Here is a 57,671-nt window from a genome sequence, read left to right as displayed (position 1 = left end):
GGCGCTGCTGGCCTGGCAGGCGCCAATGTTTAACGCCATCAGCTATCTGGTGCTGGCAGGGCTGCTTGCCTCACTGCTGGGCGATGCGCTGACGCTGTTGCCGCGCCAACGTCTGCTCTACGCCGTGGGGGCGTTTTTCCTCTCGCACCTGCTGTATACCATCTACTTCGCCAGCCAAATGACGCTGTCGTTCTTCTGGCCTTTGCCATTGGTATTGGTGGTGCTGGGGGCGTTGCTGATCGCCATCATCTGGACACGGCTGGAAGAGCTGCGTTTAGCCATCTGTACTTTTATCGGCATCACGCTGATGATGGTCTGGATGGCGGGCGAACTGTGGTTCTTCCGTCCCACTGGCCCCGCGCTGTCGGCATTCCTCGGTGCCTCATTATTGTTCATCGGCAATTTTGTCTGGCTGGGTAGCCATTATCGCCGCCGCTTCCGCGCCGATAACGCCATTGCCGCCGCCTGCTACTTCGCCGGACATTTCCTGATTGTTCGTTCGTTGTATCTCTAATATCGCTTGACTCTGGAGTCGACTCCAGAGTGTATCCTTCGGTTAATACGAAATGATTATTAACCGGAGGATGCCATGTCGACGCCCGATGCCCCTGGCAAAAAAGCCCCACAATTTTCTTCATTCAAGCCAGCGCCAGCCCCAAAAAAGGCGGACGACTGCTGCTGCGAAGGAAGTTGCTCCACCCCAACCACCGTATCCGAAAGCGTAATGGGCACCCGTTATTCCTGGAAAGTGGCAGGAATGGACTGTGCCGCCTGCGCCCGAAAAGTGGAAAATGCGGTCCGCCAGGTGAGCGGCGTCAACCAGGTCCAGGTGCTGTTCGCCACCGAAAAACTGGTCGTCGACGCGGGTTCTGATATCCGTCAGCAAGTTGAAAGCGCGGTACAAAAGGCAGGTTATACCCTACGCGATGAACAAGCGCCGGAAGCCGCCCCCGAATCACGTCTGAAAGAGAACCTGCCGCTGATTTCGCTGATAATCATGATGGCGATTAGCTGGGGGCTGGAGCAGTTCAATCATCCTTTCGGTCAGATAGCGTTTATCGCCACCACGCTGGTCGGCTTGTATCCCATTGCCCGCCAGGCCCTGCGTCTGATGAAAACCGGCAGCTACTTCGCCATTGAAACGTTGATGAGCGTGGCCGCGATTGGCGCACTGTTTATCGGCGCGACGGCGGAAGCCGCCATGGTGCTACTGCTGTTTTTAATTGGCGAGCGCCTGGAAGGGTGGGCCGCCAGCCGCGCCCGCAAAGGTGTTAGCGCATTGATGGCACTCAAGCCAGAAACCGCCACGCGCCTGCGTAATGGCGAACGCGAAGAGGTCGCAATCAATACGCTCCGGCCTGGCGATGTTATTGAAGTTGCCGCCGGTGGACGTTTACCCGCCGACGGTAAGCTGGTCTCCGGTTTTGCCAGCTTTGATGAAAGCGCCCTGACCGGCGAATCGATCCCGGTTGAACGCGCCACCGGCGAGAAAGTCCCGGCGGGGGCCACCAGCGTAGATCGTCTGGTTACGCTGGAAGTGCTCTCCGAGCCGGGCGCCAGCGCTATCGATCGCATTCTGAAGCTGATTGAAGAAGCGGAAGAACGCCGCGCCCCCATTGAGCGCTTTATTGACCGTTTCAGCCGAATTTATACCCCCGCTATTATGGCGGTTGCGCTGCTGGTTACCCTCGTCCCGCCGCTGCTGTTTGCCGGCTCCTGGCAGGAGTGGATTTATAAAGGACTGACGCTGTTGCTGATTGGCTGCCCGTGCGCGCTGGTTATCTCAACTCCCGCAGCGATTACCTCTGGTCTTGCCGCCGCGGCGCGTCGTGGCGCATTAATCAAAGGCGGCGCCGCGCTGGAACAGTTGGGCAGAGTCACGCAGGTGGCGTTTGATAAAACCGGCACCCTGACCATCGGTAAACCGCGCGTGACGGCGATCCATCCGGCAAGCGGTATAAATGAGGCTGAACTGCTGGCGCTGGCAGCGGCGGTAGAGCAAGGCGCGACGCACCCACTGGCGCAGGCGATTGTTCGGGAAGCGCAAACGCGCGAGCTGACTATTCCTGTCGCGAAAGAACAGCGGGCGCTGGTTGGCTCCGGAATAGAAGCACTGGTCAACGGCGAGCGCGTGCTGATTTGCGCCGCCGGTAAGCAGCCTGCCGATGCCTTTGCCGGACAGATAAGCGAGCTGGAAAGCGCGGGCCAGACGGTGGTGCTGGTGCTGCGTAACGATACCGTTCTCGGCGTACTGGCCCTACAGGATACGTTGCGCGACGACGCCCGCACTGCCATCAGCGAGCTCAATCAGATCGGCGTGAAAGGGGTGATCCTGACCGGTGATAACCCACGCGCGGCAGCAGCCATTGCCGGGGAGCTGGGTCTGGAATTCAAAGCGGGGTTATTGCCGGAGGATAAGGTGCGAGCCGTTACCTCTCTCAACCAACAGTCGCCGCTGGCAATGGTCGGCGACGGCATCAACGACGCCCCGGCGATGAAAGCGGCGACCATCGGCATTGCCATGGGTAGCGGAACCGACGTCGCGCTGGAAACCGCCGATGCCGCCCTGACCCACAACCGTCTGCGTGGTCTGGTGCAAATGATTCAGCTGGCGCGCTCCACCCACGCCAATATTCGCCAGAACATTGCGATTGCGCTGGGTTTGAAGGGGATTTTCCTCATCACCACGCTGCTCGGTATAACCGGACTGTGGCTGGCGGTGCTGGCTGATACGGGGGCGACGGTGCTGGTGACCGCGAACGCGCTGCGGTTGTTGCGTAAAGGATAATGAGTGTGTCGGATGCGGCGTTGCCCTATCCGGCCTACAGGTTACACCGTCTTTGTAGGCCGGATGGCGCTTCGCTTAATGACCTTTGCGCACTAAATAGCGGTACGGCAGCGAGTCGGTCTCTTTGGCTACCAGTTCATGCTCCATAAAGGTACAGAAACCGGGAATGTCGCGGGTTGTCGCCGGATCGTCGGCGACAATCAGCAGCGTTTCACCCGCCTGCATACCGCGCACGGTTTTACGCACCATCATTACAGGTTCCGGGCAGCGTAGTCCCTGGGCATCAAGCGTATGGTCGGGAGAGGTAAACAGATCGCTCATCGTAGTCTCATTCATGCAAAAACGGCGTTATTTTACGCTCTGTTGTGGCGTAAGCCAATCAGGTTAACGATTGCGTGAAAAACAACCATTGCAATGTGCTCTTAAAGCAGTATCATGCGACGGTTTTTTATTGGGTTCCCTCACCCCATCCAACAAAAAGGTCACAATATGACTCCGTTTACACAATCTCAGCGCGTAAAAGCGTTGTTTTGGCTATCGCTATTTCATCTGCTGGTGATCACCTCCAGCAACTATCTGGTACAGCTACCGATCTCCATTTTTGGTTTCCATACCACATGGGGCGCTTTTAGCTTTCCGTTTATTTTCCTCGCGACCGACCTGACCGTGCGTATTTTTGGCGCGCCGTTGGCACGACGTATCATCTTTGCGGTGATGATCCCCGCGCTGCTGATCTCCTATGTTGTTTCATCACTGTTCTATATGGGATCGTGGCAGGGATTCGGCGCGCTGCTGCACTTTAACCTGTTTGTCGCCCGTATCGCCGCCGCCAGCTTTATGGCTTACGCGCTGGGACAAATTCTGGATGTGCATGTCTTTAACCGCCTGCGTCAGAGCCGTCGCTGGTGGCTGGCGCCGACGGCTTCCACGCTGTTTGGCAACATCAGCGATACGTTGGCCTTTTTCTTTATCGCTTTCTGGCGCAGCCCGGATGCCTTTATGGCCGAGCACTGGATGGAAATCGCGCTGGTCGACTACTGCTTCAAAGTACTGATCAGCATTATTTTCTTCCTGCCGATGTACGGCGTGCTGCTGAATATGTTACTGAAAAGGTTGGCAGATAAATCTGAAATATCTGCATTGCAGACGAGTTAAAGGTTCATTTTCCGAGTTGTGATAAGATGGTCGAATGAGCCGTTATGGCCGTTTATCGAAAGGAAGAAGTCAATGCGCAATCTGGTTAAATATGTCGGTATTGGCCTGCTGGTTATGGGGCTTGCGGCCTGTGATAATAGCGATACAAAAGCGCCGGCAGAGGGTGCCGCCGCAGAGAGTAGCGCCACCGGACAACCGGTCAGCCTGCTGGACGGCAAACTCAGTTTTTCCCTGCCAGCGGATATGACCGATCAGAGCGGCAAGCTGGGCACCCAGGCAAACAATATGCACGTGTATTCTGACGCAACCGGCCAGAAAGCGGTGATTGTGATTGTCGGCGACAATACCAACGAAGATCTTGCCGTACTGGCAAAACGTCTGGAAGATCAGCAGCGTAGCCGCGACTCGCAGTTGCAGGTCGTCACCAATAAATCTATTGAGCTGAAAGGCCACACGCTGCAACAGTTAGACAGCATCATCTCGGCCAAAGGCCAGACCGCATACTCTTCCGTAGTGCTGGGTAAAGTGGACAACCAACTGCTGACGCTGCAAATCACGCTGCCGGCTGACGATCAGCAAAAAGCGCAAACGACCGCAGAAAACATCATTAACACGCTGGTTATCCAGTAACGGTTAAGACGAAGACTCGGCCTCCGGTGACGCCACCTGAGGCCGTTTTTTTAGCCGCCAGGTCAGCAGTAGCGCTACCGCCACCAGCCCGGCCGCCGCCAGGTAGATAACCGGTACGCCCGCCCACGTCATGACCAGCCCGGCCAGCGGCCCGGTAACGCCCAGCGATAAATCCATAAACACCGTATAGGTCGCCAGCGCAGCGCCCTGATTTTGCTGCGGGACGGCTTTTACCGCCACCACGCCCAGCGCCGGGAAAACCAACGAGAACCCGGCACCTGCCAGCAGAACGCCGATTTTCGCCATCCACGGCATGGAGGCCATGCCGACCAGCAGCAGTCCAACAATCTCGACGCTAAAGCAGATCATCGCGACATTGAGCCCACCTAACCGGTTGATACCATTTGGGAATAACAAGCGAGTGCCCACAAACGTACAGCTAAAAAGCGTCAGCGCAAAAGCTGCGCCGTCCCAGCCTTTAGCATCATAAAACAGCGTGATAAAGGTGGCGATCACGCCAAATCCGGCGGAGGCCAGCGCCAGCGCCATGCCGTACAACCAAACGCGCCCAAGCACAGCGCGAAACGGTAACGGCTTGCCTTTGCTGGCCTTCACCGCCGGTCGAGGGAGCGCCAAAAGTATCGCCAGCAGCGCCACGCCCATCACGGTCAGCGCCAGTCCCTGTAAGCCACCCCAGGCGTAACACAATACGCCCAGCGGGGCACCTATCGCCATCGCGCCATAGGTCACGATGCCGTTCCACGAAATCACCCGTCCGATGTGCATTGAGCCAACAACTCCCACGCCCCATAGCGTAGAGCCGGTGCCGGCAAAGCTTTGCCCGATGCCCAGAATCACCCGCCCGATGCATAACAGCAACAAACTTACCAGCGGCCAACCTTGGGTTGAGGCTGCCAGCAGGTAACCCAGGCCACTTAAAAAGCAGCCGCACAGTCCGAATACCACGATTTTTTTCGGCCCCAGCAGATCGGCATAGCGACCGGCATGAGGGCGGCTCAGCAGCGTGGCGAAATATTGCAGGCTGATGACCAGTCCCGCCCAGAAGGCGCTAAATCCCATCACATCATGGACATAGCCGGGCAATACCGCGAGCGGCAGGCCGATGGTCAGATAGCTGGCGAAGTTAAACATCACCACCGAAACAATGCGCAGATTAAGGCGCAAACCGCTTAGCGTCGGTTCAGCGACGGGTTCGGGCATGGAAGGTCACCACATTTTCACAACAGTGTTTCATTTCTACCATGTTGCAGACCATAAATCAGCAGCCAGTTTAGGAATAACAGACGCAAGCCAACCGCTACACTTAATGCAAAAACGCAAACAGGAAGAAAACATGACAACCGCTCAGCCCGATAAAACGGGTATGCATATTCTGCTCAAACTGGCCGCTTTGGTGGTGATCCTCGCGGGCATCCATGCCGCGGCGGATATCATTGTGCAACTGTTGCTGGCGCTCTTTTTTGCCATCGTATTGAACCCGCTGGTCACCTGGTTTATTCGCCGAGGGGTGCGTCGCCCGGTAGCCATTACGTTAGTGGTCGTGGTAATGCTGATTGTTCTTACGGCGCTGGTTGGCGTGCTGGCATCGTCGATCACTGAGTTCATGGCCATGCTGCCAAAATACAATAAGGAACTGACGCGCAAAGTTCTGTATCTGCAAGAAATGGTCCCCTTTCTGAACCTGCATATGTCCCCGGAGCGCATGTTGCAGCGTATGGACTCCGACAAACTGATGACCTTCACGACCACGCTAATGACGAGTCTTTCCGGCGCCATGGCCAGCGTCGTCCTGCTGGTAATGACGGTCGTCTTTATGCTGTTTGAAGTGCGCCACGTTCCCTATAAGCTGCGCTTCGCGTTAAACAATCCGCAGATTCATATTGCGGGGCTGCATCGGGCGCTGAAGGGCGTTTCACACTATCTGGCGCTGAAAACGTTGCTCAGCTTATGGACCGGCGCCATTGTCTGGCTCGGGCTGGCGCTGATGGGGATTCAGTTTGCTCTGATGTGGGGCGTGCTGGCATTCCTGCTAAACTACGTGCCCAACATTGGCTCGGTCATTTCCGCCGTCCCGCCCATGATTCAGGCGCTGCTGTTCAACGGCATTTACGAATGCGTGCTGGTTGGCGCGCTGTTTCTGGTCGTGCATATGGTGATTGGTAATATTCTCGAACCCCGTATGATGGGGCACCGCCTGGGATTATCGACGCTGATCGTCTTTCTCTCCCTGTTGGTATGGGGATGGCTGCTCGGCCCGGTCGGCATGTTACTCTCCGTGCCGTTAACCAGCGTGTGTAAAATCTGGATGGAAACCACCAAAGGCGGCAGCAAACTGGCAATTTTGCTCGGACCTGGCAGGCCCAAAAGTCGATTACCGGGATAAACTTGCAAATGGCACGTGAAGAATGATACACAACCCCATTATTACTAAAGGTTAGTCCTGATATGTATCAGCTCGTTCTTGGGAAAGTTTCTGTTTTAAGCGCTGGCGAACTGCCTGCCGCGATGAAAGAGCAAGCGCCGCAAGGTGCTCGCCGGGCACGCTGGCTGGCAGGCCGTGTGCTGCTTTCCCATGCCCTTTCGCCATTGCCGGACATTGTCTACGGCGAGCAAGGAAAACCCGCTTTTCCCGCTGACACGCCGCTGTGGTTCAATCTCAGCCATAGCGGCGATGACATCGTCCTGCTGCTCAGCGACGAAGGGGAAGTCGGCTGCGATATTGAAGTTATTCGCCCCCGCGATAACTGGCAGTCGCTGGCTAATACGGTATTCAGTCTTGGGGAACATGCTGAAGTTGAAGCCGAACGCCCGGAGCAACAGCTGGCGGCGTTCTGGCGCATCTGGACGCGCAAAGAAGCCATAGTAAAACAGCGTGGCGGCAGCGCCTGGCAAATCGTCAGCGTCGATAGCACCGCGCTGACCTCCTCACTCTCCGTCAGCCAGTGCCAGATCGATACCCTGAGCCTGGCGGTGTGCACCCCCACGCCATTTACCCTGACCGCCGACGCCGTGCAGCGTCTGGAAGCCTTAGCGTAAATTTTCCGGGAAGTTTTTCGGCAACTCACTCGCCGCGCAGGCAATCACGTCGTCATTATCTGCCCCGCAGTCGCGCACGAAGGTGATGGTCGCGAACTCATCAATCACCTCGGTTGGATACGCCGGACCCGCATCGCGATACGACATCATCAGCGGAATATGATCATTCTGGAAGCACACCGTTTTTTCCGGATTGTTGATCACCCAGCGCGGGAAAAAGATGGTGCCGTGAAAAAGTTTGTCACCCAGGTTTACGATCAGGCTGACGTCGGTCCCGGTCGGTTCGGTCCAGGAAATTTTATAAACACTCTCCCCTACCCGCACAATATACGCCCGCTGATCTTTCACCCAACGATTACCCACAATACCGCTGTGAATGCGGTAATCCAGCGTGGTCTCATTTTTTACGTAGATCTCGTAATTCCAGCCATTATCGTAGGTATAGACCAGATGTTTGCCGACAAATCCGCTCAAATCATGTTTATCAAAAGCGCTCATGTTCGTTCTCCTCTTACTTGATGCGAGGATCTTAACGCTTCAAAAATTGGATGAATAACGCTATGTTTACATCATATTCATTCAATTTTTAGATGAGTTATGCACAAAACAACCCTTGAGCAATGGGCCCTGTTGGAGAAAGTGGTGGAACTGGGCAGCTTTGCGAAAGCCGCGGAAGAGACCAACCGTAGCCAGTCATCGGTAAGCTACAATCTGGCGCTATTGCAGGAGCGACTCGGCGTGACGCTGCTGACGCCGGAAGGCCGCAGGGCGGTGTTGACCCCGGCGGGCGAGCTGTTGCTAGCTCAGGTCAAACCGTTACTGAAGGCCTTTTTATGGGTGGAGACCCGGGCAGCAACGCTGCAAAACGGCACGCGAACACGGCTGGATTTGCTGGTAGATAGCATCTTCCCACGCAGACGCCTGTTCGCAATCCTCAAACAGTTTCAGCAGGCGTGGCCGCAAACGCAGGTGCGGCTGACCGAGGTACTGGAAAATGCAGACGACAGGCTGGCAGCGCATGCCGATGCGGACGTAATGGTCCTGACCCGGCGTCAGGATGTGACCGGGCGTGGTGAATGGCTGATGAACATTGACTTCGTGGCCGTTGCCCATCGCGATCACCCACTCTGCACGCTGAATGCGCCGCTGGATGAAGACGCATTACGCGCGTGGCCACTGATTCGCATTGCCGATCGCGACAACCCGCAGCAACCGGTTCGCGATGCCTGGACCTTCTCTACCATTGATGCCGCGATTGATGCAGTGATGTATCAGGTCGGTTACGGCTGGCTGCCTGAGGAGCGTATTCAGACGCAACTGGCCCAGGGGCTTTTACGTCCGCTGCCGTTAAGCCATGGCGCTCGCCGCGCCACGCCGCTGCATCTGATCGTTAAAGATACTCTCGCGCCGCTGGATGAGCAGGTGAGCACGCTACTGCGTTTATTGCGGGAGCATTAACCTTTTCCCCAGAGGCCGAACGTGTGTTACAAAATACGCTAATTCCCGCATTCTCTGTGCGTCAACGCGCCACATGAAAGGTTAATTGCAGATGCAACGAGTCACCATTACCCTCGATGACGATTTACTTGAAACGCTCGACGGCCTGAGCCAGCGCCGTGGCTACAACAACCGTTCCGAAGCGATTCGCGATATTCTGCGCGGGGCGCTGGCGCAAGAAACCACCCAGGAGCACGGCACCCAGGGCTTCGCGGTACTCTCGTATGTTTATGAGCATGAGAAGCGCGACCTGGCGAGCCGTATTGTTTCCACCCAGCACCACCACCATGATTTATCGGTCGCCACATTACATGTGCATATCAACCATGACGACTGCCTGGAAATCGCCGTGCTGAAAGGCGACATGGGCGATGTACAGCATTTTGCCGATGACGTCATTTCCCAGCGCGGCGTACGCCACGGTCATTTGCAGTGCCTGCCGAAAGAAGAGTGATTGCCTGTTTCGTTGCCGGATGGCGGCTGCGCCTTATCCGGCCTACGTCCGTTACCGTCTGTAGGCCGGGCAAGCGAAGCGCCCCCGGCAATGATGATTACGCCATCGTGCCAATCGTCTTGCGAAAACGCAGCAGCGCTATCAGGAAGAACGCACCGCCAATCGCCAGCAGCGTCAGGAACTGCGGCCAGACGATGCTAAACCCCGCCCCGCGATAAAGTATCGCCTGCGCGAGGCTGACAAAGTGGGTGGTCGGCATGGTCAACATAATGTCCTGCACCGCCTGCGGCATGCTTTCACGCGGCGTGGATCCGCCGGAGAGCATCTGTAACGGCAGTAGCACCAGAATCATCAGCAGCCCCAGTTGCGGCATGGAACGCGCCAGCGTACCCATAAAAATGCCGATCGAGGTGGTGGCGAACAGGCTCAGCGCCACGCCCAGCATAAACAGCGGTATCGAGCCTTCAATTGGCACCCCGAGCACGCCTTTTACCATCAGCATCAGCGACAGACCGGAAACCACCAGCACCACCAGTCCCATCGACCAGATTTTCGCCATCATTATCTCAAACGGTGTCACCGGCATCACCAGCAGGTGCTCAATGGTCCCATGTTCGCGCTCGCGGATCAGCGCCGACCCGGTAAGCACAATCGCCAGCATAGTGATGTTGTTGATGATCGCCATTACCGCGCCAAAGCGGGCTGGCTCCAGATTGGGGTTAAAGCGCATGCGCATTTCCAGCGCCACCGGCGGCTCATTATTGTCGCGGTAACGCGCCACAAAACTATTCACTTCACCGCTAATGATATTCTGGATATAGCTGTTGCCGGTGAAGGCCTGGCTCATCCGCGTGGCATCGACGTTGACCTGGATATCCGGCTGTCGCCCGGCCAGCACATCACGCTGAAAATCAGGCGGAATGTTCACGGCGAAGGTGTAGCGACCGGCATCCAGCCCGGCATCCATCTCATCGGCGGTGATCATCTCCGGCGGCAAAAACCACGGGCGATAAAAGCTGTTCACAATCCGGTTCGACAACTGCGACTGGTCCATATCCGCGATGGCAATCGGCGCCAGATGCAGCGACCCCGGCAGGACAGTTGCGGAGGAGTAAACCGAAATCGTGAAGGCGAAAACGATCAGCGTCAGCATCGCTTTGTCACCCAGCAGACTGCGTAACTCTTTGATGCCAAGGTTATAAATATTGCGTAATCGGCGCATCACCCCTCCTGTTTTTTCAGCAGTAATACGCTCAGACCAACCACTACCGGAATGGCGATTGCCAGCGGGATAAATAGCTGCCAAAGATCCGCCAGATCCAGCGCTTTAGAGAACGTCCCGCGCGCAATGGTCAGAAAATGGCTGGTCGGATAAATTTCACCAATCCAGCGTCCCGGCCCTTCCAACGAGGCCACCGGATCGATCATCCCGGAAAACTGCGTCGCCGGGATCAGCGTAATAATCGCCGTACCAAAAATGGCGGCGATCTGGCTTTTCATAAACGTAGAGATTAACAAGCCCAGTCCGGTAGCAATGGTGACGTACAGCAGCGCGGCCAGCGTCAGCGTTAAAAAGCTGCCCTTATGTGGGACGCCGAAGACAAACACCGACAGCGCACATAGCAGCAGGAAGTTCAGCATTCCCAGCACGATGTAAGGCAACTGTTTGCCGAGCAAAAACTCGCTGCGGGTGGTGGGCGTAACGTACAGGTTGATAATCGACCCCAGCTCTTTTTCGCGCACCACACTGAGTGCGCTGAGCATGGAGGGAATCATCATCAACAGCAGCGGGATCACCGCCGGAACAATCGCCGGCAGGCTCTTCACATCCGGGTTGTAACGATAGCGCGTCTCGATGGTCATCAGCCCGTTTTTCCCACTGGCATTGGGCTGACGCGCCATCACATCCTGCAGCCAGGTCTGGTGCATCGCCTGTACATAGCCTCTGACCGTTTCTGCGCGGCTCGGCATCGCCCCATCAACCCAGACACCAATCTTCACCGGCGTTCCACGCGCGATGTCGCGGCCAAAATTGGGCGGGATTTCAATGGCTACCGCCACCTCGCCCGAACGCATCCGTTTGTCCAGTTCGTCATAACTGGTGAGCGGCGGCTGCTCGATAAAATAGCGCGACCCCGCCAGATTCAACGTCCACGCCTGGCTACTGACGGTCTGGTCACGATCGAGCACCGAAAAACGCAGGTTTTCCACATCCATACTGATGCCGTAGCCCATAATCAGCATCAGGATCACCGTCCCCATCAGCGCCAGCGTGGAGCGCACCGGATCGCGTCGCAGCTCCAGCGCTTCACGCCGGCTGTAGCTGAACAAACGCCGCAGGCTAAAGCCCTGGCGTGGCGGCTGATTATTTTCATGTACCACCGACGCATCCGCTTGCGAAAGCGTCGTCTCCGGCGCCGGGCCTGCGGCCTCCTGTAACCAGGAGATAAACGCCTCTTCCAGACTGGCGGCACCGCGCTGCTTCACCAGTTCCTGCGGCGTGCCGCTGGCCAGCACTTTTCCGGCGTGCATCAGCGACATGCGATCGCAGCGCTCCGCTTCGTTCATAAAGTGGGTGGAGATAAAAATGGTCACTTTATCCTGCCGCGACAAATCGACCATCAATTGCCAGAACATGTCCCTCGCCACCGGATCGACTCCGGAGGTCGGCTCATCAAGAATGAGCATTTCCGGGCGATGAATCACCGCCACCGCCAGCGACAGGCGTTGACGGATCCCCAACGGCAGCGCGCCGGGCAACGCGTCTTCGACATCGGTCAGGCTAAAGCGCTCGCTCATCTCTTGTACGCGCTCAGGGATTTCTGCCTCAGGGATATGGAACAGCCGCGCGTGTAGTTCGAGGTTTTGCCGCACGGTCAGCTCGCTGTAGAGCGAGAACGCCTGTGACATATAGCCTACCCGGCGGCGGGTATCGATATTCTTCGGATCAACCGCTTGCCCAAACAGCCATGCCTCGCCTTCGCTTGCGGGCAGCAGTCCTGTGAGCATCTTCATGGTGGTAGATTTGCCGCAGCCATTGGAGCCGAGAAAACCGAAGATTTCCCCGCGCGGAATGCGAAAGTTAACGTGGTCAACGGCGACGAACTTGCCGAAGCGCATAGTCAAATCTTTCGCCTCAATGGCAATCTCTTCCCGCTCAGCGTGATACGGCGGGATCACCACCGGTTTGTGCGCCTGACGCTGGGCTTCGGGTAACAGCGCGATAAACGCCTGCTCCAGCGTGTCGCTGGCGGTTTGTTCCCGTAGCTGCTGCGCGCTCCCGGTGGCTAACACTTCCCCGGCGTTCATCGCCACCAGCCAGTCAAAGCGCTCGGCTTCTTCCATGTAGGCGGTCGCAACCAGCACGCTCATGTTGGTCTGGCGCTGGCGAATACTGTCAATCAGATCCCAGAACTGAGCGCGGGACAGGGGGTCGACCCCGGTGGTGGGTTCATCGAGAATTAATAGCTCCGGGTCGTGGATCAACGCGCAGCACAGCCCCAGTTTTTGTTTCATCCCCCCCGAGAGTTTCCCGGCAGGACGATCGCGAAACGGCGCCAGGCCGGTACTGTTCAGTAGCTCGGTAATCCGCGCTTCGCGCTCCGCTTTATCATGACCAAACAGGCGGGCAAAGAAATCGACGTTCTCATATACCGACAGCGTGTGGTACAGGTTTTTCCCCAGCCCCTGCGGCATCCAGGCAATGCGCGGGCAGACATCCCGGCGGTGCTGCGGGTCGCGCATATCGCCGCCCAGCACCATCACGTTACCGTGTTCAATGACCCGCGCGCCGGAGATGAGCGACAACAAGCTCGATTTCCCCACGCCATCCGGGCCAATCAACCCCACCATGCAACGGGCAGGAATATCCAGCGTGATATTGTTCAGCGCGACCGTTTTCCCGTAATGCTGACTCACGCCGTCAAGGTGCGCCACGGGAGGAACAGGAACCAGCGCCAGATGCGTCATTGCGGCAACCTCACCATCAGGTCGTCAGGCCAGGCGCGATTTTCATCGACACGCACCCACGCCATGCCCGGCAGACCGGTTTTCACGTACTCGAGATGCTGCTGCAACAGCTCTGGCGGGATACGCGCTTTGACGCGGAACATCAGCTTCAGCCGTTCATCGCTGGTTTCCACCGTTTTCGGCGTGAACTGCGCGACGCTGGCCACAAAGCTGATGGTCGCCGGAATGCGCAGATCCGGCGCGGCATCCAGCACCAGTCGTGCTTCGCCGCCAATCTTCAGTAAACCAGCCTGTTCGGTAGGTAAGAAGAACGTCATGTAGACATCGCTGAGATCGACCATATTCAGCACGCGCCCACCCGCGGAAAGCACCTCGCCTGGTTCGGCTACGCGATACTGTACGCGACCGTCGCGCGGAGCTTTCAGCTCGCTGTCATCAATATCAGCGGCAATGCGACGTTCGGTAGCCTGTGCGGCCTCTACGCGGGTCTGCGCCTGAATGATGCTGGTACGAGCGGCTTCAATCGCCGCTTTGGCCGCAGAGACCTGCGCCTTTGCCGACTCCAGCGCGGCACGTGCGCTTTCTGCCGCGGCCCGATCGTCATCCAGTTGTTGCTCGGACACCGCCCCTCGCTGGGATAGCGAACGGGAACGCACGTGACGTTTAGAGACCGACTGCAGTTCCGCCTCACGCTGTTTTACCACCGACTGCGCGGCGCGCATTTCACTTTGCCGCTGTTCCAGCAACGCCCGCGCCGCCGCCACCGCGCTTTCGGCTTCTTTGATTTGCGCGATCGCCTCCAGCCGCTGTTCCTGCAGCACGCGGGTATCCATTTTCGCCAGCACCTCGCCCTGACGGACAAACTGCCCTTCCGAAACGAGGATGGTATCAATACGCCCGGCAATCTTAGTGGCAATATCCACTTCGGTGGCTTCAATTCTGCCGTTGCTGGCTGCAAACCCCTCCGGTATTCCCGCAGGGCGCAGCGTCCACCAGGCTATCGCGGCCACCACCACAAGAACACCCGCTCCCCACCACATCAGATGACGCTTAAACTTATCCATATTCGACCCGCCGTAATCCCTGTTATCAAACGTTGCGTGTCACAAAGCCCACTGAACAGCTATTCAGCGGGAGATTCCATCCGGGATGAGAAGGAATGAAAAACAATGGCCATTGAGCGAGCAGGCGTTAAGGCAACGCGCGCCGCGAAGGAAGTGAATGACGAAAATGCTGTGAAATCGGGTAGTAATGTTGTCATCATCAGCGTTCCTGGCCGGAAATGAAACACGCATACTCATAACTGCTGTCTATTGAATACTAACACCTGGATTCAATATGTCTATTCGGTTGTAGTGGGGATATCGCCGCCGACAAAGCATGTCCGGTGATCCGCTCACCGGACACGTTCTGGGTTTAATAAGCCTGCTGGTAAAGCCGCAACGCATCATCTTCATTAAGCGTAACGGGATTATTGCCCAGCAAGCGGGTCTGCTGCATGGCATCCTGCGCCAATATCGCCAGACCGTCTGCGGGAACACCAACGTCACGCAGCCTGTTGGGCGCCCCGGTTGCCGCAATAATGCTTACCATCCCGGCAATAAACGACTGGGCATCGATATCCACGTTTCCTGTCACCTGTGCCCCAATGACGGGAGCCAGCTCGGCATAAAGTGGGGCCGTTACCGCCACGTTAAACTGCAGCACCGGAACCAACATTAGCGCATTCGACAAGCCGTGCGGGATATGGTGTCTGGCACCCAAGGGATAAGCCAGTGCATGCACCGCCGCCACCGGAGAGTTAGCAAAAGCCTGTCCCGCCAGCATCGCGCCCAGCAGCACATTTTCTCGCGCTTCACGGTTGTGCCCGTCACGGCATGCGGTCACCAGTTGGCGACTGATTAAACGTAACGCTTCGCGGGCCAGCGCGTCCGAGAGTGGGTTTTTCTTATGCTTGCCGGTATAGGCCTCAATCGCATGCACCATCGCATCTATCCCGGCGGCGGCAGTATGGACAGGAGGAAGTCCCAGGGTCAGTTGCGCATCCAATAGCACCAAATCGCCATACAGTTGCGGGGAGACAATGCCCATTTTGCTGTCATCGTTGGTCGTCAAAATTGCAATATTGGTGACTTCAGACCCGGTGCCGGCGGTGGTGGGAATGTTAACCAGCGGTAGACGTTTCCCGGCGACCTTGTCGATGCCGTAAAGCTCCGGCAGGTCTTGTTGAGAGTTGATTAATACAGCCACCAGCTTTGCGACATCGAGCGAGGAGCCGCCGCCCAGACCAATAACCATTTCGCAGTTACCATCGCGGGCAACCTGTAAAGCTTCGCGAACGAGGCGCTCGTGTGGATCGGGTTGGACCCGATCATACAGCGTCACCTGAAACCCTGCGTTGTGCAGACTGTGCAGAACCGGTGGCAAAACCCCAGCCTTGACCAGACCGGGATCGGTCACCAGCAATACACGACGTGCGCTAAACCGTTGCTGAAGAATCTCCCCTAACCGTGACGCACCCGCCCACTCGACGATGATTTCCGCTACCGTCGTAAACGCAAAATCCTTCATGACATTTTTCATTGAGGTATTCCTTGCAGTAAAAATGGACAGCTTTTAGCAATGCGGTTCATCAGGAGGAATGTGAAAGCTTTTCACCTCTTTACGCTCCAGCATCGGGGCAATAATGCCAGTGCCAATTCGTTGAAAATGTTCCGTTTTCCGATGAAGTTCGAGCCCCTCTGCGCAACGATAGGTTTCAAGAATCACAAAGCGATCGCCGTCTTCCGTGGAGCGGAAAAACTCATACGATATATTTTCAGGCTCCTGACGCGTTGCCTCTGCCAGCATTCTGAGCGCGTCGTTAACTTTGTGACCCATCGTCGGTTGGGCAAAATAATGTGCAACGACAAACAGCTGCGTGTTTTCCATTTTTGGCTCCCGGTGGTTTAACGTAGCAAATTCACATCCCATAACGCGCTGTCGCTGCTTGATACAGCTATCGCGCCGTGCAACAGCGCCGTCCGGGCATGTTCCTCATTGCAGACAAACCCGGAGGCCACAATCGGCGGCAACACATTACGATCGGCCTGCGGCAGCAACGGCAGCATCTGCGCAGGCATCAGTTGCACATAATCGGGTTCGCTTTGCTCCACGGCTTTCAGGCTGCGTAGCCAGGTCGAGCGGTCGGTGACGAAGATTTTCTGCATGGTGATCAACCCGCATTTTTTCGCGCGCTGTACGGTTTGCAGACGCGTGGAAAGCAACCCCATCGCCCCCGTTTCGGCCACATAATCAATGCCGCCTTTATCCTGGGACAGCCCATTACAACTGTCGATATTCACGATGACGTACTTTCCCGCCTTCGACAGCAGTTCGATCACCGGCTGGAGCTTAATCAGATCGATATTGGCAATGATGCAGACTTCAGCTTTGCTGGACAGTGCGGTTTTCAGTTGCTCAATGCCGTAAATCGCCATGATGACGGGCTGGCGTGCCAGGAGCACGCCAAGGTTTTTTATCATGATTGACCTGCCTGATGTGCGTAAAGCTGAGCGCTTAAGCCCAGCTTGCCCGGGTTAAGGATATTTTGCGGATCCAGCGCTTTTTTAATATCAGCCAGAACCGACAGCGATTCACCTAAAGAAGCCTGCATGTAGGGGGAACGGAGCAGCCCGACGCCATGGTGATGGCTAAGGGAAGTATTGTGTTTAATCAGCACCGCATTTGCCGCGTCCCAGGCCGCACGATACCAGGCCGCACGCTGCTCGACGGGCACATCGCCACGCAGTGAGAAGTAAAGACATGCGCCGTCGACGTAGGCATGGGACTGATGCGCTGACCCCGCCAGCGTGCCCGGTACGGCGTTGATCGCTGCCACCACATCATCATAAACCGCGCTGAGATCGCGCCAACGCCCCACCATTTCCAGCGTATCCGCCACCAGGCCGGGGCTTTTCTTAAAGCCTTCGGCGCTTTTTCCCGTCAGATACCGGGTATCCAGCCAGCGCTCAAAGATAGATTCACCGTCAAGTTCTTCTCCGCTCTGCTGACAAATACGTTCACTGATCGCCAGCACCGCGTCGACAATGTCGGGTTCTCCCTCATCCGCAATCAACAGGACGTTGGTCTCGGGCAGGCCAAACTGCACGCCGCTTTCCAGGTTATCGTACAAGCGCAGTGCCGCTGGATTAGCGCCATGCTGTAAGATTTCGCGACACGCCTCCAGCCCACTGGCGAAGCTGGAAAAACCCCAGGCGATAGCGCGACCATAATCCGGCAGACGATGTAGCTTCAAACGCACACGTACTATCACGCCCAGCGTGCCTTCCGAACCGATAAACATTTGCTGTAAATCAGGTCCGATAGCGCTGCGTGCATAACCGCCAACGGTGATTAAGCGCCCATCGGCCAGCACCACATCCATGCCAAAAACCATATCTTCAATTTTTCCGTAGCGGGTAGAAAGCTGTCCCGCACCGCGACAGGCGACCCAACCGCCGACGGTACTGATCCCAAACGATGACGGCCAGTGCCCCATGGTCATGCCATACTCTTTTTGGATAGTTTGCTCGAAAATATCGCCAAACATGCCGGCTTCTACCTCAACAATCTGGCTTTGTGGGTCAAAATCGAGCAATTTGTTGAGTTCGCAAACGTCGAGCACAATCCCCCCGCGCAGCGGCAATGCGGCTCCGGTAACGTTACTTCGCCCGGCAGAAACTGTAACCGGAAAAGCGGATTCACTGGCGAGGCGCATTACGTCCTGAATCTGTTCTACGGTAGAAACGCGTACAATCACGCCTTTTGAGGTGGCAGGCGCGCCCTGGGTTTCCGCAATCATTGAACCGGCCCACCAGTCGCGGGTCCAGGTAATCACATCGGACTCCGAGGTCAGCACCTCATCAGCAATCACCCGCAGCCGGTCAAACGTCGCTTCGCTAATCGCAACGGGATCTACCTGCATTCCTCTTGCGCCATTGCTGCTGGTGATATCTGTTGCCCATGCGGGGCGAGTATGTGCGCCAATGGTATAGTTTCCACGGTTATAACCACGTTTAATCGCTTCTTTACTGATCATTCTGATGTCCCCATAAGCATTGATTTTTCATGTTTAATTGCGGCCTGATAGCTGGCTACCTGTTTTGCCACCTGTTCAGGCTGTAACCGGAGTTCTTGTTGCAGTATTTCCCCAACGCGTTCTGCGGCAATGGCTGACGCATCGCGTGCCATCAGGCGCGCGCGAATTCGACGCGACAGCACATCATCAACGGTGCTGGCAAGCTCATGGCGTACGGCATACACCACTTCCGCTTCGGTGTAGGGAAGCCCTTCCACGATAGGTTTAACCAGCGAGGGATCGGCCTGAATAATGTCACTGACAAAATGCGCTTCAGTGCCATAGCGCTCGCCCAGATGCGCAGACAGGCCGCCAGAGGCCAGAATGGCCTGTGGGTCATAGCCAGCCGCGCCCAGCAAATACGCAGTTTTCGTTGAGCAGGCTTTTTTACGGCCCAGTATTTTGCTGGCCGCATCAATGGTTTCTTCCGCCATGTGGCGCGATGTCGTCAGTTTGCCGCCGACAATGGTAATCAGTCCGTCCGCTGCAACCCTGATCTCATGGTTACGCTTCATCTCAACGGTTTTGCCGCCCGCGGTACCGACAAGCGGGCGGCAACCAGCGATACTTCCCACCACATCTTCCGGGCGCAGATCCGTTTTCAGCGCCGAGTTTGCGCCTTCCAGCAGAAAGTCCAGTTCAGTGCGATTGCAGTGAACATCGTTCAAATCGCCCTGATAGTCTTCATCCGTGGTGCCCAGATAGGAGACGTTGCCCCAGCGCGTAATGGTCGCGCGCCGACTGCGTCCGGCCACCGGAATGGTCACCGTGCAATCATTGCGAATTTTCATCCACGGGATGGCGACATGAACCCCCTTCGCCGGACGGATATTCAGCGGCGATGATTCCCCTTTTTTCAGCCCACTCCAGTCACGCAACCAGACACCCGTCGCCATAATGACCACCCGCGCTTTGACCCGGATTTCCCTGCCATCGGCATACACGATGCCCCCATTGACCTTGCCATGCTGGTCGCGTGTGGTTTCGATGACTTCGGCATGGTTTGTTACCGTCGCCCCATGAAACGCCGCCGTCCGCACCAGGGCCAGCGTTAACCTGGCGTCATCAACACGGGCATCGAAATACATAAAGCCGCCGGAGAGTTGCTCTTCTTTCAGCGTTGGGCAGTGCGATAACACTTCCGCCGGAGTTAATTTTTGGTGAAGAATACCTTCCCGCCATCCCCCGGCGAGATCGTAGGTCCAGAGCAGACTTTCAAACGCAGAGGACATGCGTTTATCAAACACGCCATTCTTATCGAGTACCGGAAATAAAAAGGGCAGCCGCTGCACCAGATGGCGAGCATTGCGGCGCATGCGCTGGCGCTCGAGCAAAGAATGACGTACCAGTCCGAGGTTCCCTTGCTCGATGTAACGCAGGCCGCCGTGCACCATTTTTGATGACTTGGATGACGTCCCCGAGGCAAAATCACTCTTCTCAATTAACGCGACCCGATAGCCGCGCAAGCTGGCATCCAGCGCCGCATAGGCCCCCGTCACTCCGCCGCCGACAATCAGAATGTCGTAGGTTTCGCTTTCCAGTCGCTCCAGTTGCTCAGGACGCTGAAGACGCAACGGTTCGGCGCCGTACATATCACTGCGTGTTTTGTTTGGCTTTCGCGAAGGGAAAAACTTCATGAGTCGGCGTGCTCCTGATTAGCGGTAGTGAGGCTGCTGGCGGTTTCCATTTCGAGCGCAATACGCATCTCCCAGCGGTTGATTTTTTGTTCGCGAAGGTCATGACTGATTTTGGGTTCAAACAGACGCGCCGTTTTCAGCGCGGCGCAGGCATCAGACAACGAATCCCACAGCAGCCCATCGGCTCCCGCCAGAAACGCCGCGCCGCGTAAGCTGGCCCTCGCCGTTTCGGCCATCCGCCGTACGGGGATCCCGCTAACATCGGCCTGGATTTGCAATAACGTGTCGCTATTGGACAACCCGCCGCCTACCACCAGCTCTTGCGTTGCGATGCCGGTTGCCGCTTCATTGGCGCGCATACAGGCGGCTACCGAATGCGCAATGCCTTCCAGAATGGCGTAGGCCACCTGCGGACGTGTGGTCGAGATTGAAATACCGTTAAGCGAGGCGCGGGCATGCGGCTGCAAATGAGGAACACGCAGCCCCGTTAATGCTGGAATGAAACTCACGCCGCCAGAATCATTAGCCTGTGCAGCCAGCTCGCTGATTTGCTCGGGTGAGTCGAACCAGCGCAGCTTTTCGCACACCCAGTTCAGGGCCGAACCGGTCGTCGGGACGAATGTTTCTACAGAGAAGTGCGAGCGTCCTTTTTGTCGGCGCGCGGTCATGGAGAGCGTACTTTCACAGCTTTTTTTCAATGTCGGCACCGTCGGCCCCATCATTAAATCAACAAAGCTGCCGGTCCCATGCATACACAACGCCTGCCCGCGCTCAGTGCAACCCAGCCCAATGGCCCCCGCAAACTGATCCCCGGCGCAAGCCCGGATCGGGACGCTGATCCCGAGAATATCTTCACGCGTAGAGCCAAAATCATCGGTATCATCGTGCAATTCAGGCAGCAATGACGTCGGGAACTTCAGAGTCTGCAGCCATGGCAAATGGTACTGATGCTCGTTGAGGCAATACGCGCCCGCAGAGGTGGCGTTGGTGGGGGTGGTGACACATTTTTTTTCTTCCGCCAGATGCCAGAGCAACCAACTGTCAACGGTGCCAAAAACCAGGGTTCCAGCCTGGTGCGCCCTCTTCACTGCCGGTGTATTGGCGATATGGTATGACGCCCAGAGGTAAGGTGAACGTATCCCAACCGGTCGTCCAATTACTGGCAGCAGTTTCGCATCCCATTCGGGGGCAAGTCGCGCCAGCTCATCCGTAAAACGCGCATCCTGCCAGACCATCGCAGGCGCCAGCGCCTTGCCAGTGATTGCATCCCAGAGCACCGCCGTTGAACGTTGCGTCGCAATCGCCAGCGCCACAATACGCATCTTGCTGTGCTGCGCATTGGCAATCGCTGTACGACACACCGCAATAGTGGCCTGCAAAATTTCATCAGCATCTTGTTCAACAACGCCATGGCGCTGGCTACTGACCTGAAGCGGCTGGTATTCAAGACAGTGGACCTGGCTATTTCGCCCCACAACTGCCGCACGCGTACCTGATGTACCTTCATCAATAGCCAGAATGACATCTTCATATTCAATCATTTCGTACTCCTGTTTGATTCCGGGGCCATCGACTCGGGATAAGGTGAATGGGGTGATTCAAACTGCGGGGCGCCAGGCTCGTTATCCGGCTGAATCGTGGTGCGAGTGGGATCCCATGGGATCACAAAGCAGACGATGCTGGCGAACAACGGCACGGCGGACATGATCAGGAAGGTCGTTTGCAAGCCGTAGAGATCACGGAAAACGGGGAAGATAAACAGACCGAGCGCCGCACCTATTGCCCCGAGCGCACCGACCACGCCATTTGCGCCTGCCCGCAGTTCACTGCGAAAAGAGAGGGATGAAAGGCTTTTCCCGTTTGCACCGGGTCCACCTGAGTGACAAAGAATAAACAACGCGGGAACCAGCAAAGAGGCCCACAGCGGCATACTGTCGCTGAACAGTCCCAGCGTGAGCAGTACGAGAAAAGCCACGGCAAAACCGATCGCCGAAGAGCGGCGCAAGCCAAGACGACGACCGATTGCAGGAGACAAGAAACCACCAACAATACCAAATACGTTAAAAAATAGTGAACACAAGGTTGCGTACACAAAGTTTTTACCGAACATCGCGGCACTAATAACCGGCAAATACCAGCCGACGCCAAAATACTGGATTGACTGGCAGATCTGAACCGTAGAAGCCAGAATCGTACGCGGTAAATATACGCCACGGAATATTAGCAGTACATTTCTCGCTCCTTTTTCTGCTTGCCCAATGACAGGTTTTTGCTCCGCTTTTGGCGCCAGAATAAAATTATCACCGTATATTTTATTCATAGCGATCACAGCATCAGAAAGCCGTGATTTTCTCGCCAACCATACCGGACTTTCTACTAAATAACGGAACTGGAAAAAAAGTACGATGAGTCCACATAACGCTGTCACGGCAATAGAATAACGCCAGATAGCATCCCCAACATCCCAGGAATAAAACATCAGCGCTAATGCCAGATTTAAACAAACCGCAACATACCAGACCCCTTGCCAGGTGTTTAAACGGCTTTTTAGTTTCACTGGCGTGAACTCTGCCAGCATCGCCATGGCCACGGCAAAATCCATCCCGTAAGACACGCCAACAAAGAAGCGGCCCACGATTATGGTGCTGAAACTGGAGGATGACATCACTAACAGCGCACCAATCACCGCCATTATTTTGGCGATTATCAGCGGTGGTACACGCCCCCAGCGATCGGCAATCCAGCCGCCAATAGGGTTAAATAATATGGCAACCCACGATGAAAATGAGGTAAGTAACGCAACTTCAGTTGCGCTCAGATTTAAATTGCGGGTCATTGGATTTAATCCAGCACTAAGAGCTGAATTTGAAAAAGCATCAAGGAACAGGCCACCTAATGCCAACCACCAAATAACACCGGCTCTGCCACTGATTTTTCCGCGAGAGTCGATGCAATTGATAACATCATCAACGCCACGGATTTTTATCGGATTTGAGAATGAGCATGCGGACATGGCTTTCCCCTTCATAATATTCGGAAGAAGGTCGCCATTAGCTAAAAAAATGCAATAAGAGACCATCTTAATTTCACAGATAGTCTCTTATCTAAAATCTGTATTTTTCCACTCTAGAAGGTAAGGGAAAGCGTGTCAAAGCGACTTTTTGCCTCATCGTTGATTCTGTGACTTGTAGCACATATGTTAATAAATCATTACAAAAACAGGTCGCCATGAGCCATTTTTCCGTTCTCAGCGGATGGGAGCGCCGCTGTGAGTGTACGTAGTCGATGCGCTGGTGGCTGATTTACGCTGAACGATCGCAGATCTTCCTGTGCAACGTTATTGCAATATTCATCAAAAATGGGTGTTGAATACGAAATTCGCTTTTACTCTAAACTCCACCACCAAAATAAAAGTATTAAAATTCATATAGATAACAGCAAAAACATTTGATATTAATCATTTAAGAAACTTATTTTTCGTTATGTTGATCACATTAACATCAAAAGAATGGTGATCTTAAAATAGGTTTTAAATATTGTGGTCAGGCCGCTAGACCACAATAAGAGGATATATCATGAAAAGAAAAACAATGGGATGGCTTATCGTTTTTCTTCTTTTTATAGTTTACATGCTTAACTATATGGATCGTTCAGCATTGTCGATCACTGCTCCACTCATCGAAAAGGAATTAGGATTCAATGCTGCTGAGATGGGTATGATATTCAGCGCATTCTTTGTTGGTTATGCTCTATTTAACTTTATCGGTGGCTGGGCCAGTGACAGATTTGGCCCCAAGACAGTATTTCTGGTCGCCGCGTTACTCTGGTCATTATTTTGTGGGATGACCAGTCTGGTTACTGGCTTATGGACTATGCTGGCTGTTCGCGTGTTATTCGGCATGGCTGAAGGACCGGTCAGCGCGGCCGGAAATAAAATCATCAATAACTGGATTTCACGCAAGGAATCTGCAACTGCGATTGGTATTTTTAGCGCAGGTTCACCGTTAGGTGGCGCGATTTCTGGTCCGGTAGTTGGCATGCTGGCGCTTTCATTAGGCTGGCGTCCGGCATTCGGTATCATTTTCCTGTTCGGTTTAGTCTGGGTATTACTATGGTATTTCACTGCCAGTGATAAACCTTCAAAAAGTAAACACCTCGCCCCGGAAGAACGTGTCGATTTTGAAAACCATGATGACATCATTTTAGCGGATGACGGTAAAGCGATGCCTTCTCTCGGTTACTACATGAAGCAGCCTATGGTGTGGGCAACGACACTGGCCTTCTTCAGTTATAACTACATACTCTTTTTCTTCCTGACCTGGTTTCCAAGCTATCTTAACCACTCTCTACACCTTGATATTAAAGAAATTAGTATTGCAACCGTCATCCCGTGGGTAATTGGCGCGATCGGTATGGTATTGGGCGGAGTATGTTCTGATTTTATCTATCGCATTACAGGAAATGCCCTACTTTCTCGCCGTCTTATTCTCGGTGTTTGCCTGGCTGGCGCGGCGATCTGTGTGGCGGTTTCAGGAACGGTTACGACTATCGGCAGTGCCGTTGGACTGATGTCAGTCTCGTTATTCCTGCTGTATTTGACTGGACCTATATATTGGGCAGTTATTCAGGATGTCGTGCACAAAGATAAAGTGGGCAGCGTCGGTGGTGCCATGCATGGACTGGCAAATATATCCGGAATTATTGGCCCTCTGGTCACCGGGTTTATTGTCCAGTTTAGCGGTAAATATGATTACGCATTCTATCTGGCTGGGGCTATTGCGATTGTTTCCAGCTGTCTGGTATTCGTATTTGTCAAAAATAAAGGATTAAAAACAAATGAAAGTCAAAGCTGTTTACATCAATAAACCTGGTGAAATTGAAACCCGTTGGGTTGATTATCCGGAAAAGAAAGATAATGAAGTACTAATAAAAGTTGATGCTGCTGGGATATGTGGCTCTGATATTGGTGCATTTCGTGGTACTAACCCATTAGTAACCTATCCACGTATTATTGGACATGAAGTCACAGGCATTGTTATTAAACAAGGCAAGGGCATGCCAGCAAATATTAAAGAAGGTGATCGCGTTATTGTTGATCCTTATATTTATTGTGGTCATTGCTACCCTTGCTCAGTAGGCAGAACAAATTGTTGTGAAAATCTAAAAGTAATTGGTGTACATATTGATGGCGCAATGCAGGAGGTGGTTGCTCACCCCGCACATTTAATTCACAAAATCCCTGATGATGTCGCCTCAGAGATGGCTCCGTTAGCTGAACCACTGACTATCGCACTGCATGCGCTACATCGCGCCAAACTGACGGCCGGAGAGCATATCGCCATTATTGGTGCCGGTGCGATTGGCCTGATGGCGGCACTGAGCGCATTGCGCTACGGTGCGACACCCATTCTGATCGATATCGTGGACGAACGACTTCAGTACGCAAAATCACTGGGCGTGCCTTACGTCATCAATCCGTCGAACATCCGGGTTATTGAGGCGATCAAAGAGATCACGCAGGGGACGATGGCGCAGGTTGTAGTCGAAGCATCTGGCGCCAACAGTGCAATTCGCGAAACTCTGGATCTTGCGTCATTTGCAGGTCGTATTGCTTTCACCGGCTGGCCAAAACAGGAGACATCGTTACCCACTAACCTGATCACGTTTAAGGAACTGGATCTGCGCGGATCGCGTACCAGTGCAGGTGAATTCGAAGAGGCGTTACAAATGCTGGCAACGCTGAACATTAATCCCGCAGATGTCGTCAGCAAGGTAGTGAATATTGATGATGTGCCTGACGCCGTGAAGGAACTCGATCAATACCCGGAACGCTATCTGAAGATCAATGCGACCTTTCATTAATTTTTCCAGGAGATAAAGCGATGGAACAAACCTGGCGTTGGTATGGCCCAAACGATCCCGTATCGTTGTCCGATGTTCGTCAAGCTGGTGCAACGGGTGTGGTAACTGCGCTGCACCATATTCCAAACGGTGAAGTCTGGTCCGTAGAAGAAATTCTCAAACGCAAAGAGATCGTAGAAAAAGCCGGTCTGGTCTGGTCGGTCGTGGAAAGCGTGCCGATCCATGAAGACATCAAGACCCACACGGGCCAGTACGATCTGTGGATCAAGAATTACCAGCAGACGCTGCGCAATCTCGCCCAATGCGGCATCTTTACTGTGTGCTACAACTTCATGCCGGTTCTGGACTGGACCCGTACCGACCTGGAGTATGTGCTACCCGACGGTTCAAAGGCTCTGCGCTTTGACCAGATTGAGTTTGCCGCATTTGAATTGCATATCCTCAAGCGCCCTAGTGCGGAAGCGGACTACAACGCGGAGGAAATTGCCCAGGCTCACCAGCGTTTTGCGGATATGAGCGAAGAGGACAAAGCCCGGCTGACGCGCAATATCATTGCCGGTCTGCCAGGTGCCGAGGAAGGATATACCCTGGACCAATTCCGTAGCCACCTTGCAACCTATAAAGATATCGACAAAGCGGCCCTACGGGAAAATTTCGCCTGGTTCCTGAAAGCCATTATCCCAGTCGCTGAAGAGGTAGGAGTACGAATGGCAGTTCATCCTGACGATCCACCGCGCCCGATTCTTGGCCTGCCGCGCATCGTTTCTACTATAGAAGATATGCAGTGGATGGTGGATACCGTAAACAGTGCGGCCAACGGCTTTACGATGTGTACCGGCTCTTACGGCGTCCGCGCAGACAACGATCTGGTTGAGATGATCAAACAGTTCGGTCCGCGAATATACTTTACGCACCTGCGTTCCACACAACGCGAAGAGAATCCCAAAACCTTCCATGAGGCAGCACATCTCTCCGGTGATGTCGATATGTACAGCGTAGTGAAAGCGATAGTCGAAGAAGAACAGCGGCGTAAAGCTGAAGGCAACGCCTCACTTATCCCCATGCGACCCGACCATGGTCATCAAATGCTTGATGACCTGAAAAAGAAAACTAACCCAGGGTATTCCGCTATTGGTCGCCTTAAGGGCCTGGCTGAAGTACGCGGCGTTGAACTGGCTATCCAGCGCGCCTTCTTCAGTCAGTAACCACATTGCCGCATGGTATCCCCGCCATGCGGTTTTCACTTTCAGTCAGCACCAGTCTTTGATAGCGCATTATCAAAGAAGATCATCAATGACAGGAGTTTGTCATGGACAATAATCTCGCCACTGCACAGATTTCCACCCCACGCCCACGCAGGGATCGTTCACGCCTCGTTTCGCGCATCGTGCATCTTGGTTGCGGCGCTTTTCACCGCGCCCATCAGGCACTCTATACACATCATTTGCTGGAAAGCAGTGACAGCGACTGGGGCATATGTGAGGTCAACCTGATGCCCGGAAACGATGCCACACTGATTCAAAACCTGAAGGCGCAGGATCTGCTGTACACCGTTGCCGAACGCGGCGCACAAACGACAGAGCTTAAAATCATTGGCTCGATGAAAGAAGCGCTACATCCTGAATTTGACGGTTGTGAAGCCATTATCCACGCAATGGCACGTCCAGAAACTGCCATCGTTTCGCTGACCATCACCGAAAAAGGATATTGCACAGATGCCGCCAGCGGCGAGCTGGATCTGAATCATCCGTTTATCCAGCACGACATTGCCCACCCACAGTCCCCCAAATCAGCAATTGGTTATATCGTCGAAGCCCTCGCGCTACGCCGCCAGCAGGGATTGAACGCTTTTACTGTGCTGTCCTGCGATAACGTGCGGGAAAATGGCCACGTCGCAAAAACCGCTGTCCTGGGTTTGGCCGCCGAGCGCGATCCGCACCTGGCTGAGTGGATTGCCGAACAGGCAACGTTCCCATGCACAATGGTAGACCGCATCGTTCCAGCAGCAACAGAAGAGACGTTAGCGCAAATCGCCGAGCAGCTTGGCGTTTACGATCCCTGTGCCATTGCCTGCGAGCCATTTCGCCAGTGGGTTATCGAAGATAACTTTGTTAATGGACGTCCGGACTGGGATCGCGCGGGCGCACAGTTTGTGGAAGATGTGGTGCCGTTTGAAATGATGAAACTGCGTATGCTCAACGGCAGTCACTCATTCCTCGCCTACCTCGGTTATCTGGGCGGCTATGAGACGATTGCCGATACGATGACAAACCCGGCGTATCGCAACGCTGCGCTGGCGTTAATGCTTGACGAACAGGCCCCAACGCTGTCGATGCCTGAAGGTACAGACCTGGCAGGTTATGCGGAATTGCTTATCGCGCGCTTTACTAATCCAGCACTGAAGCACCGAACCTGGCAAATTGCGATGGATGGCAGCCAGAAATTACCGCAGCGTTTGCTGGATCCCATTCGGCTGCATCTGGCACGAGGGGAAGATTACCGTCATCTGGCTCTGGGTGTCGCAGCCTGGATGCGCTACGTCAGCGGTGTGGATGAAAAAAACAATCCGATTGATGTGGTGGACCCTCTGGCGGCACGGTATCAGGCGATAAATCAGCAATATCTGTCACCTGAAGAGCGTGTGCGGGCGCTGCTGACAATCGACACCATTTTTGGGACGGATTTGAGCGATAACACAGACTTTATCAAACGCGTAACCGCTGCCTGTCAGCAATTGCACAGCGTAGGAGCACGTGCAGCGGTAGCCGCTCTAAATCATTAAATATTTTACTTCAAAGACCCACGATCTGTCTGACATAAGCCAGATGTTCCAGTGATTTTTGGTAAGCACCGTCAGCATCAGCCTGGCGGATCGCATCCACAATCGCTTTATGCTGAGTATTCATGCTGGTTAATACATCCCGATTGCCGGAACGCTTGTCCAGTCCGGCATACGGGATGTTAACGCGTTGTTCCCACAGCATTCGCGACATATCAAGCAGTACGCGGTTCTGGCTGGCTTCAGATACCGTTAAATGGAACTGCTTATCGAGGGAGTAAAAACCATGGACATTGTTTTCACTAATGGCTTTTTCCATGCTGAGGTGCAGCGCTTCAAGCTGACTAATAAGTTCATCTTTGCCTGCTTCTGCAGCAAGACGCGCGCAATGACTGTCAACCAACTCTCGCGAATAGAGTATTTCTTCAACCGTATAATCACTGGCGGAATGCTTTTTATCAGTAACAATAACGCCATTACCGGACTGGATGGTGATCCACCCTGAGATCTCCAGCACAATCAGCGCTTCTCTGAGCGAGGCGCGACTCACGCCAAGTTGCTTCGCCAGTTCACGTTCAGGGGGCAAGAAGCTTCCTGGCGGAAAAATACTATCGTTGATGAGCTTAATGATGAGATTGGCTATCTTTTGATAGAGCCGCTCCTGTTTTACCTCAGGAATAACCATGTGCCTCCCGTTCTCTTATCTGTGCGATTTTTAACTGATTATCTTATCATTCCCGGAGTTAAGAAACGCATGCCTGAGTCAGTTCCTTGTAACAGCGGTAAACAAATTCACTCACCAGAGACCAAATCCTGCGCGCACGCCCAGGCGCTCGACCATGCCCACTGGAAGTTGTATCCACCCAGCCAGCCGGTGACGTCCATCACTTCACCAATAAAATAGAGTCCTGGCACTTTACGGGCTTCCATCGTGCGCGATGACAGCTCGTTGGTATCCACGCCGCCCAGCGTGACTTCAGCAGTACGATACCCTTCCGTACCGTTCGGCTGCACCCGCCACTCGGTCAGGGTCTCCACCAGCGTTTGCTGATCGCGCACGTTAAGCTGTTTCAGCGAGACATCCGGGATTTGCCCTAACTGCTGTAAACATTCCACCAGGCGTTTTGGCAACTGCATAGCAAGCGTATTCTTTAAGCTCTGATTAGGGTGGGCGCTGCGCTGTTCATCCAGGAAGTTCGCAAGGTCAACATCCGGCAACAAATTAATGCTGACAAATTCACCTGGCTGCCAAAAACTGGAAATCTGCAGCACGGCCGGACCAGAAAGCCCGCGGTGCGTAAAGAGCAGGTTTTCACGAAATACGGTGCCGTCCTCGGCGGTGATAACGGAGGAAACGGATACGCCAGAGAGCACCTGAAGCTGCTCCAGCAGCGGCTTGTGTAAGGTGAAAGGCACCAGACCTGCGCGCGTCGGCAACACGTTCAGACCGAATTGTTCGGCAATTTTATAGCCAAACGGCGTCGCGCCCAGACCCGGCATCGAAAGACCACCAGAGGCGATAACCAGCTTTTTCGTGCCGACCGTCATGCCGTTCAGCGCCAGGATGAAATCTTCCCCCTCACGCTCAACGCTGAGGACTTCGCTACGTAACCGCATAGTTACGTTACCTTTTTCACACTCGTCCACCAGCATATCGACAATTTGCTGGGCGGAATCGTCGCAGAACAGCTGACCCAACGTTTTTTCGTGCCAGGCGATGCCGTGCTTGCCCACCAGATCGATAAAATCCCACTGCGTATAACGCGCCAGCGCCGATTTGCAAAAATGCGGGTTTTGACTCAAATACGCGGCAGGTTCGACATAAAGGTTGGTAAAGTTGCAGCGTCCCCCGCCAGACATGAGGATCTTGCGTCCCGGCTTTTTACCATTATCAATCAGCAGTACCCGGCTACCTGCTTGTCCTGCCTGCGCGGCACAAAACATACCCGCTGCGCCAGCGCCTATAATAACGGTATCAAACCTTTCCACGTTGCGATCCTCTCTAAAAAGCGGGGGTGAATTGTAAAGATTCCTCAGTGGTCGCACCAGCACCAAACTATCGATAAAGGGTATTTATCTGAAATATATAGGATAATTCTTTAGTGGTGTAAAACAAAGCAGGAGACAAATCAAAAAAACTCTATATTTCACTTTGCCCGCGCCGCCAAAGTCACTGATAATGCGCCGCGTTCATGTCCTCAAAATGGCGTAACGTCCTATGCTACATTTGTTTGCTGGCCTGGATTTACATACCGGGCTTTTACTATTGCTTGCTCTGGCTTTCGTGCTGTTCTATGAAGCAATTAACGGCTTCCATGACACAGCCAATGCTGTCGCAACCGTGATCTATACCCGTGCAATGCGTTCGCAATTGGCGGTGGTCATGGCTGCGTTGTTCAACTTCTTTGGTGTTTTGCTGGGTGGTCTCAGCGTAGCGTATGCCATCGTGCATATGCTGCCAACGGATCTGCTGCTAAATATGGGATCGTCACATGGCCTCGCCATGGTGTTCTCCATGCTGTTGGCGGCAATTATCTGGAACCTGGGTACCTGGTACTTTGGTTTACCTGCATCCAGCTCCCACACGCTGATTGGCGCGATTATCGGTATTGGTTTAACCAATGCGTTGATGAACGGCACCTCGGTGGTGGACGCACTTAACATCCCGAAAGTGATGGGTATTTTTGCCTCGCTAATCATCTCGCCGATTGTCGGTCTGGTGGTTGCTGGCGGCCTTATATTCATTCTGCGTCGCTACTGGAGTGGTACGAAAAAACGTGCCCGTATCCACCTGACACCGGCAGAACGTGAAAAGAAAGATGGCAAGAAAAAGCCGCCGTTCTGGACGCGTATCGCACTGATCCTCTCCGCTATCGGCGTGGCGTTTTCTCACGGCGCGAACGATGGCCAGAAAGGCATTGGTCTGGTGATGCTGGTGCTGATTGGCGTAGCGCCTGCAGGCTTCGTGGTGAATATGAATGCTTCCGGTTACGAAATTACCCGTACCCGCGATGCTATCAATAACGTCGAAGTCTTCTTCCAGCAACGCCCAGACCTGCTCAAACAGGCGACTGGCGTAGACCAGTTGATTCCGTCCCCGACGGAAACGGTCACAACGGCATCGACAGAGTTCCATTGCCACCCAGCGAATACCATCAACGCGCTTGAGCGTGCGAAAGGTATGCTGGCGAATCTGGAAACCTACGACAAGTTAAGCGTTGAACAGCGTGGCCAGCTGCGCCGTATTATGCTGTGTATCTCTGATACCACGGATAAAGTGGTGAAATTGCCTGGCGTAAGCGCTGACGATCAACGTCTGCTGAAAAAACTGAAAGCTGACATGCTGAGCACCATTGAGTACGCGCCTATCTGGATCATTATGGCCGTCGCACTGGCGCTGGGTATTGGTACGATGATTGGCTGGCGTCGCGTAGCCACCACCATTGGTGAGAAAATCGGTAAGAAAGGCATGACCTATGCCCAGGGGATGTCGGCGCAGATGACCGCCGCAGTCTCTATCGGTCTTGCCAGCTACACCGGTATGCCCGTTTCCACCACTCACGTTCTCTCCTCTTCCGTTGCGGGAACGATGGTTGTTGATGGTGGCGGTTTACAGCGTAAGACGGTAACCAGCATTCTGATGGCCTGGGTCTTCACCCTGCCGGCGGCGATTATTCTTTCCGGGGTGCTGTACTGGCTCTCCCTGAAGCTTATCTAAGCGGATGCACGGTAAAAAAGCGGGTCAGGAAACTGACCCGCTTTTTTTGTATCTGTCGTTGGTAATCAGTGCCAGATAATCAGCGCAACCATGCTGATTAGCACCAGTCCGCATAACGCGCTGGTAAGAATGAACTGGCCGCGAACCCGCTCACAGCGGCGAATAAATTCATCATCATGGTGATCGCGGTAACGCTGAGCGTAGATATACCACACCAGACGCATCTGCTTGTTGGGTTGCCCATGCGAGGTAAAAAATCCCCCACCATCGACATACTGGTAAAGTAATGGATCGCAACCACGAAGTACCACTAACAGTGCGCGTAACGAAGAAAAATAGCGCGCCATATTAACAATGCAAACGACACACAAAGCCCAGAACAACGCAATGGTGCTTATCATATCTCCTCCCCGGCGACCCGCCCACGGAACTCCTTTCCGGGACTACCGCTCCCCGATACCCTACCAATCATTCAGTGAAGAGTGCTACCGAAACCGCTCGTGTTAGTATCAAGCATCCGAGCGCCTCTCTAAATAGTGTAGGAGATTAGTTAATTTTTTTGCCAGAAGGTTAATCGCTATCAATGCAATTAACTAAAAAATTTGTTTAACTGCTTGGCAAGCAAGGCGGATTGACGGATTATCCTGGTCGCTATAATGTAAGGATAGTCCTTATATGGTACGTTTTTACGACTGGGCTAGCCCCGCGCATAAGGTTCGCAGGACGCGAATGACGCGGCGGCAAATAAACGCCAGCAGGCTAGTCATCGACAACTTATGGAAGGAGTAACACTATGGCTTATAAACACATTCTTATCGCGGTTGATCTTTCTCCGGAAAGCAAAGTTCTGGTTGAAAAAGCGGTCTCTATGGCGCGGCCTTACAATGCTAAAGTCTCCCTTATCCACGTTGACGTAAACTATTCCGACCTGTACACCGGGCTAATCGACGTGAATCTGGGCGACATGCAGAAACGTATTTCTGAAGAAACCCACCACGCGTTAACCGAGCTGTCCACCAATGCAGGCTACCCTATCACCGAAACCCTGAGCGGTAGCGGCGACCTGGGCCAGGTTCTGGTTGATGCCATCAAAAAATACGACATGGATCTGGTCGTTTGTGGTCACCACCAGGATTTCTGGAGCAAACTGATGTCCTCCGCACGTCAACTGATCAACACCGTCCACGTCGACATGCTGATTGTTCCGTTGCGTGACGACGAAGAAGCATAAAATGCTTGCCGCCGGGAGATAACCCGTCCCGCAGCAAACAGTAAAGCCTGTAAACGCCCGCCCGCGCGGGCGTTTTTGTTTTTATCATTCGGACACAATTAGTACATCAACCCAACAAATAAATCATAATTAGTGTGATCAACTAATTGGATCGAAAACTATCTGTATAATACTCTACCCGCACGGCTAATCGCCGCAGTCTATAACAAAATAAGACTTTTTCGGCGCGTTTAAGTATACGCGTTCATACTTTTCGGGATGGCTTTGAAAGGCGATGGAATATGAATAAAACTGCACCTACGGGCTTGCTGCAGCAACCTCGTCCGTTCTTCATGATCTTCTTTGTGGAATTATGGGAACGATTTGGCTATTACGGCGTTCAGGGCATCCTGGCGGTATTTTTTGTTAAGCAACTCGGTTTTTCTCAGGAACAGGCATTCGTCACTTTTGGTGCTTTTGCCGCACTGGTCTACGGCCTGATCTCGATCGGCGGCTACGTCGGCGACCACCTGTTAGGGACCAAGCGCACGCTGGTACTCGGTGCGATTGTGCTGGCGATCGGCTACTTCATGACCGGGATGTCGCTGCTCAAGCCCGATCTGATCTTTATTGCTTTGGGTACCATTGCCGTGGGTAACGGGTTATTTAAAGCCAACCCGGCAAGCCTGCTGTCAAAATGCTATCCACCGAAAGACGCCCGACTGGATGGCGCTTTCACCCTGTTTTATATGTCGATTAACATCGGTTCGCTGCTGTCGCTGTCGCTGGCGCCGGTGATTGCCGATAAGTTTGGCTACGCGGTGACCTACAACCTGTGCGGGGCCGGGCTTATCGTCGCGCTGCTGGTCTACTTTGCCTGCCGTGGAATGGTGAAGAATATCGGTTCTGAGCCAGATCATAAGCCGCTGAATTTCCGTAATCTATTCTGCGTGCTGGCCGGTACGGTAGTGACGATATTTATCTGCGCCTGGCTGATGCATAACGTGAAGATTGCCAACCTGGTGCTGATTGTCCTGTCGATTGCCGTGACGATCATCTTCTTCCGCCAGGCCTTCAAACTGGATAAAACCGGGCGTAACAAAATGTTCGTGGCTTTTATCCTGATGCTGGAAGCGGTAGTGTTCTATGTGCTGTACGCACAGATGCCAACGTCACTTAACTTCTTTGCTATCAATAACGTACACCATGAAATTCTTGGTTTCGCCATCAACCCGGTAAGCTTCCAGGCGCTGAACCCGTTCTGGGTGGTAGTGGCAAGCCCGGTACTGGCCGCGATTTATACCCGTCTGGGAAACAAAGGTAAAGACCTGACCATGCCGATGAAGTTTACGCTCGGTATGTTCCTGTGCTCACTGGGTTTCCTGACCGCCGCCGCTGCCGGGATGTGGTTTGCCGATGCGCAGGGACTGACGTCGCCGTGGTTTATCGTGCTGGTGTATCTGTTCCAGAGTCTGGGTGAACTGCTGATTAGCGCCCTGGGACTGGCGATGGTCGCCGCGCTGGTACCGCAGCACCTGATGGGCTTCATTCTTGGGATGTGGTTCCTGACCCAGGCCGCCGCTTTCCTGATGGGAGGTTATGTCGCGACGTTCACCGCAGTACCGGAAAACATCACCGACCCACTGCAAACGCTGCCTATCTATACCAATGTCTTCAGTAAGATAGGCCTGGTGACGCTGGCGGTAACGGTAGTGATGGCGATTATGGTGCCATGGCTGAACCGAATGATTAATACGCCAAGTACCGAACAGTAATACTCAGTGCCGGATGCGGCTACCGCCTTATCCGGCCTACAAATAATTGAGAATCGTAGGCCCGATAAGCGTAGCGCCATCGGGCAATCCGTTACTCCGTCAGAGGGGTTCCGGCATAAATATCAAACCGATGCCCTTTGGTCACCACTGCGTTAGGCGTGGCCACGTCAGCCAGCGGCGGCGCGTAGTCCGGGCGTTTCACCACCACACGTTTAGTCGCTAGCTGACGCGCCGGTTCCAGCAAGCCGTCAGCGTCGAGATCCGGCCCCACCAGCGACTGAAACACGCGCATCTCTTTCTTTACCAGCGCGCTTTTTTGCTTATGCGGGAACATCGGATCGAGGTACACCACCTGCGGGCGTGGGGTAATATCGGTTAACGCTGTCAGACTCGAGGCATGAATCAGCTGTAAACGTTCCTGAAGCCAGCCGCCAATTTCCGCATCGGCATAGCCGCGTGCCAGGCCGTCATCGAGTAACGCGGCGACCACCGGATTGCGTTCCAGCATCCGCACACGGCAGCCGACGGAGGCCAGCACAAACGCATCGCGCCCCAGCCCGGCAGTGGCATCGACCACGTCCGGCAAATAATCGCCTTTAATGCCGACGGCTTTCGCCACCGCTTCGCCGCGACCGCCACCAAACTTGCGCCGGTGCGCCATTGCCCCGCCGACAAAATCGACGAAGATGCCGCCGAGTTTCGGTTCGTCTCGCTTACGCAATTCCAGATGTTCCGGCGTCATCACCAGCGCCATCAGGTTGTCTTCATCATGCTCCAGCCCCCAGCGGGCGGCCAGAACAGATAAGGCGCCGTCTCCGGCGCCCGTTTCATCCAGTAAACAAATTTTCACGCGAACAATCAGCCCTTGATGCCGTAATGCGCCAGCATGGCGTCGAGCTGAGGTTCGCGGCCGCGGAAGCGTTTGAACAGTGTCATCGGCTCTTCCGAACCACCGCGAGTCAGGATGCTATCGAGGAACGACTGACCGGTTTCACGGTTGAAGATGCCCTCTTCTTCAAAGCGGGAAAATGCGTCCGCCGCCAGCACGTCGGCCCACAGGTAGCTGTAGTAACCCGCTGCGTAGCCGCCAGCAAAAATGTGGCTGAAGGCGTGCGGGAAGCGGCCCCAGGTTGGGCCCGGCACCACGGCGACCTGTTTCTTAATTTCGGCCAGCGTCTCAAGGACTTTCGCCCCCTGCTCTGGGTTAAACTCCGCGTGCAGGCGGAAGTCGAACAGGCCGAACTCCAACTGACGCAGAATAAACAGCGCCGCCTGATAGTTTTTCGCCGCCAGCATTTTATCCAGCAGTTCCTTCGGCAGCGGTTCGCCGGTTTCATAATGGCCAGAGATAAACGCCAGCGCTTCCGGCTCCCAGCACCAGTTTTCCATAAACTGGCTTGGCAGTTCGACCGCATCCCACGGCACGCCGTTAATACCGGAAACACCGGCAGTTTCGATGCGGGTCAGCATGTGATGCAGGCCATGACCAAATTCGTGGAACAGGGTGATCACTTCGTCATGGGTAAACAGCGCCGGTTTGCCGTTCACCGGGCGGTTGAAGTTACAGGTCAGATAGGCAACCGGTTTTTGCAGCGTGCCGTCTGATTTACGCATCTGGCCGACGCAGTCGTCCATCCACGCCCCGCCGCGTTTGTGTTCGCGGGCGTACAGGTCGAGGTAGAAGCTGCCGCGCAGTTCGTTGCTTTCGTCATACAGTTCGAAGAAGCGCACTTCCGGGTTCCACACGTCAACATCAGTACGCTCTTTCGCGGTGATGCCGTAAATACGTTTTACCACTTCAAACAGACCGTTAACGGCTTTGTTTTCCGGGAAGTACGGACGCAGTTGTTCATCGCTGATGCTGTACAGATGCTGTTTTTGTTTCTCGCTGTAGTACGCGATATCCCACGGCTGCAGCTCTTCAACGCCACATTCGGCTTTGGCGAAGGCGCGCAGCTGGGCCAGCTCTTTTTCCCCCTGCGGACGGGCGCGTTTCGCCAGATCGGTCAGGAAGTCGAGCACCTGCTGCGGGTTTTCCGCCATTTTGGTGGCCAGAGATTTAAAGGCGTAGCTTTCGAAGCCCAACAGTTGCGCCAGCTCGTGACGCAGCGCGAGGATCTCTTCCATCACCGGGGTGTTGTCCCACTTGCCCGCGTTCGGCCCCTGATCGGAGGCGCGGGTGGAGTAGGCGCGATACAGCTCTTCACGCAGCGCCTGGTTGTCGCAGTAGGTCATTACCGGCAGGTAGCTTGGGATATCCAGGGTCAGCAGGTAGCCTTCCTGCTCTTTGGCTTCGGCCTGCGCTTTCGCCGCCGCCAGCGCGCTTTCCGGCATGCCTGAGAGTTCAGCTTCGTCGGTCACCAGCTTGCTCCAGCCCATGGTGGCGTCGAGCACGTTGTTGCTGTACTGGTTACCCAGCTCGGACAAACGGGTGGCGATTTCGCCGTAGCGCTGCTGTTTCTCTTTCGGCAGGCCGATACCGGACAGTTCAAAATCACGCAGCGCGTTATCGACCGCTTTTTTCTGTGCAGTGTTCAGGGTGGCGTAATGGTCGCCATCACGCAGGTCGCGGTACGCTTTGTACAGACCTTCATGTTGCCCAACCCAGGTGCTGTACTCGGAGAGCAGCGGCAGCGTTTGCTCGTAGGCTTCACGCAGTTCCGGGCTGTTTTTCACCGAGTTCAAATGGCTGACCGGAGAGAAAATACGCCCCAGCACATCGTCCACTTCCGCAAGCCTCTGGCAGAGATTTTCCCAGGTGTACGGCGCGCCCTGCGCAACGACTCGCTCAACGTTTTCGCGACAATCGTTCAGCGCCTTAGTAACGGCAGGCACAACATGTTCGGGCTGAATTTTAGAAAATGGCGGCAGTTCGAAGGGAGTCAGCAATGGATTGGTCATTAGCGCGGTCCTGTTGAAAAGAGTGAATGAAGCGCGTATCCGGCGCTGTGCATATTAATTTGTACAATGGGGTTAAGTGTAGAGGATTTCAATGCTAACCGTGACGGAAAGACGCCCGGTGGCGCTGCGCTTACCGGGCCTGCGGGTAATCTGTGCCGATCTGCTGTAAACTGTGGCAAATCGTCATTTCAGCGGAATTTCATTACCCATGCTCAGTTATCGCCACAGTTATCACGCAGGCAACCACGCCGACGTCCTTAAACACACCGTTCAGAGCCTGATCATTGAATCACTCAAAGAGAAAGAAAAACCGTTTCTCTATCTGGACACCCACGCTGGCGCTGGCCGTTATCAGCTGAGCAGTGAGCATGCCGAACGTACCGGTGAATACCTGGAAGGTATCGCCCGTATCTGGCAGCAGGACGATTTGCCTGCCGAACTTGAACCCTATATTTCCGTGGTGCAGCATTTCAACCGTAGCGGCCAGTTGCGCTACTACCCGGGCTCTCCGTTAATTGCTCGTCAGTTGCTACGCGAACAGGACAGCCTGCAATTAACCGAGCTGCACCCGAGCGACTTTCCTTTGCTGCGCGGCGAATTTCAGAAAGATGAACGCGCACGTGTGGCCAAGGCTGACGGTTATCAACAGCTAAAAGCAAAATTACCGCCGGTTTCCCGCCGCGGGCTGATCCTTATCGATCCGCCATACGAAATCAAAACCGACTACCAGGCGGTAGTGACCGGCATTAATGAAGGCTACAAACGCTTCGCAACGGGCACCTATGCGCTATGGTATCCGGTGGTCCTGCGCCAGCAAATCAAGCGCATGATCCACGATCTGGAAGACACCGGTATCCGCAAAATTCTGCAAATTGAGCTGGCGGTGCGCCCGGACAGCGATCAGCGCGGCATGACGGCGTCCGGCATGATTGTGATTAACCCGCCGTGGAAGCTTGAGCAGCAGATGAACAATGTCCTGCCGTGGCTACATAGCAAGCTGGTTCCCGCAGGAACCGGACACACTTCCGTAAGCTGGATCGTGCCGGAGTAATCGCAGCCATCGGTGGAACCTTTTAATTTCAGGTATACAATCGCGAATATTTTGGCGGATGGCGTAACGCTTCTCCGCCCTACAATGAACATGAAGGAGCGGTCATGACCAAGCACTATGATTACATCGCTATTGGCGGCGGCAGCGGCGGTATTGCCTCCATTAACCGTGCGGCAATGTACGGCCAGAAATGCGCACTGATTGAAGCCAAAGAGCTAGGCGGCACCTGCGTTAATGTTGGCTGCGTACCGAAGAAAGTGATGTGGCATGCCGCACAAATCCGTGAAGCGATTCATATGTACGGCCCGGATTACGGTTTCGATACCACCATTAATAAGTTCGACTGGGATAAACTGATCGCCAGCCGTACCGCCTATATCGATCGCATTCATACCTCGTACGACAACGTGCTGGGTAAAAATAACGTTGATGTGATTAAAGGCTTTGCCCGCTTCGTTGATGCCAAAACCATTGAAGTGAACGGTGAAACCATTACTGCCGATCATATTTTGATCGCCACCGGCGGGCGCCCGAGCCATCCGAACATTCCAGGCGTGGAATACGGAATCGACTCCGATGGTTTCTTTGAGCTGCCAGCGCTGCCAAAACGTGTAGCTGTTGTTGGCGCAGGCTATATCGCCGTTGAACTGGCGGGCGTGATTAACGGCCTGGGCGCAGAAACTCACCTGTTCGTGCGTAAACACGCGCCGCTGCGCAGCTTCGATCCGATGATCGTCGAGACGCTGGTCGAGGTGATGAACACCGAAGGTCCGACTCTGCATACTCACGCAATTCCGCAAGCGGTCATTAAAAACGCCGACGGCAGTCTGACCCTGCAACTGGAAGATGGCCGTAGCGAAACGGTGGATTGCCTGATTTGGGCGATCGGTCGTGAACCAGCCACGGATAACTTTAACCTGGCCGTTACTGGCGTGAAAACCAACGAAAAAGGCTACATCATCGTTGATAAATACCAGAATACCAGCGTGCCGGGGATTTATGCCGTTGGCGATAACACCGGTGCTGTTGAGCTGACGCCGGTTGCCGTTGCCGCGGGCCGTCGCCTGTCCGAGCGTCTGTTTAATAACAAACCGGACGAGCATCTAGACTACAACAACATCCCGACCGTGGTCTTCAGCCACCCGCCAATTGGCACCGTGGGCTTAACCGAGCAGCAGGCTCGCGAACAGCACGGCGATGACCAGGTGAAAGTGTATAAATCCTCGTTTACCGCGATGTACACTGCCGTGACTTCACACCGCCAGCCGTGCCGCATGAAACTGGTTTGCGTGGGTCCGGAAGAGAAGATTGTTGGTATTCATGGCATCGGTTTTGGCATGGACGAAATGCTGCAAGGCTTCGCGGTGGCGCTGAAAATGGGCGCGACGAAGAAAGACTTCGATAACACCGTTGCGATTCACCCAACGGCGGCAGAAGAATTCGTCACTATGCGCTAATTGCACAGGTGTAGACGCTATTCACTACACACTCAAGTAACACCCCTCCGGCAACCGGAGGGGTGTTATGTCACCTCCGCCCGCGCTATTCGGCCAACGCACGCATCTCTTTAATCAGATCAGATTTCCCTTCAAAACCGATGCCCGGCAGTTCTGGCATGACGATATGACCCTCTTCCACCTTCACTGAATCCGGGAAACCGCCGTACGGCTGAAACAGATCCGGGTAACTTTCATTCCCACCGAGGCCAAGACCCGCCGCAATGTTCAGCGACATCTGGTGACCGCCATGCGGTATGCAGCGTGATGGAGACCAGCCAAACTGCGCCAGTACGTCCAGGGTACGCAGATATTCGACCAGACCGTAGGAAAGCGCACAGTCAAATTGCAGGTAGTCGCGATCCGGGCGCATGCCGCCGTAGCGCAGCAGGTTGCGCGCATCCTGATGAGAAAAGAGGTTTTCACCTGTCGCCATCGCGCCTGGGTAAAATTCTGACAGCGCGGCCTGGAGAGAATAATCCAGCGGGTCGCCGGCTTCTTCGTACCAAAACAATGGATAATCCCGTAGCATTTTGGCATAGGCAATACTGGTTTCCAGATCAAAGCGACCATTGGCATCGACGGCAAGACGCGCTTCGTCGCCAATTTCAGTCAATACCGCTTCGATACGGCGACGGTCCTCTTCCAACGATGCGCCGCCGATTTTCATTTTAACTACGTTGTAGCCGCGGTTCAGGTAGCCTCGCATTTCCTGACGCAGCGCGCTCAGGTCTTTACCCGGATAATAGTAACCCCCCGCCGCGTAGACAAAGACGCGTGGATTCGCCTCAACGCCCTTCATCTCAGCCAGCAGACGGAACAACGGCTTGTTGGCAATTTTGGCAACGGCATCCCAGATAGCCATATCCAGCGTACCAACAGCCACCGAGCGCTCACCATGGCCCCCCGGCTTTTCATTACTCATCATGACGTCCCAGATTTTATGCGGATCCAGGTTATCGCCTTCGGCATTCAGCAGACTTTCCGGGTCAGCGTCCAGAATGCGGTTACGGAAGCGTTCGCGGATCAATCCCCCCTGGCCGTAACGACCATTAGAGTTAAATCCGTATCCCACCACGCGACGACCCTCTATCTCAACGTCAGTCACAACGGCCACCAGACTGGTCGTCATCTTGCTGAAATCGATATAGGCGTTACGAATAGGGGAAGCGATGGGTTTGGTAATTTCTACAACATCGAGGATACGCATGTTTTCTCCGGCGGGTTCTTAGTCAGTTATGCTCGCACTTACACGCCTGTAAAAAGTGATAACTCATGCCGGTTTATTATTGGCATAATGTATCCAGGCAGCATTTAAGGACGCCATCGTCCTGTATTTCTCCATCTTAAGCAGTGCTCATTTACTGATCTAATGCCAAAGAGGCTGGCTGTAATGCAAAATCGGCATCACCTGGAACTCACCTGGCTTGAAGACTGCGTTGCGCTGGCGCAGTCACTCAATTTCTCTCGCGCAGCCGCTTCCCGATTTGTGACGCAGCCCGCATTCAGTCGGCGCATTGTCTCGCTGGAAGAGTGGCTGGGAACGCCGATTTTTGAGCGTAACCGCCGTGGCGTTAGCCTGACTCGAGCGGGGGAAGTTTTCGTCGCTCAAGTGCCCGAACTGATCCGGGCGCTATATACCCTGAGAAATGAAACCATTGAAGCGGCGGGAAATACACGACCGGATGTTATTTTCTCCGCAACGCACTCCCTGTCGTTCTCATTTTTTCCGGCGCTGATGCGTAATAACGAAAAAATCGCCCGTTTCGGCTCATTTCGCCTGCTGTCAGACACGCTCAGCGCCTGTGAAAGGATGATTGAAAATGGGGATGCGCAGTTTCTGCTGTGTTATTACCACCCTCACATGCACATCAATCTTGATCAGACGAAATATCTCAGCGTTCGCCTTGGACAAGAAACGTTATTACCCTACTCCAAATGTGATCCCGGCTCTCATCAGCCGCTCTGGCAGGCTATGGGGGGCAAAAAATTTCCGTTCCTCTCCTTCTCTGCAGAATCCGGTCTGGGGAGGATCCTCTCGAACACGTCACCGGTGAATCATGCCCGACGCGGTATGGACATCGCCTTCACCGCCGATCTGGCCGCCACGCTGCTGGCGATGGTCAAAGCCGGGGACGGCATTGCCTGGCTGCCGGAAAGTCTGGCGGCTCCGGATGTTCAGGCCGGGACGATTGCCGCGGCGGCCCCACAGAAGAGCGGATTATGGATACCCATTGATATCCGACTGTTTCGGCCTGCGGGCAGAATGTCCAGAGCGGTAGAAGAATTGTGGGAAATATTCGTGGGCGAGCAGAGGTAACAAAATATCCGGATGGGAGGAAACGCGCCCATTTTGCATACAAACGAGCGCGTTAAACAACCGATCTTAGTAGGTATTAAAATAATGCTGAATGAGCTCAGGATTTTTCGTTTTTGTCAGGGCTGTCATCAGCAAAACCCGGGCTTTCGCAGGATTTAATGAATCAGACACCAATCCCGGCTGCCCTTTATCCTGTGGAACAATGCCGTTACCCGTTCGGGATGCACGCACCACAATGATTCCCGCTTTCTCTGCTTTTTTAATTCCAGCTTCACTTCTGACAGAAACCGACCCGGCACCGGTTCCGGCATAGACAATCCCATCTACATGATGCGCAATTGCAGCATCATACATATATTCAGGATCGTCCTGGTAACCATAAATAATCGCTACCTGCGGCAGCTTTTTAAGATTTCTTACATCAAAAACGGAACGCAGGGTATGCGTCTTTTCAATGCGAGTTTCAAACTCTGGTTTGCCATTGACGATAACCCCTAAATACCCCTGCTCAGGGGCTTTGAAGGTATCCAGCGTGGTCGCGTTTGTCTTGGTCACAAACCTTGCAGAACCTATGCGATCATTTAAAACCACCATAACCCCCCGACCCCTTGCATTCGGATCGGCGGCCACCGTGACCGCTTCCAGCAGATTCATTGCACCGTCTGCGCTAATGGCCGTCGCGGGTCTCATCGCCGCAGTGAACACCACGGGTTTATCGCTCTTAACCGTCAGATTGAGAAAGTAGGCCGTTTCATCAAGCGTGTCGGTTCCGTGGGTAATAACGATACCGTCAACGTCATCACGCGCGAGCAGCGCATTCACCTGCTTAGATAGCTTTAAAATAATGTCACTGGTCATGTTTTCGCTGCCGATATTAGATATTTGCTGACCATCAACACTGGCAATCTTATTAATTTCAGGCACTGCTTTAATTAATGTCTGAACACCTATTTCACCAGATTTATATCCCGATGTTTGGGTGTTATTTTCAGCGGTACCAGCGATGGTTCCTCCCGTCGCCAGAATTATTATGTGAGGTTGCGTTATCGCACTAAAAACGTTTGAACTGATAAATAACATCGCCGCCGCGATGAATATTTTAATATTCATTTTCATCCTCTGAATTTAATTAATTAGGGATACAGGAAATGCTTCAAAAAAATCAAGCCAGGATTATTTTCCCGATAATAAGGCCAACGACGACAGCAACAATAACATTCACTAAACCAGGCCGCATAAAACTATGGTTAAATACATATTTGCCTATGCGCGTAGTTCCCGTGTCATCAAAAGCAAGCGCAGCCAGACATTGACCCGCCACCGGAATGAAGAAATATCCATTCACCGCAGGCCATGCACCAATGAGCGCATATGCAGGTAAGCCTAATGCCAGCCCCAACGGTAGAAGAATGAGCGTTGTTGCCGCCTGGCTACTGACCATCGCAGAGACAAAAAACATCATGATGGCAATTAACCAGGTATGTTGCTGTAATAGCGTCTGAACCTCTGCCTTAATCAGATCAATATGCCCATTGACGAAGGTTTCGCTCATCCAGGCAAGGCCAAAGGCGCAGACAATCGCCAGTGCCCCCGCGCGAAACACAGTCCCGCTGATAATTTGGTCCACCGGAGGTCGGCATATCAAGACTATCAGACAGGCAAAAGAGAGCATTGTTATCTGGATCGCTGCCGACATCGATAACGGTTGCAGCCCTTTTGCCGTTTCCACTACCGGTCGTAATTGAGGAATAATCCCTAAGAGCACAATCACCACGGCACTCATCAAAAACAGTACGACAGAGAGCTTAGCGCGAAAGGTAACTTCAGTTTTATCGTGTTGTTTCTGAGCAGGCTTTATTAAACCCTCCGCAAGCCTGCGTTGATACTCTGGGTCATCTTTTAGCTCTTTGCCTTTATTAAAGGTCGCTAAGGCCCCCATCGCGACACCCACTAACGTAGCGGGAACGCAGATCATCATAATTGTAGAAATGGATATCCCTAACGGGGCCATTAAACCAATCATTGCCGCCATCGCCGCCGATATTGGACTGGCTGTGATAGCCTGCTGCGATGCAATAACAGAAATGGATAATGGCCGCTCAGGACGGATCCCCGAATCACGGGCGACTTCAGAAATAACCGGTAATAAACTATAAACAACATGCCCCGTTCCGGACATAAAAGTGAAGATATAGCAAATAAAAGGCGCCAGCAGCGTAATATAACGAGGATGACGGCGCAGAATTTTCTCTGCCAGTTTAACCAGTAAATCCAGACCACCGGCGGCTTGTAATGATGAGGCAGCTAAAACAACCGAAAGAATAATAAGAATAACGTCAATCGGCGGTGTGGATGGGGTCAGGCCAAAAACAAATACCATGACGCCAACACCGAGTCCCCCGACCATGCCTAAAAACACACCGCCAATCCTGGCGCCAACCATTAAGGCTAAAAGAATAAAACACAATTCCGTCCAAAACATACTTCCTCCTGGCTTATCTGGAGTGAATGTTGGGTTACATGAGTGGAACAGCGTTAACAGGGTTAATACGGTTTACCAAAACCGAATGCACCGTAATCAGACAAAACATTCGCTGCAGATTTACCACCAGCCTGCATGGCGCACAGCACCCTTTCTCGATCGGGCTCAGCTGTACCTGATTGGATAATGGAGAGCATAAATCCGGTTAAAAACGCATCACCTGCCCCCAGGGTATCTACTGGCTCAATATATTTCGGCGTCCAGTCAAGAAAACCACCAGCGGAAAAATAATAAACACGTTCATGCCCGCAGGTTGCAATAATATGTCGACAACCGTATTGGTAAAGCTTATTTATTTTTTCTTTGGTTTCATCTGGTGAGATGCCACTACAGGAAATGAAGCCATAATCTACCCATGGGCATACTCTTGCGAAATAATCATCGGTGCCACGTCCAGAAAAATCGAATGATATCATGATATTTTTCTGTTTTATTTTTTCCAGCTCACTTTCAAGATAACCATTAATACTGGTGTGAACTAAGTCAAAACTGGCAATGTATCGCAGATCATCCACCGTCAGCATGAAGGGATGTTCGCGTAAAACACCATTTTTATTACTGGTGACAAACTCACGATCGCCATTATTGAGGCGAATACAGGCGTAACCGTTCTCCCCCTCATAATGCCGACTATGGGTAATATCTATCTGTAACTTATGCAATACATCTTGTATATGTTTTGCCGCGTCATCATTCCCAAACGCCCCCATGAAGGCGCTTGAAGCACCGGCTTGCTTTGCGTAGACGGAAAAATTTAAGGCATTGCCACCTGGATACATCATTCCAGAATGAAGGTATTTATCGACGACATTGTCACCTATACCTATTACGCGAATACTCATAATAATACCCTGCTCTATAAAATCTTAAAAAGCGTCCCTGCTTTTACCTTAATCCTTTAGTAATCAGTATGCTACTTTCCACATATAGCGACGTGTAGTGAGCGGATGCTGGCGAGCTTCAGCAAGCGCTCGGTTGTAGACAGGGTAAACATTATTGAAGAGAGAATGGTTAAAGTAATCAATAACCGTAGTTTTGATAGTCGACAACCCTAACTCTTTCGCGTCTATCACTTCAATTCGCTGACCATATTTTTTCAGAAAATCTAATGCACGCTCATCGACCGGGCGGGTACTACCTTCAGAAAGCTGTACGAAAAATGGTGTATTAGCATCCGTAATTTCGAACGGTCCGTGGAAGAATTCACCGCTGTGAATACAGGCTGAATGAATCCACTGCATTTCCATAAATATGCAGATACTTTGTAAATATGACGCGCCATAGCCCGCCCCACTGGCAACAGTATAAATAACTTTATCGTCTTTATATTCTTGAGCAAATGCTTGTGCCCGTTCAGCCACATGCTCGCAAGCACGATATACAATACGGTTAATTTTACTGACGCCATCCAGGAAATCGTCATAGTGAACATAGCCTTCTGTTTGCTGAAGAAGCTCTACCGCGGTAAGCAAACATTGTATCGTCTTCTCTTCAGCGACATCTTTTCCCTCGCCGAAGGTATAGGTCTCAACATAATCACAATGCGCAACCAAAGGTGAATCCATAACCCAGGTAAGCCCAATAACGGTCGCGCCATGCAGGCGTGCAATTTCTGCCGCCTTCGTGGTTTCAGGGGTATTGCCTTTATGCGAAGCAACAACAACGACGGCATTTTCACCCAGCGCAACAGGCGGGTTACTGATAAATTCCCCACTGTTGTAAAGGCCCACGCTCAGCGTTTTTGACTCTTTTTCTAAGAATGCTTTTGCCGGGTAGAACGCGGCATAAGACCCACCACAGGCAACATAGTAAACATGTTTAGTCCCCCCTTTTTCCGCCTGGCTGGCCACAATATCGTTCACAATTTCTTTAATGCTCATTATGGTTCCCTCTGGTTCAATCAATCATACAGGCGGATATCGCCTACAAAATGACTCTTAATGTATTGGTATTTTTATAATACATTTAAAGACATTTTATCAACGTAAGAACCATAAAAAATCGGGATCCGCGACACGGATCCCGATTTTAGCCAGTATCAAAGATGTAAGAGGAGGACCTATACGGTGAATCGAATCTTGTCGCCAACGATCAACTGACGGGACACACAAGATAATTCTCCTTTGTTATCAATCATTTCACTCTTAATTAAAATCAGAGGATAATTTTCACTCACCCCAAGATAGTGAGCAACCTCAAAGCTTGCATACACTAGCTCAATCATTTTGCGCGAATGGGTAAACCACAGCCCATATTTTTCACGTAAGCAAGCGTATAACGAATGATTATTGAGGTCCTCTTGCAGCAGAAAGGCAAAACGAGGAGGTAACTGGATGGTTTCCAGCGAAACGGGAATATCGTCAGCATAACGAATACGTTCAATGACTACCGCTTTCTCTTTTTCAGCCATTCCCAGCGAGGCGCTGGTCTCGTTATCCACCGATTCAAAAACCGATTTGATAGTCCGGGAGCCGGGCCGCCGCCCCTGGGACTGACACAACTCGCTAAAGCTCATAATCCCGGTCATGCTGCGCTGAAACTTTTCATTGCTGACAAACGTTCCCTTGCCAGAAACACGCGTCAGAAGATTTTCACGCGTTAGAGCATCCAGAGCTTTACGCACCGTTACACGACTAACCTGCCACTGGCTACTGAGTTCATTTTCTGTGGGGATCTGCTGACCGGGCTTGTATTCACCGCGCAAAATCGCCTCTTTCAAGGATGCCTCAAGCTGTTTATAGAGAGGTTTTGCGCTATTGCTGTCAGGTTGCTCCATCATTTGTATCCGTTTGTATTATTAGAATACCATGACATGTATTATAACTATTTACCTGACATTTGCTGGCATAAAAAAAGAAAATCGGCCACAAAATCAGTCTGGTGGCCGATTTATCATATTGAAATTACTGATGGTTCTGCATATACGGCGTATAAATCCCGTTCAAACTTTCGAGGAACGCCACGATATCGTCGATATCTTCCTGCGGCAGTTCCTTACCCACCTGATAACGCAGCATCAGTTTGACCGCACCATCGAGCGTAGGCACATCACCGCGATGGAAATAAGGCGCAGTCAGCGCAACGTTACGTAATCCAGGGACTTTCTGACGTAGCTTGTCACGTAGCTCATTGGTAACGTTCATCCGGCCAATATCTGCGGCAGTGACTTCGCCGAAATTAAAGTCCTTTTTCAAACCTAATGGTTCAAATGAGCGTCCGCCTAAAATAATACCGCCATGACAGGTCGCGCACTTATTTTCCTTAAACAACTGATAGCCATGTTTTTGCTGAGCCGTTAACGCCTCCTCATCACCACGTAACCACTTATCAAACGGTGAATTTGGCGTGATCAGCGTTTTCTCAAATTCAGCAATCGCATCGGTAATATTATCTCCGCTGAATCCCTGTGGATAAACCGCAATAAATTCTTGCTTCAAGAGCGGATCTTTATCCAGCTTCTGGATAATTTCATCCCAGGATTTAGATGCCATTTCAATCGGGTTCAACGGCGGACCACCTGCCTGCGCCTGTAATGTCGGCGCACGGCCATCCCAGAACTGTTCCACGTTAAAGACTGAGTTAAACACCGTTGGCGCGTTGATCGGCCCGACCGCTCCGCCTACGCCAATTGACGTTTTCCGGCCATCCACACCACCCGCATTCAGGGCATGACAGTGCGCGCAAGAGATCGTGCTGTCGCCGGAAATACGCGGATCGTGATAAAGCGTAAAGCCAAGCGCCACCTTCCGGGCATCAGTCGGGATGCTTTCTGGTATTGGCTGTACGGGTTCATTACGATGCTGCGCGGCGGTATCTTTACTGGCGTAATACTGCTCACGCTGTTTGGCGACCCAGCCCAAAATGTCTTCGCGCTCCGCATCGCTCACCTTACCGGCCCAGTGCAGCGCGGTATAACGCGTCGGCGGCATGGTTTCGTACTGCATCACCCATTCAATTTTATTCAGGTCGCTTTGCGAAACGGGTTTATCCGCGACCAGCGCCGCACGAACGGCCTCAAGATTAAAGGATTTATATCCCAGTTGAATGTCGTAATTCATCAACTGCTTAGCGACAGGAAAAGAAGAATAGAAAGGTAATTCAGCCGAAGGGGTGTGACAATAATCACATCCTTTTTCGCGCAAGAATCCTAAAACTTTATTATTTGCTTCCAGCGAAGAGGCCTGAACATCAGCCTGTTTGCTCCGTTGATTATCGTGATACCACACATAACCGGATAATCCAAAATAACAAATCACGATGCCAGCTATGGCAATCGCGGTAAGACGGGTAATGATTTTCATTATTTTACCCTCACCGTTGTGAGTTATTGTGACCCAGAAAAATTAGAATAATTAATGCACAGTCTTTGTCAGACTTGACCATCATAGGAAATGAGGGGATTACTATTTTGATAAGTATCAAGCAATTACATGGAGGAGAACTATCAATAGAATAGCCTGTGCCTATTATAGCGTTAAGCCATTAGCAGGTTTCGTTCACACCTCGTTGCAATCGAATGTTCTGAAAATGGAATATCTTCAGGTCGCGTACGATTCTGAATTATTCATTGTTATCATTGGGATAGTTTAATTTTTTAAATAATGTTCAACACTAAAACGTGATCAACCGCACGCTTTACTCAGCCAATACCGAAGCGAATGTCTACGCTTAACTGACGACCGGGCAACAGCCTTACTATTTCAACGTCCATCGGAGGTCTTTCTCATTATGCTCAACCAGAAACTACCCCACGCCCCTTCTGAAGAACTGACGATCGACATCGATCTGCTTTATGAAATGGATCCGTGCGAGTTAAAGCTGGATGAAATGATTGAGGCAGAGCCTGAGCCGGAGATGATTGAAGGGCTGCCCGCCTCAGATGCGTTAACCCCGGCCGATCGTTACCTTGAGCTGTTCGAACATGTCCAGTCGTCGAAACTGTTTGCCGATAGCAAAACCTTCCCCGACTGTGCGCCCAAAATGGACCCGCTGGACATTTTGATCCGTTATCGCAAAGTCAAACGCCATCGGGACTTTGACCTGAAGCGCTTTGTTGAGAACCATTTCTGGCTCCCGGAAACGCCCTCCAGCGAATACGTTTCTGACCCGGAAAATTCGCTGAAAGAGCATATCGATCAATTGTGGCCAGTGCTGACGCGCGAACCGCAGGACCACATTCCCTGGTCCTCGTTGCTGCCGTTACCGCAGTCATATATTGTGCCTGGCGGACGTTTTAGCGAAACCTACTACTGGGATTCCTATTTCACCATGCTGGGTCTGGCAGAGAGCGGTCGCGAAGATCTGCTGAAATGTATGGCGGATAACTTTGCCTGGATGATCGAAAATTATGGTCACATCCCAAACGGTAATCGAACGTACTACCTGAGCCGCTCGCAGCCGCCGGTCTTTGCGCTGATGGTGGAACTGTTTGAAGAGGATGGCGTACGTGGCGCGCGCCGTTATCTTGATCATCTAAAAATGGAGTACGCGTTCTGGATGGATGGCGCCGATTCGCTGGTGCTCAACCAGGCCTACCGCCACGTAATCAGAATGTCGGACGGATCCTTGCTCAACCGCTATTGGGACGATCGTGATACGCCGCGCGATGAATCGTGGCTTGAAGACGTCGAGACCGCCAAGCATTCAGGTCGACCGCCCAATGAGGTGTATCGCGATTTGCGTGCAGGCGCGGCATCGGGATGGGATTACTCCTCACGCTGGCTACGCGATGCAGGCCGCCTTGCCAGCATACGCACGACACAATTCATCCCAATTGATCTGAACGCGTTCCTCTACAAGCTGGAGAGCGCCATCGCCAATATTTCGGCGCTGAAAGGCGACAAAGAAGCTGAAGCGCTGTTTCGCCAGAAAGCCAATGACCGCCGCGATGCGGTGAATCGCTACTTATGGGATGATGAAAACGGCTGCTATCGCGATTATGACTGGCGACGTGAACAAATGGCCCTCTTCTCTGCCGCCAGTATCGTACCGCTGTATGTCGGCATGGCAACGCATGAACAAGCCGACCGGCTGGCCAATGCGGTACGCAGCCGCCTGCTAACGCCAGGGGGTATTTTAGCCACAGAACATGAAACCGGTGAGCAGTGGGATAAACCCAACGGCTGGGCGCCGCTGCAATGGATGGCTATTCAAGGTTTCAAATTGTATGGCGACGACCATCTCGGGGATGAAATTGCCCGTAACTGGTTGAAAACGGTGAATCTCTTTTACCAGGAACACCACAAGCTTATCGAAAAATACCATATTGCCGACGGCATGCCGCGCGAAGGCGGCGGCGGGGAATATCCGCTGCAGGACGGCTTTGGCTGGACAAACGGCGTGGTGCGCCGACTCATCGGGCTGTATGGCGAACCTTAGCCGCTGACGGCCTGACTCCTCAGGCCGTTAGTTAATCGCATCGTAGAGTTCAGTATGAATTTTTTGCCACTTTTTGTTCTCCGGGCTGGGTTCTGCACGAGCGCGGAGCTGAGCCTGCTCAAGATCATACTGTTGACGTGCGATAACCGCCGGAACCGAACAAAAACTTTGCAGGTAGCTTTTGTGCAAGGAAGTGAGTGACGCCCCATTCGACATGGCATGACTGAGCGTACTCATAAACTGTCTGCAAGGTTTGCTCTCGTTCATCTGCGCAGGATAACGCAGCAGCAGTCTCAACACCTCGGTATTGCCCGCAGCGAATGCTTGTTCCGTCCACGCCAGCTTCCAGTCCATCCCGCCCTGCAGGAACAGTGACGTCACACGGGTATCGTTGCGATCGATAGCCGCGCGCATGTTAAAGGCATCCCAGGTGATACCCATTCGGGTCACAGATTCCCGTGCGGAAGGTGCATCGCGGCGCGGTTCCTCCTGCACGATTTCAACGGATTGTCCGGATGGCGCCTGTGGCGCTGGCGAAGTGAATAACCAGAACGCACCCAGCGAAATCACCAGCACCATCACGCCGACCGCGACCCACAACATGCCTGAAATCAGCTGTTCACGCTCCTCCGCGGTGCGCTTTGCTCGCTTCTCCGGCGGATCAATACTGTCGGCGATTTCCTGTTTGTCGCCCCCCGCCTGCTCATCCTTTTGCTTTGCCATTTCCCAGAACTGGCGGACGGTCGTCTCATCAGACTCCAGATATGACGCGGGATTAACACGCGTACGCCTTTCTGCAAATGCCCGTTGTACAGGGTGAGTAATCTGTCGGTACTGACAATCCAGCAGCATCAGTTGTACTGAGGTCAGCGGCTGCTGCGCGATAACGCCGTTGCGGGCCAGCCGGCAATCATCCAGAAACATACGCAACGTAAGACGTGGTTCGACAAACAACGTCAGCACCGAGGTGTCGTTAAAAATCTGGGTAAAGTGGCGTACAAACAATTTCTTATCCACGACCATAAGCGCCAGCTCGCTAAACATCATGCCGTCCAGCGCATCCCGACTGTCACCCAGTTTTAACCAACGGCGCAGGCGTTCCCCACCGAAGTGCTGTTTCAGGAAGCTGTTGAGTGGATGTTGATCCGGCCATACCCGGGCGATAAGCGATTTGAGCGTTAATTCTATGGCACGAAGCTGACGCTGCGCATGGATCTGTGCTTCCGGCTCTGCACGTTCAATCTCAGTTTCATACTTCAGTATGGGCTGTTGCTGACGCAATTGTTCCAGAGACGCCACGAAGCGTAGCGCAGAAATCAGCTGGTTTTCACTGACGTCCTGGCCATTTTCATACTGCGGCACGCTCTGCTGCAGATGACGCAGCCGCAGAGTGAACTGGCTCAATTGCGCATCATTCATCTGCAAACGTCTGGCGACAGCTCCCCAGCCGCCCAGATTCAATCTGGCCTGGTCAAGCTGCTCAAGGAACCATCGCGGCTCTTTACCCTCTGCGACATGCACGCCTAACAGCAGCAATATTTCTACCGATGCCTGACGGATGATCGCCAGACAACGTTCAAAGGGTGTACATGTCGCTTGTAATGCGCTATTGGTCATCATCTTCCCTAACAGGACCCAAAACGTGCGGCCTCACAATGGTATGTCGTTATTTTCTATAAAAGCAGATGTGTATCGACGTAGACTAAAACACATTCATATAGCAAATAAATCTGTTTTACAGTGACTTCCGCACAATCATGGAAAATTATTCAGGAGATATGTCCGTGCCCGTATTGAAAACATCGCGCCTGATCTGTCGTCCATTGAATATTGAAGATTGGGCGTTCTTTTTAACGTTACAGCAGAACGCTGATGTGATGCGCTTTGTCGCTGATACGCGCACAGAACAAGAGATACAGGCAGCCTTTCATTCACGCTTACCAGAGTGGTCCCCCGGCAGCCCGCACTGGCTTTGCCTGGTGCTGTGCGATAAGGCATCGGGAACGCCGCTGGGGGTGACTGGATATATTCATGAAAACAATGAATGTGCCGAGGTCGGTTTTTTGCTTACTCCCGAGGCACAGGGTAAAGGTTATGGCACTGAATCCCTGCATGCCGTTTGCGATTACGCATTTACCCACGGCGGACTCCGCCGGCTGACGGCCTGCGTCACCGCAGGAAACGAAGCCTCAAGACGTCTGCTGGAAAAGATTGGGTTCATTCACGAAGGTACGCTGCGGGAAAGCTATTGGCTACAACAAACCTGGCGCGATGACTGGCTTTTCGGCCTGTTAAAACGTGAATATCAGCCGCCAATGCCATAAGGCGTTTTGCTGTAAAAACTGGCTACATGGCAACTGGCGTAACGGAGTGGATTTCTTAAAATATATCTCTTTACTCAGAGAGTATTATGCCGCTCCGTTCAACGCACTTCACACCCGCCTGTGTCGCATTTATTAAGCAATGGCAAGGCCTGTCGCTGGAAAAGTATCAGGATAAACATGGAATTTGGGTGATAGGTTACGGGCATGAAATTGCCGCAGACGAAACCTTTGATACCCCGATTACGCTAATGCAGGCAGAAGCACTTCTGCTCGCCGATCTGCATCTCTGTGAGGCGTTACTATATGAAAAAAAACCGCAAATAAAAGATCGGTTTCAACAAGAGACGTTAATTGCGTGGATATTCAGCGTGGGAATAACCCGATTTAACATGACAGAAATTTGGCCTTAAGCTATTTCACAGCCAGAAATTTTCTGACTGTGAAATTTACGTCAATTAAATAGCGTCGTTTAACATCATTGCCGCCTGCGTACGATTTTTTACCTCCAGACGCTGGTAAAGCGACTCAAGATGGGCTTTTACCGTTCCGGTACTGATATTTAACAGTCGGCCAATTTGTTTATTCGACTCGCCCGCGGCCAGCATAGTCAGAATTTCTCGCTGACGCGCACTGAGCGATCTTATATTTTGGCGGCTACTCTCAGCCGCTGTAATACAGTCTCTGGGGATAAACATCATGCCCATCGCGACACTATTGAGCGCCAGTGTGAAGGTTTCCGCGTCAGAGTCACGTGGAACAATGGCCAGCACGTTTAATTGCGTGACCTCCTGTAGCCATCTTTTCCGGCAATCCGTTGCTGTTACCAGCACTTTTACCGCCGAATGGCGTTGCGCGATCTGTTGCAGCAAGCTGCGGCAGAACTCAGCATCAAGATCGCCATCCAGCATTACCATTGCATCAGGGTTGTCTTCCAGCTTCTGCCACAGGTCATCTGTCTGACTGACACCCTGAACATCCACTCCTGGAATACGTTGCTGTAAACTTACATTCATTCCATGAATAAATATTGACTGCCTGTCAAACATTATTAACTGCATTATTTATCTCCGTCTGAATAAGATATTAGCCTTAGCGCGCGGAAGGGTATTACCCATAGGGTAAAATAAGAAGTCACCATTTGGCGGGGGGCCATTGTACCGATAGTCGTAGAAGAAAGAAGCAGAAATTATGATTAGTTACAGCTCAATCAACAGAATCACACAAAGAAACAAAAACAGAGAAATATATTAAGTAAATTCTTATATTTTGACGCTCATGTATATTAATTAATATTAATTATATGCAGTCTATATTTTTGTCGAAAAATAAGGAATGCAAACCATCATTCAAATATGTTACAAAATAAAAAATCGCATTAAATGCTTATTCAGCCAATATCTGGCTGAATAAGACACGACGGGTTACAGGAACATTCCGCCGGAGACCTCAATACGCTGCGCCGTCATCCACGCCAGCTCATCGCTGAGCAACGCGGCAATCGCGTCACCGATATCATCCGGCAAACCAACTCGCCCCAACGCTGTTTGCGAAGCAATGTACGCATTCAGTTGCGCGTTATCCCGCACATTTCCACCGCTAAAATCGGTTTCTATCGCGCCGGGGGCAATAATATTGGCCGTAATTCCGCGCTCCCCCAGTTCTTTTGCCTGATAACGGGTTAACACTTCCATCGCCCCTTTCATAGCCGCGTATGCGCTGTAACCCGGCAGCGCAAAGCGCGCGAGTCCGGTTGAAACATTGAGGATCCTGCCGCCTCTGTTCATCAGCGGTAAAAGGTTCTGCGTCAGGAAAAAAGGACCTTTAAAATGGATATTCAAAAGTTGATCAAATTGCGCTTCGGTGAACGCCGGATACGGCGCGTTAATACCAATCCCGGCATTGTTCAATAAATAATCAAAGGTGTCGCTTTGCCACTGGGTCTGTAAGGTTTCCCGCACCTGTTTTATAAACTGAGGGAATGTTGAAATATCCCCGACATTCAACGGTAATACCGCTGCTTTACCGCCAGACTGGCGAATTTCATCCACAACCTGCAGCGCTTCTTTTTCATTGCTGTTCCACGTCAGGATGATACCGATTCCTTTGCTTGCCAGCTTAAGCGCCGCGTTTTTACCGAGTCCACGACCACCGCCGGTCACCAATGCGATACGTTGCGTCATAAGAAACCTCATTTCATGTGTAGTGAAGATTGAGACAAAGCTTATTAGGTGGTAGAAAAACAATAAATATCGCTGATTGCGCATTACTGTTTCATACAGAACAACAATAGGGCATGAGAATGGATAAAATTCACGCAATGCAGTTGTTCATCCGCGTCGCAGAACTGGAGAGTTTTTCGCGTGCGGCGGACACCCTTGGACTACCTAAAGGTAGCGTATCGCGACAAATCCAGGCCCTGGAAAATCATCTGGGCACGCAGCTGTTGCACCGCACCACCCGACGCGTCCAGCTCACACAAGACGGCATGATCTATTATGAACGCGCGAAAGATCTGCTAAGCAATCTGGATGAACTTGATGGACTATTCCATCACGATTCGGCCAGTATCAGCGGCAAGCTGCGCGTGGATATGCCGGTGGGCGTCGCGAGAAATTTGGTGATGCCTCGCCTGGCAGCCTTCTTGCATCAATATCCGGGACTTGAACTCGAACTCAGCAGCAGCGATCGGCTGGTGGACTTGATCCGCGAAGGTTTCGACTGCGTCGTACGCGTAGGTACGCTGAAAGATTCAGGGCTGATTGCCCGTCCGCTGGGTAAACTCACGCAGATTAACTGCGCCAGCCCAGAATATCTGGCCCGCTTTGGCTACCCGGAAAGCCTGGAAGATTTAGCCTCGCATGCGGTGGTGCATTACTCGGTGAACCTGGGAACGCGTGCGCAAGGTTTCGAGGTGGCGACAGGCAACGGTACTCATTGGGTTAAAACCGGCGGCATGCTGACGGTGAACAGCACGGAAACCTATCATGCAGCGTGCCTTGCCGGCCTGGG

At 52.9% G+C, this 57,671-nt stretch carries 50 protein-coding genes (2 of these 50 running past the window's edge); 22 read left to right on the top strand and 28 right to left on the bottom strand.

Annotated elements, in window-relative coordinates:
• A protein-coding gene (locus M4I31_RS01350) for a lysoplasmalogenase (RefSeq protein ID WP_038635015.1) crosses the window boundary here: on the top strand, positions 1 to 514 show its 3' portion. The gene continues 113 nt to the left of window position 1, outside the view; only the last 514 of its 627 coding nucleotides appear in the window; its start codon lies off the left edge, out of view; the stop codon is at positions 512 to 514.
• A 75-nt stretch (positions 515 to 589) separates the two neighbouring features.
• Positions 590 to 2,788, top strand: coding sequence for a Zn(II)/Cd(II)/Pb(II) translocating P-type ATPase ZntA (gene zntA / locus M4I31_RS01345; protein ID WP_085049034.1), 2,199 nt, complete (start codon positions 590 to 592; stop codon positions 2,786 to 2,788).
• Between the two features lie 75 nt (positions 2,789 to 2,863).
• Here the strand turns inward: zntA and tusA are convergent, their stop codons facing one another.
• Positions 2,864 to 3,109 carry a sulfurtransferase TusA gene (gene tusA, locus M4I31_RS01340; RefSeq protein ID WP_038635021.1) on the bottom strand — a complete coding sequence of 82 codons (246 nt, stop codon included), beginning with the start codon at positions 3,107 to 3,109 and terminating at the stop codon, positions 2,864 to 2,866.
• A 168-nt stretch (positions 3,110 to 3,277) separates the two neighbouring features.
• Here tusA and M4I31_RS01335 point away from each other — a divergent pair, with 168 nt between their 5' ends.
• Positions 3,278 to 3,943: a 7-cyano-7-deazaguanine/7-aminomethyl-7-deazaguanine transporter gene (locus M4I31_RS01335; protein WP_038635023.1), complete on the top strand. Its 666-nt coding sequence runs from the start codon at positions 3,278 to 3,280 to the stop codon at positions 3,941 to 3,943.
• A gap of 72 nt (positions 3,944 to 4,015) precedes the next feature.
• The gene (locus tag M4I31_RS01330) at positions 4,016 to 4,573 is read left to right on the top strand and encodes a DcrB family lipoprotein (protein ID WP_085049035.1); all 558 of its coding nucleotides are present in this window, start codon (positions 4,016 to 4,018) and stop codon (positions 4,571 to 4,573) included.
• Positions 4,574 to 4,576: 3 nt separating this feature from the next.
• Here M4I31_RS01330 and M4I31_RS01325 read toward each other — a convergent pair whose 3' ends face one another.
• Positions 4,577 to 5,794, bottom strand: a complete 1,218-nt coding sequence (locus tag M4I31_RS01325; protein WP_085049036.1) for an MFS transporter — start codon at positions 5,792 to 5,794, stop codon at positions 4,577 to 4,579.
• Positions 5,795 to 5,927: 133 nt separating this feature from the next.
• Here M4I31_RS01325 and M4I31_RS01320 point away from each other — a divergent pair, with 133 nt between their 5' ends.
• Positions 5,928 to 6,977, top strand: coding sequence for an AI-2E family transporter (locus M4I31_RS01320; protein WP_032940622.1), 1,050 nt, complete (start codon positions 5,928 to 5,930; stop codon positions 6,975 to 6,977).
• Between the two features lie 62 nt (positions 6,978 to 7,039).
• Positions 7,040 to 7,630: a 4'-phosphopantetheinyl transferase AcpT gene (acpT, locus tag M4I31_RS01315; protein ID WP_038635032.1), complete on the top strand. Its 591-nt coding sequence runs from the start codon at positions 7,040 to 7,042 to the stop codon at positions 7,628 to 7,630.
• Here the strand turns inward: acpT and M4I31_RS01310 are convergent.
• Positions 7,622 to 8,128 (bottom strand): phenolic acid decarboxylase, encoded by a 507-nt coding sequence (locus tag M4I31_RS01310; RefSeq protein ID WP_085049037.1) that lies wholly within the window; start codon positions 8,126 to 8,128, stop codon positions 7,622 to 7,624. The genes acpT and M4I31_RS01310 overlap by 9 nt on opposite strands.
• Before the next feature lie 99 nt (positions 8,129 to 8,227).
• On the opposite strand from M4I31_RS01310, the gene M4I31_RS01305 reads away from it, so the two are divergent.
• On the top strand, positions 8,228 to 9,088 hold the full coding sequence (locus M4I31_RS01305) for a LysR family transcriptional regulator (protein WP_038635037.1): 861 nt from the start codon (positions 8,228 to 8,230) through the stop codon (positions 9,086 to 9,088).
• A 91-nt stretch (positions 9,089 to 9,179) separates the two neighbouring features.
• Positions 9,180 to 9,581 (top strand): nickel-responsive transcriptional regulator NikR, encoded by a 402-nt coding sequence (gene nikR, locus M4I31_RS01295; RefSeq protein WP_006687486.1) that lies wholly within the window; start codon positions 9,180 to 9,182, stop codon positions 9,579 to 9,581.
• Positions 9,582 to 9,678: 97 nt separating this feature from the next.
• Here the strand turns inward: nikR and M4I31_RS01290 are convergent, their stop codons facing one another.
• The 10 genes from M4I31_RS01290 to M4I31_RS01245 all read right to left on the bottom strand — a co-directional run bounded on the left by M4I31_RS01290 (position 9,679) and on the right by M4I31_RS01245 (position 23,319).
• The gene (locus M4I31_RS01290) at positions 9,679 to 10,803 is read right to left on the bottom strand and encodes an ABC transporter permease (RefSeq protein ID WP_038635040.1); all 1,125 of its coding nucleotides are present in this window, start codon (positions 10,801 to 10,803) and stop codon (positions 9,679 to 9,681) included.
• The gene (gene rbbA / locus M4I31_RS01285; protein ID WP_085049038.1) at positions 10,803 to 13,550 is read right to left on the bottom strand and encodes a ribosome-associated ATPase/putative transporter RbbA; all 2,748 of its coding nucleotides are present in this window, start codon (positions 13,548 to 13,550) and stop codon (positions 10,803 to 10,805) included. Before rbbA ends, M4I31_RS01290 begins: the two co-directional genes overlap by 1 nt.
• Positions 13,547 to 14,614: an HlyD family secretion protein gene (locus M4I31_RS01280; RefSeq protein WP_069323767.1), complete on the bottom strand. Its 1,068-nt coding sequence runs from the start codon at positions 14,612 to 14,614 to the stop codon at positions 13,547 to 13,549. Before M4I31_RS01280 ends, rbbA begins: the two co-directional genes overlap by 4 nt.
• Before the next feature lie 352 nt (positions 14,615 to 14,966).
• Positions 14,967 to 16,133 (bottom strand): iron-containing alcohol dehydrogenase, encoded by a 1,167-nt coding sequence (locus tag M4I31_RS01275; RefSeq protein ID WP_085049039.1) that lies wholly within the window; start codon positions 16,131 to 16,133, stop codon positions 14,967 to 14,969.
• Positions 16,134 to 16,166: 33 nt separating this feature from the next.
• Positions 16,167 to 16,481 carry a putative quinol monooxygenase gene (locus M4I31_RS01270; RefSeq protein WP_038635050.1) on the bottom strand — a complete coding sequence of 105 codons (315 nt, stop codon included), beginning with the start codon at positions 16,479 to 16,481 and terminating at the stop codon, positions 16,167 to 16,169.
• Between the two features lie 17 nt (positions 16,482 to 16,498).
• Positions 16,499 to 17,074 carry a glycerol-3-phosphate responsive antiterminator gene (locus M4I31_RS01265; RefSeq protein WP_042311797.1) on the bottom strand — a complete coding sequence of 192 codons (576 nt, stop codon included), beginning with the start codon at positions 17,072 to 17,074 and terminating at the stop codon, positions 16,499 to 16,501.
• Positions 17,071 to 18,630: an FAD-binding oxidoreductase gene (locus M4I31_RS01260; protein WP_085049040.1), complete on the bottom strand. Its 1,560-nt coding sequence runs from the start codon at positions 18,628 to 18,630 to the stop codon at positions 17,071 to 17,073. The genes M4I31_RS01265 and M4I31_RS01260 overlap by 4 nt, the downstream gene beginning before the upstream one ends.
• Positions 18,627 to 20,306, bottom strand: a complete 1,680-nt coding sequence (locus M4I31_RS01255; RefSeq protein WP_085049041.1) for a glycerol-3-phosphate dehydrogenase/oxidase — start codon at positions 20,304 to 20,306, stop codon at positions 18,627 to 18,629. Before M4I31_RS01255 ends, M4I31_RS01260 begins: the two co-directional genes overlap by 4 nt.
• A complete protein-coding gene (locus tag M4I31_RS01250; protein ID WP_085049042.1) occupies positions 20,303 to 21,847 on the bottom strand; it encodes an FGGY family carbohydrate kinase in 1,545 nt (514 codons plus the stop codon). The genes M4I31_RS01255 and M4I31_RS01250 overlap by 4 nt, the downstream gene beginning before the upstream one ends.
• Entirely contained in the window at positions 21,844 to 23,319 is a 1,476-nt protein-coding gene (locus M4I31_RS01245; protein WP_069323763.1) for an MFS transporter, read from the bottom strand. Before M4I31_RS01245 ends, M4I31_RS01250 begins: the two co-directional genes overlap by 4 nt.
• Positions 23,320 to 23,881: 562 nt before the next feature.
• Between M4I31_RS01245 and M4I31_RS01240 the strand changes: the two genes are divergently transcribed.
• The 4 genes from M4I31_RS01240 (at position 23,882) to M4I31_RS01225 (ending at position 28,950) form a co-directional block, all read left to right on the top strand.
• Positions 23,882 to 25,171, top strand: a complete 1,290-nt coding sequence (locus M4I31_RS01240; RefSeq protein ID WP_038635066.1) for an MFS transporter — start codon at positions 23,882 to 23,884, stop codon at positions 25,169 to 25,171.
• On the top strand, positions 25,143 to 26,168 hold the full coding sequence (locus tag M4I31_RS01235; protein WP_085049043.1) for a zinc-binding dehydrogenase: 1,026 nt from the start codon (positions 25,143 to 25,145) through the stop codon (positions 26,166 to 26,168). Before M4I31_RS01240 ends, M4I31_RS01235 begins: the two co-directional genes overlap by 29 nt.
• 20 nt (positions 26,169 to 26,188) lie before the next feature.
• The gene (uxuA, locus tag M4I31_RS01230) at positions 26,189 to 27,373 is read left to right on the top strand and encodes a mannonate dehydratase (protein WP_085049044.1); all 1,185 of its coding nucleotides are present in this window, start codon (positions 26,189 to 26,191) and stop codon (positions 27,371 to 27,373) included.
• Between the two features lie 104 nt (positions 27,374 to 27,477).
• Positions 27,478 to 28,950, top strand: coding sequence for a fructuronate reductase (locus M4I31_RS01225; protein ID WP_085049045.1), 1,473 nt, complete (start codon positions 27,478 to 27,480; stop codon positions 28,948 to 28,950).
• A gap of 10 nt (positions 28,951 to 28,960) precedes the next feature.
• On the opposite strand, the gene M4I31_RS01220 is transcribed toward M4I31_RS01225, so the two are convergent.
• Entirely contained in the window at positions 28,961 to 29,632 is a 672-nt protein-coding gene (locus tag M4I31_RS01220) for a FadR/GntR family transcriptional regulator (RefSeq protein ID WP_069323761.1), read from the bottom strand.
• Between the two features lie 107 nt (positions 29,633 to 29,739).
• A complete protein-coding gene (locus M4I31_RS01215; RefSeq protein ID WP_069323760.1) occupies positions 29,740 to 30,936 on the bottom strand; it encodes an NAD(P)/FAD-dependent oxidoreductase in 1,197 nt (398 codons plus the stop codon).
• A gap of 229 nt (positions 30,937 to 31,165) precedes the next feature.
• Here M4I31_RS01215 and pitA point away from each other — a divergent pair, with 229 nt between their 5' ends.
• Positions 31,166 to 32,665, top strand: a complete 1,500-nt coding sequence (pitA, locus tag M4I31_RS01210; protein ID WP_038635082.1) for an inorganic phosphate transporter PitA — start codon at positions 31,166 to 31,168, stop codon at positions 32,663 to 32,665.
• Between the two features lie 65 nt (positions 32,666 to 32,730).
• On the opposite strand, the gene uspB is transcribed toward pitA, so the two are convergent.
• Entirely contained in the window at positions 32,731 to 33,066 is a 336-nt protein-coding gene (gene uspB / locus M4I31_RS01205) for a universal stress protein UspB (protein WP_003023371.1), read from the bottom strand.
• 392 nt (positions 33,067 to 33,458) lie between these two features.
• Here uspB and uspA point away from each other — a divergent pair, with 392 nt between their 5' ends.
• Positions 33,459 to 33,896: a universal stress protein UspA gene (uspA, locus tag M4I31_RS01200; RefSeq protein WP_003023368.1), complete on the top strand. Its 438-nt coding sequence runs from the start codon at positions 33,459 to 33,461 to the stop codon at positions 33,894 to 33,896.
• 281 nt (positions 33,897 to 34,177) lie between these two features.
• Positions 34,178 to 35,650 carry a dipeptide/tripeptide permease DtpB gene (dtpB, locus tag M4I31_RS01195; RefSeq protein ID WP_038635084.1) on the top strand — a complete coding sequence of 491 codons (1,473 nt, stop codon included), beginning with the start codon at positions 34,178 to 34,180 and terminating at the stop codon, positions 35,648 to 35,650.
• A 91-nt stretch (positions 35,651 to 35,741) separates the two neighbouring features.
• On the opposite strand, the gene rsmJ is transcribed toward dtpB, so the two are convergent.
• Both rsmJ and prlC read right to left on the bottom strand, forming a co-directional pair.
• Positions 35,742 to 36,500: a 16S rRNA (guanine(1516)-N(2))-methyltransferase RsmJ gene (rsmJ, locus tag M4I31_RS01190; protein ID WP_038635086.1), complete on the bottom strand. Its 759-nt coding sequence runs from the start codon at positions 36,498 to 36,500 to the stop codon at positions 35,742 to 35,744.
• Positions 36,501 to 36,508: 8 nt separating this feature from the next.
• Positions 36,509 to 38,551 carry an oligopeptidase A gene (gene prlC, locus M4I31_RS01185; RefSeq protein WP_087857173.1) on the bottom strand — a complete coding sequence of 681 codons (2,043 nt, stop codon included), beginning with the start codon at positions 38,549 to 38,551 and terminating at the stop codon, positions 36,509 to 36,511.
• A gap of 208 nt (positions 38,552 to 38,759) precedes the next feature.
• On the opposite strand from prlC, the gene M4I31_RS01180 reads away from it, so the two are divergent.
• Positions 38,760 to 39,602, top strand: a complete 843-nt coding sequence (locus M4I31_RS01180) for a 23S rRNA (adenine(2030)-N(6))-methyltransferase RlmJ (RefSeq protein ID WP_038635089.1) — start codon at positions 38,760 to 38,762, stop codon at positions 39,600 to 39,602.
• Positions 39,603 to 39,706: 104 nt separating this feature from the next.
• Positions 39,707 to 41,059 carry a glutathione-disulfide reductase gene (gene gorA, locus M4I31_RS01175; RefSeq protein WP_085049057.1) on the top strand — a complete coding sequence of 451 codons (1,353 nt, stop codon included), beginning with the start codon at positions 39,707 to 39,709 and terminating at the stop codon, positions 41,057 to 41,059.
• Positions 41,060 to 41,144: 85 nt separating this feature from the next.
• On the opposite strand, the gene M4I31_RS01170 is transcribed toward gorA, so the two are convergent.
• A complete protein-coding gene (locus M4I31_RS01170; protein ID WP_085049058.1) occupies positions 41,145 to 42,308 on the bottom strand; it encodes a mandelate racemase/muconate lactonizing enzyme family protein in 1,164 nt (387 codons plus the stop codon).
• Between the two features lie 183 nt (positions 42,309 to 42,491).
• On the opposite strand from M4I31_RS01170, the gene M4I31_RS01165 reads away from it, so the two are divergent.
• A complete protein-coding gene (locus M4I31_RS01165) occupies positions 42,492 to 43,418 on the top strand; it encodes a LysR family transcriptional regulator (protein ID WP_085049059.1) in 927 nt (308 codons plus the stop codon).
• Positions 43,419 to 43,484: 66 nt separating this feature from the next.
• On the opposite strand, the gene fraE is transcribed toward M4I31_RS01165, so the two are convergent.
• From fraE to M4I31_RS01135, 6 genes are all read right to left on the bottom strand, one after another.
• A complete protein-coding gene (fraE, locus tag M4I31_RS01160) occupies positions 43,485 to 44,528 on the bottom strand; it encodes a fructose-asparagine asparaginase (RefSeq protein WP_085049060.1) in 1,044 nt (347 codons plus the stop codon).
• Positions 44,529 to 44,580: 52 nt separating this feature from the next.
• Positions 44,581 to 45,900, bottom strand: coding sequence for an anaerobic C4-dicarboxylate transporter family protein (locus M4I31_RS01155; protein WP_038635104.1), 1,320 nt, complete (start codon positions 45,898 to 45,900; stop codon positions 44,581 to 44,583).
• Positions 45,901 to 45,962: 62 nt separating this feature from the next.
• Positions 45,963 to 46,802 carry a fructoselysine 6-kinase gene (locus tag M4I31_RS01150; RefSeq protein WP_038635106.1) on the bottom strand — a complete coding sequence of 280 codons (840 nt, stop codon included), beginning with the start codon at positions 46,800 to 46,802 and terminating at the stop codon, positions 45,963 to 45,965.
• A gap of 63 nt (positions 46,803 to 46,865) precedes the next feature.
• Positions 46,866 to 47,843 (bottom strand): 6-phosphofructose-aspartate deglycase, encoded by a 978-nt coding sequence (gene fraB, locus M4I31_RS01145; protein ID WP_087857266.1) that lies wholly within the window; start codon positions 47,841 to 47,843, stop codon positions 46,866 to 46,868.
• A gap of 176 nt (positions 47,844 to 48,019) precedes the next feature.
• Positions 48,020 to 48,739, bottom strand: coding sequence for a GntR family transcriptional regulator (locus M4I31_RS01140; protein WP_087857176.1), 720 nt, complete (start codon positions 48,737 to 48,739; stop codon positions 48,020 to 48,022).
• Positions 48,740 to 48,863: 124 nt separating this feature from the next.
• A complete protein-coding gene (locus M4I31_RS01135) occupies positions 48,864 to 50,261 on the bottom strand; it encodes a cytochrome-c peroxidase (RefSeq protein ID WP_085049061.1) in 1,398 nt (465 codons plus the stop codon).
• Positions 50,262 to 50,688: 427 nt separating this feature from the next.
• Between M4I31_RS01135 and M4I31_RS01130 the strand changes: the two genes are divergently transcribed.
• The gene (locus M4I31_RS01130) at positions 50,689 to 52,338 is read left to right on the top strand and encodes an alpha,alpha-trehalase (RefSeq protein ID WP_069323756.1); all 1,650 of its coding nucleotides are present in this window, start codon (positions 50,689 to 50,691) and stop codon (positions 52,336 to 52,338) included.
• 27 nt (positions 52,339 to 52,365) lie between these two features.
• Here M4I31_RS01130 and M4I31_RS01125 read toward each other — a convergent pair whose 3' ends face one another.
• Positions 52,366 to 53,955 carry an STY4199 family HEPN domain-containing protein gene (locus tag M4I31_RS01125; RefSeq protein ID WP_085049062.1) on the bottom strand — a complete coding sequence of 530 codons (1,590 nt, stop codon included), beginning with the start codon at positions 53,953 to 53,955 and terminating at the stop codon, positions 52,366 to 52,368.
• A gap of 167 nt (positions 53,956 to 54,122) precedes the next feature.
• On the opposite strand from M4I31_RS01125, the gene M4I31_RS01120 reads away from it, so the two are divergent.
• Positions 54,123 to 54,662: a GNAT family N-acetyltransferase gene (locus M4I31_RS01120; RefSeq protein WP_085049163.1), complete on the top strand. Its 540-nt coding sequence runs from the start codon at positions 54,123 to 54,125 to the stop codon at positions 54,660 to 54,662.
• A gap of 86 nt (positions 54,663 to 54,748) precedes the next feature.
• Positions 54,749 to 55,072, top strand: coding sequence for a glycoside hydrolase family protein (locus tag M4I31_RS01115; protein ID WP_069323754.1), 324 nt, complete (start codon positions 54,749 to 54,751; stop codon positions 55,070 to 55,072).
• A gap of 45 nt (positions 55,073 to 55,117) precedes the next feature.
• Here the strand turns inward: M4I31_RS01115 and M4I31_RS01110 are convergent, their stop codons facing one another.
• Positions 55,118 to 55,720 carry a response regulator transcription factor gene (locus tag M4I31_RS01110; protein ID WP_085049063.1) on the bottom strand — a complete coding sequence of 201 codons (603 nt, stop codon included), beginning with the start codon at positions 55,718 to 55,720 and terminating at the stop codon, positions 55,118 to 55,120.
• Between the two features lie 363 nt (positions 55,721 to 56,083).
• On the bottom strand, positions 56,084 to 56,842 hold the full coding sequence (locus M4I31_RS01105; RefSeq protein ID WP_085049064.1) for an SDR family NAD(P)-dependent oxidoreductase: 759 nt from the start codon (positions 56,840 to 56,842) through the stop codon (positions 56,084 to 56,086).
• Between the two features lie 119 nt (positions 56,843 to 56,961).
• On the opposite strand from M4I31_RS01105, the gene M4I31_RS01100 reads away from it, so the two are divergent.
• Positions 56,962 to 57,671: the 5' portion of a LysR family transcriptional regulator gene (locus M4I31_RS01100; protein WP_085049065.1), read on the top strand. It continues 190 nt past the right edge of the window; only the first 710 of its 900 coding nucleotides appear in the window; its start codon is at positions 56,962 to 56,964; its stop codon lies beyond the right edge, outside the window.

Origin of the sequence: Citrobacter sp. XT1-2-2 (assembly GCF_023516235.1) — a bacterium.
In the GTDB taxonomy this organism is placed as follows: Bacteria; Pseudomonadota; Gammaproteobacteria; order Enterobacterales; family Enterobacteriaceae; genus Citrobacter; species Citrobacter werkmanii.
The sequence above is the reverse complement of the archived record's forward strand: the minus strand, read 5'-3'. Positions and strand labels throughout refer to the sequence as shown.

Coding starts and splice junctions, on each gene's coding strand:
- nikR (WP_006687486.1), top strand. CDS start 9,180: ATGCAACGAGTCACCATTACCCTCGATGACGATTTACTTGAAACGCTC.
- dtpB (WP_038635084.1), top strand. CDS start 34,178: ATGAATAAAACTGCACCTACGGGCTTGCTGCAGCAACCTCGTCCGTTC.
- M4I31_RS01125 (WP_085049062.1), bottom strand. CDS start 53,955: ATGACCAATAGCGCATTACAAGCGACATGTACACCCTTTGAACGTTGT.
- M4I31_RS01105 (WP_085049064.1), bottom strand. CDS start 56,842: ATGACGCAACGTATCGCATTGGTGACCGGCGGTGGTCGTGGACTCGGT.
- M4I31_RS01305 (WP_038635037.1), top strand. CDS start 8,228: ATGCACAAAACAACCCTTGAGCAATGGGCCCTGTTGGAGAAAGTGGTG.
- M4I31_RS01115 (WP_069323754.1), top strand. CDS start 54,749: ATGCCGCTCCGTTCAACGCACTTCACACCCGCCTGTGTCGCATTTATT.
- M4I31_RS01250 (WP_085049042.1), bottom strand. CDS start 21,847: ATGATTGAATATGAAGATGTCATTCTGGCTATTGATGAAGGTACATCA.
- M4I31_RS01245 (WP_069323763.1), bottom strand. CDS start 23,319: ATGTCCGCATGCTCATTCTCAAATCCGATAAAAATCCGTGGCGTTGAT.
- M4I31_RS01155 (WP_038635104.1), bottom strand. CDS start 45,900: ATGTTTTGGACGGAATTGTGTTTTATTCTTTTAGCCTTAATGGTTGGC.
- tusA (WP_038635021.1), bottom strand. CDS start 3,109: ATGAGCGATCTGTTTACCTCTCCCGACCATACGCTTGATGCCCAGGGA.
- M4I31_RS01180 (WP_038635089.1), top strand. CDS start 38,760: ATGCTCAGTTATCGCCACAGTTATCACGCAGGCAACCACGCCGACGTC.
- gorA (WP_085049057.1), top strand. CDS start 39,707: ATGACCAAGCACTATGATTACATCGCTATTGGCGGCGGCAGCGGCGGT.
- pitA (WP_038635082.1), top strand. CDS start 31,166: ATGCTACATTTGTTTGCTGGCCTGGATTTACATACCGGGCTTTTACTA.
- M4I31_RS01130 (WP_069323756.1), top strand. CDS start 50,689: ATGCTCAACCAGAAACTACCCCACGCCCCTTCTGAAGAACTGACGATC.
- M4I31_RS01170 (WP_085049058.1), bottom strand. CDS start 42,308: ATGCGTATCCTCGATGTTGTAGAAATTACCAAACCCATCGCTTCCCCT.
- uspB (WP_003023371.1), bottom strand. CDS start 33,066: ATGATAAGCACCATTGCGTTGTTCTGGGCTTTGTGTGTCGTTTGCATT.
- M4I31_RS01140 (WP_087857176.1), bottom strand. CDS start 48,739: ATGATGGAGCAACCTGACAGCAATAGCGCAAAACCTCTCTATAAACAG.
- M4I31_RS01110 (WP_085049063.1), bottom strand. CDS start 55,720: ATGCAGTTAATAATGTTTGACAGGCAGTCAATATTTATTCATGGAATG.
- M4I31_RS01290 (WP_038635040.1), bottom strand. CDS start 10,803: ATGCGCCGATTACGCAATATTTATAACCTTGGCATCAAAGAGTTACGC.
- acpT (WP_038635032.1), top strand. CDS start 7,040: ATGTATCAGCTCGTTCTTGGGAAAGTTTCTGTTTTAAGCGCTGGCGAA.
- M4I31_RS01275 (WP_085049039.1), bottom strand. CDS start 16,133: ATGAAAAATGTCATGAAGGATTTTGCGTTTACGACGGTAGCGGAAATC.
- M4I31_RS01310 (WP_085049037.1), bottom strand. CDS start 8,128: ATGAGCGCTTTTGATAAACATGATTTGAGCGGATTTGTCGGCAAACAT.
- M4I31_RS01265 (WP_042311797.1), bottom strand. CDS start 17,074: ATGATAAAAAACCTTGGCGTGCTCCTGGCACGCCAGCCCGTCATCATG.
- M4I31_RS01235 (WP_085049043.1), top strand. CDS start 25,143: ATGAAAGTCAAAGCTGTTTACATCAATAAACCTGGTGAAATTGAAACC.
- M4I31_RS01325 (WP_085049036.1), bottom strand. CDS start 5,794: ATGCCCGAACCCGTCGCTGAACCGACGCTAAGCGGTTTGCGCCTTAAT.
- M4I31_RS01330 (WP_085049035.1), top strand. CDS start 4,016: ATGCGCAATCTGGTTAAATATGTCGGTATTGGCCTGCTGGTTATGGGG.
- uxuA (WP_085049044.1), top strand. CDS start 26,189: ATGGAACAAACCTGGCGTTGGTATGGCCCAAACGATCCCGTATCGTTG.
- M4I31_RS01220 (WP_069323761.1), bottom strand. CDS start 29,632: ATGGTTATTCCTGAGGTAAAACAGGAGCGGCTCTATCAAAAGATAGCC.
- M4I31_RS01135 (WP_085049061.1), bottom strand. CDS start 50,261: ATGAAAATCATTACCCGTCTTACCGCGATTGCCATAGCTGGCATCGTG.
- M4I31_RS01270 (WP_038635050.1), bottom strand. CDS start 16,481: ATGGAAAACACGCAGCTGTTTGTCGTTGCACATTATTTTGCCCAACCG.
- M4I31_RS01260 (WP_085049040.1), bottom strand. CDS start 18,630: ATGATCAGTAAAGAAGCGATTAAACGTGGTTATAACCGTGGAAACTAT.
- M4I31_RS01255 (WP_085049041.1), bottom strand. CDS start 20,306: ATGAAGTTTTTCCCTTCGCGAAAGCCAAACAAAACACGCAGTGATATG.
- M4I31_RS01165 (WP_085049059.1), top strand. CDS start 42,492: ATGCAAAATCGGCATCACCTGGAACTCACCTGGCTTGAAGACTGCGTT.
- zntA (WP_085049034.1), top strand. CDS start 590: ATGTCGACGCCCGATGCCCCTGGCAAAAAAGCCCCACAATTTTCTTCA.
- M4I31_RS01225 (WP_085049045.1), top strand. CDS start 27,478: ATGGACAATAATCTCGCCACTGCACAGATTTCCACCCCACGCCCACGC.
- M4I31_RS01320 (WP_032940622.1), top strand. CDS start 5,928: ATGACAACCGCTCAGCCCGATAAAACGGGTATGCATATTCTGCTCAAA.
- prlC (WP_087857173.1), bottom strand. CDS start 38,551: ATGACCAATCCATTGCTGACTCCCTTCGAACTGCCGCCATTTTCTAAA.
- M4I31_RS01240 (WP_038635066.1), top strand. CDS start 23,882: ATGAAAAGAAAAACAATGGGATGGCTTATCGTTTTTCTTCTTTTTATA.
- fraE (WP_085049060.1), bottom strand. CDS start 44,528: ATGAATATTAAAATATTCATCGCGGCGGCGATGTTATTTATCAGTTCA.
- uspA (WP_003023368.1), top strand. CDS start 33,459: ATGGCTTATAAACACATTCTTATCGCGGTTGATCTTTCTCCGGAAAGC.
- M4I31_RS01150 (WP_038635106.1), bottom strand. CDS start 46,802: ATGAGTATTCGCGTAATAGGTATAGGTGACAATGTCGTCGATAAATAC.
- rbbA (WP_085049038.1), bottom strand. CDS start 13,550: ATGACGCATCTGGCGCTGGTTCCTGTTCCTCCCGTGGCGCACCTTGAC.
- M4I31_RS01335 (WP_038635023.1), top strand. CDS start 3,278: ATGACTCCGTTTACACAATCTCAGCGCGTAAAAGCGTTGTTTTGGCTA.
- M4I31_RS01280 (WP_069323767.1), bottom strand. CDS start 14,614: ATGGATAAGTTTAAGCGTCATCTGATGTGGTGGGGAGCGGGTGTTCTT.